We start from the raw sequence: 57,671 nt of genomic DNA, 5'->3' as shown, positions 1-57,671 counted from the left end.
TCATCACGTCCCGCGGTTTGTAACGCTCTTAATGCCCCTAGAGCCATTTCATCGTTTTGTGCAAAAACCGCTTGTACGCTAGGGTGCGCTGTTAGCAAGTTTTGCATAACGTTTAAACCTTTAGTTCTATCAAAATCAGCAGGTTGGCTCGCTAATACATTAAATTTATGCTCTTTAGCTCCCGTATTGAAACCTTCACCGCGCTCACGTGCCGCTGAAGTTCCGGTGATCCCTTCTAATTGGATAACTTTGGCATCATTACCTGTTTTTTGAGCAATAAAGTCGGCCGCCATTTTTCCTCCCATACGGTTATCTGAAGCAACGTGGCTGACCACCTCGCCTTTATTTGCCGCACGGTCAAGAGTAATAACTGGAATATTCGCTTTATTTGCCATAACGATAGCATTACCAACAGCATCTGAATCTGTTGGGTTAATTAACATTAGCTTAGTACCGCGAACGGTTAGGTCCTGAACATTGGCTAACTCTTTAGCTGGATTATCTTGAGAGTCCAGAACAATGAGTTCATAACCTAATTTATCAGCTTCTTTTTGGGCGCTATCCTTCATCGTCACAAAGAATGGATTGTTGAGGGTAGAGATCACCAGAGCAATACTCTCTTTAGCCATTGCATTCACACTAACGGTGGCACTCAAAGCGACCGCTGAAAGTAAAGTTGCGAGTTTTTTCATTTTCATCATCGTATTCCTGTAGGGTATAGGTTACTTTTTATTATCAACCAGCACTGCTAATAAGATAACGACTGCTTTCACAATCATTTGATAGTTTGACGAGATACCTAATAAGTTTAATCCATTGTTAAGAAAACCTAAGATCAGCGCACCAATCAACGTGCCAACAATACGCCCTTTACCACCAGCAAGGCTTGTTCCTCCGAGAACAACGGCAGCAATCGCATCAAGTTCATAGCCATTACCCGCCATCGGCTGTGCGGAAGATAGGCGGGCAACCTCAATCACACTTGCTAATGCAGCAAGTAACCCGCATAAGGCGTAAACAATAATTTTTATTCGGTCAACATTAATACCCGATAGTCGAGTTGCCGCTTCATTCCCACCTAGTGCATAGATATAACGGCCTAAACGTGTGTGATGTAATAAATACCATGCCGCAGCAAAGACAATGATCATCAGCCAAATTGGTGTTGGAACCCCAAATGGTCGACCGATACCAAACCAACCGAACAGATCCGCATTATCACTAAAACCAGTATTGATTGGGCTGCCATCGGTATAAACACGGGTTACTCCACGCAGTAATAGCATCATAACCAAGGTCGCAATGAAGGCTTGCACTTTGCCTTTAGCCACAATCACACCTGTACATGCACCGATAGCAGCACCAAGGGCTAATGCTCCCGCAACGGCGACGAAGGCATTCACATCAGCCCCCACCATCGATGCCGCAACAGCCCCAGTTAAGGCCAGTAATGAACCAACAGATAGGTCAATACCGGACGTTAAGATCACCAACGTCATCCCCACCGCCATGATGGCGTTAACCGATGTCTGTTGCAGGATATTAAACAGGTTATTAAGGGTGAAAAAATTCGGGCTAAGCGATGAAACGATAGCTATTAATACTAATAACGCAATTAATGACTTTTGTTCCATTAGCCATGCTTTGCTGAACCAACGTTTTGAGGTTGTGGTATTCGATGTCATACGGATAACTCCTGAACTGAGCCGTAATTTTTGCCAACAGCGGCAGCCATTAACACTTCTTGGGTGGCTTGTTGAGCTGAAAACTCACCACTAATACGCCCTTCATGCATAACCAGAATGCGGTCACTCATTCCAATCACTTCTGGCATTTCAGAAGAGACCAAAATGATACTCAGCCCTTCTTTTTTGAATTGATTAATTAATTGATAGATCTCTTTTTTAGCCCCTACATCCACACCTCGAGTTGGTTCATCTAAAATCAGGACTTTAGGCCTTGTCATCAAGCCACGCGCAATCGCGACTTTTTGCTGGTTTCCTCCTGATAGGTTGCCAATAATCTGCTCCATGGAAGGGGTTTTGATATTAAATAAGCGAATAAAGTCACCGACCGTCTGTTGTTCTTCTTTATGTTTAAGATTGCCGCCAGCACGGCTAAAGTAACGAAGTGCTGTCAACGACATGTTCTCTTTGACGGACATGCCTAGTACTAAACCATCACGCTTACGATCTTCTGAAATATAGACAATGCCGTTATTTAAGCCGTCTTGTGGGGTTTTTAATGTGATACTTTTGCCATCAAGGCGTACTTCACCGGATTTTTTCTTTACGGCACCATAGATGATTTTCATTAGTTCTGTACGACCAGCCCCCATCAGTCCCGACACGCCTAAAATTTCACCACTTCTTAATGAGAAACTGGCATTATCGACCCCTGGGCCTGATAGATTTTCAACTTGTAAACGTACATCCCCAACGGGCACACTAATACGCGGGTATTGATCTTCTAATTTACGCCCCACCATCATCTCTATGAGCGTTTCTTCTTTTAACGTTTCTACACTTTTTTCGCCGATAAATTGCCCATCGCGAAACACAGTTACATCATCGCAAATTTCAAAAATTTCTTTTAAGCGGTGAGAGATATAAACAATCCCGCACCCTTGTGCTTTTAATTCTTCAATAACGCGAAAGAGTGATGCCGTTTCTGTATCAGTAAGCGCATCGGTCGGTTCATCCATGATGATGACTTTAGATTCAAAGCTTAAGACTTTTGCTATCTCAACCATTTGTTGTTCGCCAATTGATAGTTCAGCAATCAATTGATGGCTGTCATAATCAAGGTTAAGACGTTTTAGTAACTTATCAGACTCACTAAATAGGGTTTTCCAGTCAATTTTACCGAATCGACTCACAAACTCGCGGCCAAGAAAAATATTTTCGGCAATAGAAAGTTCAGGTATCAGATTAAGTTCTTGGTGAATGATACCAATCCCTGCTTCTTGAGAGTTTTTAGGGCCATGAAATGTAACCTCTTTCCCTAAATAACGAATAGCACCTGCGTCTTTACTATAAATTCCTGTGAGTACTTTCATCATGGTTGATTTGCCGGCACCATTTTCCCCAACCAGCGCCATGACTTTTCCTGGGTAGACATTAAGTGAAGCACCATTTAGCGCTTTTACACCCGGAAAAGATTTTTCAATACCGATAAGTTCTAATAAAGGTTGCATACACACCTCAGAAGGTCACACCGGAACAGAGGATCACATTCGCAAAAGGTGAACACTCTCCTGTTCTAATCACCGCTTTGCTATCGTGCGTCATTTTTTTAAAGTGTTCATGACGACAATATTCCACTTCGATTGGCTTTCCTTGCGTAAGCTCTAATGCTTTCAGGTGTGCTAATATGGCTTGCTCCATTTTTTGATTTACCGTCATAATTTCTTCAGCCAGAATCACTTTTTCAACCTGCATTTCCTGAGTAACAACACTCAGTACAGACATAAAATCGGGTAATCCTTGTGTGATGGCTAAATCAATACGCTCAACTTGTTGTGGTATAGGTAACCCTGCATCAGCGATGGCAATATGATCAGTATGGCCCAACTTGGCGATGACTGACGTAATATTGGAATTAAGCAAAATACCTTTTTTCATTGTTTCCACTGTTCCTGTCTGAGCGAAACGTTTCGCTCAATCTAATATAGATAAGAAAGTCAACAACTCAACGTTATTGACTAAGATTTGTGATCGCTATCGAAACGTTTCGTTAACAGGGAAAAAGATAGAAAGGTGAACTTATTGAATTAGTTAAAGCTGAATCGTTTTTGTGATTCACTATTAGGAATCAAAGAAAAAATAACAAAAGACATTGCACAAATTATCTCAGGATAGATAACCTAACAATATATACTCTCAATAATTCGAGAAGCAGTTAATTCGTCAATGAGTGGCTCACTCTCTATGCATAATACGAACAGCTAACAAAGCGATAACTTGAAGTATGACGAGATGTTGCCTAAGTAATCATAAAGGAACCAATATGCAGCTAGCGGAACGAATTGCCCAACTGAGTAACTATCTTGAAAGTGGACTGTATGAACGCCAGCAAACGATACGTTTATGCTTATTGGCCACATTAAGTGGCGAGAGCGTTTTTCTTTTAGGTCCTCCAGGTATCGCTAAAAGCTTGATAGCTCGCCGTATGAAGTATGCTTTTCGTCATGCTAATACATTCGAATATTTGATGACGCGTTTTTCGACTCCTGAAGAAATTTTTGGTCCATTATCCATACAAGCTCTTAAGGATGAAGGGCGCTATCAACGACTGACAAAAGGCTATTTACCCGATTCTGAAGTTGTTTTTCTTGATGAGATTTGGAAAGCCGGCCCCGCTATTTTGAATACGCTCTTAACGGCAATCAACGAGCGAAAATTTCGAAATGGTGATGATGAAAGCGCTATTCCAATGCGTTTATTAGTGACCGCATCTAACGAACTTCCCGATGCAGATAATAGCTTAGAAGCCTTATTTGATAGAATGCTTATTCGTATCTGGCTCGATAAAGTACAAGAAAAACAAAATTTTAGAGCGCTATTAACCGGTAAACCGCCAAAAGAGGAATCACTCGTACCTGATCATTTAAAAATCAGTGATGATGAATATGCTGAGTGGCAGCAACACATACCAAAAATAACGCTGCCCGATCATTGTTTTGAACTCATTTATCAGCTTCGCCAACAATTAGATGTCACGGATAAACAGCTTTATGTATCTGATAGGCGTTGGAAAAAAGCCGTTTATTTATTACAAGCAAGCGCATTTTTTAATGGTAGAAGTGAAGTTTCGCCTCTTGATATTGTGCTACTGAAAGATTGTTTATGGCATGACATGCAATCAATGAATACATTGCCTCAGCTAATCAAATCAATATTAGAGGAAGATGGTTGGCAGCAAAGAAAATACACTCGTGAAATGGAAATGCTCTATCAAGAATGGACATCATCAACACAAGAACAAAATAACCAAAATGCCTTTAAAGTCACTAAAAGCACGGCGATGTTTGCTCGCCGCCCTACCTATACGTTGCCTGAAGAGATCAAAGAGGGTCGTTTAACACTGTTTCTGCATAAGCCCCTGCAATTGCATGATATAAAAGTGACATTTATTACTACAGATAAAAAATCGCTCACTCATTTTCTCACTAAAGGCACAACCCTATCAGCTCATCTTAATGGTATTGGGTTCGCACAAGAAATTGCAGCTGAAATAAACAATATGAATCAAATTCAGTTATTAGATGTTAGCCATCAAGCTTCAACCCTCTATCTACAGGCGTTAACAACCCGCAGTGATAAAACAGATAATCAAGTATGGCTAGAAAAACTAGATAAAATCCAACAAGATATTCAATCGGCACGTTACCAATTTGAAAAACAACAACCCAATTTATTTATTGAATCAAAGTGGCTGGCTGGCATAGAAGAGAGCTTTATTAAGTTAACGGAGAAATTAACTCATTTGCGTAACCAAATCATAGGTAAAGTGGTGGATTAACCATGCTGAGTTTAGCCACGCTAGACCTATTGCTTTCAGTTAATGAAAGCCAATTAATCGAAGAGATCATTATATCGCTTCTCGCCACACCGCAATTAGCCGTTTTCTTTGAAAAACATCCTCGGCTCAAGAAAGCACTATTAAAAGATTTATCGGAATGGAAAAAAGATCTTAAACAAAAGCTGCAAGATGCCTTAGTGCCAGCTCAACTCGCTGAGGAGTTTCAACTGTATCAACGCGCTCTAGGTCAGGCAACTGAGCTGTTTTTTAACCAATTACCGGATTTAATCACAAAACTAGAGCAGTTAGATTCACCTTTTTATCCAGAAGCCCGCAAACTAGCGACGGGTAAAATTGATAATTATAGTGCGAGACAAAGCCTATTCATTCAGCGTTGGCGTATTAATTTAATCTTACAAGTCACAACATTACATAAAGAGTTGTTAGAACAAGAAAAAGAACAATTATTAGCTGAATTACAAAGGCGACTTGCACTAAGTGGTAATCTAGAAGAAATTCTCGGTGAGAATGAACGAGCAGCAGGCCGGCTATGGGATTTAAGCAAAGGGCTCAATACCGCATCAGTCTATAATGATAAGTTATTGAACCACTACAGTGATTTTTTACGCCAACAGCCTGAATTGGAAAAAATAGCTCAACTATTAGGTCGTAGCCAATCTGCGCGTTCATTACCTGAAAATAGCGTACTTCTCGAACCGATGACCCTCTTAGAAAAAGTACCAGAAACGGTACCTGAGCAAGTCAACGGACTTAATCAAAGTGATGATATTTTACGCTTACTCCCCACAGAATTAGCTATGTTGGGGTTAGAAGACGTTGAGTTTGAATTCTATCGTAAGTTGCTTGAAAAACAGTTAATGACCTATCGATTACAGGGGGAAAGTTGGCAAGAAAGGCGAGTACTTCGCCCTATCACTCATCATCATCATGAAGAACAGCCTAGAGGGCCTTTCATTGTCTGTATTGATACGTCAGGTTCGATGGGGGGAATCAATGAACGTTGTGCCAAAGCCTTTTGCCTCGCATTATTAAAAATTGCGCTGGCGGATAACCGTTCATGTCATATCATGTTATTTTCTACTGAAATCGTTCACTATGACTTAGTCTCCGCAGACGGGTTAGAACAATGTATGCGCTTTTTGCATCAGACATTTCGTGGCGGAACTGATTTGGCTAGTTGCTTACAAGAAACCGTCAAACAACTTGAATCACCATCGTGGATGGATGCTGACACTGTGATTATTTCAGACTTTGTCGCGCAACGTTTACCTGACGAATTAATACAAAAAATAAGAACACTACAAAAGGCAGGGAAATACCGCTTCCATGCGGTATCTGTTTCAAATTATGGGAAACCCGGCATCATGAAGATATTTGATCATATCTGGCGCTTTGATACCGGATTAAAAAGCAGGTTATTGCGCCGCTTTAGTCGCTAACTACAGCATACCCGCAACAGATTCACGAGTTTCTGGAGACCAAACACCACATTGAACTTGGCCAATGTGCTGACGTTGGAGCAGTAACATCACTAAACGTGACTGACCAATACCGCCGCCGATAGTCTGTGGCATTTTGCCTTCGACTAATGCTTGGTGCCATTCTAGCTCCATGCGCTTTTCATCGCCTGTTAAGCTTAGCTGACGAGTCAGGCACTCAGGGCTAACACGGATCCCCATTGACGAGATTTCAAATGCGTCTTGCAACACTGGGTTCCACACAATGATGTCACCGTTTAAGCCTTTATAACCCTCTTCGTTTTCGGTTGTCCAATCATCATAGTCTGGTGCACGAACATCATGCGCTTCACCGTTAGAAAGTTTGCCACCGATACCGATAAGGAAAACGGCACCTAATTCTTTTGCAATTGCACGTTCACGGCCTTTTGCATCTAAATCAGGATAACGTTGTAGCAGTTCTTCACTGTGGATAAAGTGAATTTGTTCTGGCAGGAACGGTGCCAGTCCAAATTCGCTACTAATGGCGGCTTCTGTTTGTTTTATTGCCTGATAGATTTTACCCACTGTCTGCTTCAGATAAGGAAGAGTACGTTCCTCATCACCCATCACTTTTTCCCAATCCCACTGATCAACATAGACTGAGTGAATTGGGGTTAAGCGATCTTCATCTGGACGTAACGCTTTCATATGAGTGTAGAGACCTTGGCCTGGCTTAAAATCGAATCGACCTAATGTCTTACGCTTCCATTTTGCCAAGGAGTGAACCACTTCAAAGGTTGCATCCGGAATTGATTTTACCTTTACTTGAACCGCTTTTTCATGGCCAGACAAGTTGTCCTGAGTACCATCACCTAAACGACTTAAGATAGGACCTTGAACTTCAATCAAGCCAAGTTCTTTTTCAAGTAAACGTGAAAAATAAGATTTTACAAAGCTGATTTGTTGCTGTTGTTCGATAAATGATTTGTCCATTGTATTCACCCATAATTTGTTAGCTGCGTTAGCCGATGTGTAGATTAAGCAACAAAACAGGGGTGGAATTCAATATACTTCATTAAAAAAACACTTTCACATTTATTTTATCTAAAAAAATGGGTATAAAAATAAGAATTCATTAAATTAAGGAGGTAATAATGCCTGAAAATTATCATATCGATAATCTCGACCGTGACATACTTCACGAATTAATGAGAAATGCACGTACCGCTTACGCAGAACTGGCTAAAAAGTTCTCTGTCAGCCCAGGCACAATTCATGTGCGTGTAGAAAAAATGAAACAGGCAGGAATCATTACAGGAACACGTATTGATATCAGCCCGAAACAACTCGGTTTTGATGTGTGCTGCTTTATTGGCATTATTTTGAAAAGTGCTAAAGATTATCACACCGCCCTCAAAAAATTAGACGCCCTAGAAGAAGTGGTTGAGGTCTACTATACGACTGGGCAGTACAGCATTTTTATTAAAGTGATGTGCCGATCGATTGATGCCCTCCAAGACGTACTTATCAACAAAATTCAAACGATAGATGAAATTCAGTCCACAGAAACACTGATCTCGCTACAGAACCCGATCATGAGAACAATTAGCCCATAAAAAAAAATTTCTATAACCACATTATCCACAGGTAGATCCCAGCTCATTCACAGCGTACAATAGCGCCCTAATGTAGCGATCGGGAATCACCATGACAAAAGTAACCCTAATAAGCGGCAGCACAATGGGGAGTGCTGAGTATGTTGCAGAACATATGGCAGAGATCTTAGAAGAACTTGGCCATGAAACCGAAGTGCAACATGGACCAGACCTAGATTCACTACCACGTGAAGGTTTATGGCTGGTGGTGAGTTCAACGCACGGTGCGGGTGATCTTCCTGAAAATATTCAACCTCTCGCTGAACAAATAGAAAGTCAATCGCCTGATCTCAGTCAGGTTCAATTTGGCAGTGTAGGAATTGGCAGTTCTGAATATGACACTTTTTGTGGCGCAATTCATAAATTAAACACCTTATTAATCGATCATGGTGCTAAAAGGATCGGCGAACCACTCGAAATTGATGTTCAGCAACATGAAATTCCTGAAGATCCAGCAGGTGAATGGGTTAAAACTTGGGCGATCGAACTCTGATTTGTTCAAAATAACAACGATCAGATGTGGATAACTCTGGTAAGATCTCGGTATTAACCGGTAGTTATCCAGAGTATAAGTTTTAATGTCGCCATGAGCTGTGTATAACTACCCTTTTAGATCCCAGCTTATACGCAAAAGGATCACGGATCATTCACAGTATATGATCCTTTACAGTTTTATGATCTTTATAGTGAATATTCAGTTATCCACAGATACTGATGATCCTAATAAAAGATCTAATAAAGAGATCTTTAAATAAAAAGATCTTTATATTATAAGGCTCGGATCAACATAGCTTGGTCTATCCTTAAAACTTGAGTAGAATTCTCTCCTCGAATGCAACAGTCAGCATTTTTCTAACGTTAAGGTTCACACATGTTTTATCCAGAGCAATTTGACGTCATCGTAATTGGTGGTGGTCATGCCGGTACTGAAGCAGCAATGGCAGCTGCACGTATGGGGCGTCAAACCCTATTACTGACTCACAATATTGATACTTTGGGCCAGATGTCCTGCAACCCAGCCATCGGTGGGATCGGTAAGGGACATCTGGTTAAAGAGATCGATGCCCTTGGTGGCTTAATGGCCACTGCAACTGACAAAGCGGGTATTCAATTTAGAACGTTGAATGCCAGTAAAGGACCTGCTGTTCGTGCAACACGTGCACAAGCAGACCGAGTACTTTATCGTCAAGCCGTCAGAACCGCTTTAGAAAACCAGCCTAACTTAATGATCTTCCAACAACCTGTTGAAGATTTAATTGTTGAAAACAATACGGTAACGGGTGCTATTACCCGTATGGGGCTAAAATTTAAAGCTAAAGCCGTTGTACTAACCGTTGGAACTTTCCTTGATGGAAAAATCCATATTGGTTTAGAAAACTACAGCGGTGGCCGAGCAGGTGATCCACCTTCTATTTCTCTTTCACAGCGTTTAAGAGAACTGCCTTTACGGGTCAATCGCTTAAAAACAGGTACCCCACCGAGAATAGATGCTAGAACAATTGACTTTAGCCAATTAGCTCAGCAACTTGGTGATGATCCCATGCCTGTTTTCTCCTTTTTAGGATCACAAGATCAACATCCACAGCAGGTACCCTGTTATATCACTCATACCAATGAAAAAACGCATAATGTGATCAGAAATAACCTTGATCGTAGTCCTATGTATGCAGGGATCATTGAAGGGATCGGTCCTCGTTATTGTCCTTCTATCGAAGATAAAGTGATGCGCTTTGCTGATCGCAATGCACACCAAATCTTTTTAGAGCCTGAAGGATTAACAAGTAATGAGATATACCCAAATGGTATCTCCACCAGCCTTCCATTTGATGTGCAAATGCAAATAGTTCACTCAATGAAAGGAATGGAAAACGCGAGGATCATACGTCCAGGTTATGCTATCGAATATGATTTCTTTGACCCTCGAGATCTCAAACAAACCCTTGAAAGCAAGTTTATTAATGGCTTATTTTTCGCTGGCCAGATCAATGGTACAACTGGGTATGAAGAAGCGGGAGCACAAGGCTTACTCGCTGGACTGAATGCTGCTCAATATGCCTTTGATCGAGAAGGCTGGTTCCCTCGTCGCGATCAGGCTTATATGGGCGTGTTGGTTGATGATCTTTGTACGTTAGGTACCAAAGAACCATACCGTATGTTTACTTCCCGTGCAGAATATCGATTAATGCTACGTGAAGATAACGCGGATCTTCGCTTAACCGAAAAAGGTCGTGAATTAGGCCTCGTTGATGATGTACGTTGGGCTCACTTTAATAACAAAGTGGAATTGATTGAAAAAGAGCGTCAGCGCTTGAGAGACATTTGGGTTCATCCTAAAGCAGAAGGCCATGATGAAATAGACCAAATATTGTCAGTACCACTTTCTAAAGAAGCCAATGGTGAAGATTTACTGCGTCGTCCAGAAATGGATTACCAATTATTGACGTCACTGAGCCGTTTTGCGCCGGGGATCACAGATCCTCAAGCTGCTGATCAAGTTGAAATACAAGTTAAATATGAAGGTTATATCGCTCGTCAGCAAGAAGAGATAGAACGACAATTACGTAATGAAAATACATTACTCCCTGTCGACCTTGATTATAAGCAAGTGAAAGGGCTGTCAAATGAAGTGATGGCAAAATTGAATGATCATAAACCAACTTCAATTGGCCAAGCTTCACGTATCTCAGGAATTACCCCAGCGGCTATTTCCATTTTGCTTGTTTGGTTGAAAAAGCAAGGCATGCTACGTAGGAGTGCTTAAAAATGAGTTTATTAGCGCACCTAACGCGTTTATCGACACTTGCGAATATCGAATTAACGGAGAAACAAAAACAACAGTTAGTTGGGTATGTGGAATTACTTAATAAATGGAATAAGGCATATAACCTGACTTCTGTTCGTGATCCTCAACAAATGCTTATTCGCCACATTATGGATAGCATAGTGGTGAACGGTCAGCTAAAGGGGACATCATTTATTGATGTTGGAACTGGACCCGGTTTACCGGGAGTTCCTCTTGCGATTGTTCGTCCTGACTCACATTTTGTGTTACTTGACAGCCTAGGGAAGCGAGTTCGCTTCCTGAAACAGGTTCAACATGAGTTAGGGCTAAGTAATATTGAGCCAGTGCAATTTCGTGTCGAAGAGTATCAACCCGAAATCGGTTTTGATGGTGTGATTAGCCGCGCATTTGCTTCTTTAAGCGATATGTTGAACTGGTGTCACCATCTTCCTAAGTCGTCTGGGAAGTTTTATGCATTGAAAGGTGTCGTGCGTGAGGATGAACTTTCTGACCTACCTAACCCATTTTCCATTGACTCTATCACTGAGTTGAAAGTCCCTGATCTTGATGAGCAACGTCATTTAGTGATTTTATCTTTAAAATAAAGTTGCTTTTTATCAATTAAATTTTATCTTTTAGAGCTTTAGCAGTCACATTTACAATGTTACTGCTATTTTTATTTTTAGGGGGATTTTACCAATTCGGATTTTACGTTACTTTTACACGGTAATAACGAATAACTATCAAAAATACACATTAGACATTAAAAAATATCGCTAAACAGAGATTTTAGATAAATCACTTGGATGTTTAAGATCATTAATAATGAAATATTTGATTTATTACATCTTTTTTTCGATTGAAAAATAACGTTTTTAATTATTTGATTTAAAGCTTAAATCTTTTTTTTCTTAATTAGAAACCTTGACCTCGTTAATAATGTAACTAACATGAAATGTGATTTGTATCACAGAAAAATGTTTTTGATTGTCGAGTCATTAACTATTTATTAATTATTATTGCCACATTTCTGCGCTATCTCGAAAAAATTAAATATTTATTCACCTTTTCGCTACTTACTGATTGAATTCATTTCGCCTGCCCGTATAATTTGCTCGTTTTTGTCTCTTGACACATTTAAGCAAAGACAGTTTTATACAACACTTAGCGTTTCTGAGGCTGAGAACAGCTGGGAGTACAAAAAGTTATGTCTGTATCCCTTTACGACAACAAGCATGCAGTAAAGCAGTTGTCATTTCAGCTAATAACTTTTGTGATCCTCAGTGGGGCTTTCTGTGCAAATAGTATAGAATGGGGGGCCTCTGCTCTTGCGGGTGGTTTAGCATGCTGGTTACCTAATATCGTATTTATGCTGCTAGCCCATTTTCAGAAAGCAAAAGAAGAGGATGAACCTGTCCGCATTGCCTGGTTCTTTGCATTAGGAGCAGGGCTAAAGGTTGTAACAACCATTACTGTGTTAGTCATTGCTTTCGGTGTGTTTAAAGCGTCATTGACACCACTGGGTTTGACCTATTTAGCGGTGCTAATTGTTCAGATTGTTGCACCAGCCGTTTTAAGGCGGTAAGTATTTTTAAACTACAAAAGGGTAAGAGGCATCATGTCTGCATCAGGAGAAGTGATGACTACAGAGGATTACATAGGCCACCACCTGAAAAACCTTCAGTTGGACCTGAGTACCTTTAAGTTGGTCGATCCCCACGCTAGTCCAACATTTTGGACGTTGAACATTGACTCGCTTTTTTTCTCAGTAGTTCTCGGGGCTTTGTTCCTGTGGCTATTTAGAAGAGTTGCAGTTAATGCGACTAGTGGCGTACCCGGTAAGTTACAGACTGCAATAGAACTGATCATTGGTTTCGTTGATAACTCAGTCCGTGATATGTATCACGGTAAGAGCAAGGTTATTGCTCCTTTGGCATTAACTGTGTTCGTCTGGGTATTTTTAATGAACCTGATGGATTTACTCCCAATCGATTTCCTACCGTATATTGCTGAGCATTATCTCGGGTTACCTGCATTACGTGCAGTACCAACCGCAGATGTTAGTGTCACTCTATCTATGGCGATTGGCGTGTTTATCCTGATCCTCTTCTACAGCATTAAGATGAAAGGAATCGGTGGATTTACGAAAGAGTTGACTCTTCAACCTTTCAATCATCCAGTCTTTATTCCTATTAACTTAATTCTTGAAGGGGTAAGCCTGCTGTCAAAACCTGTATCACTCGGTCTGCGACTGTTTGGTAACATGTATGCAGGTGAATTGATCTTTATTCTTATCGCGGCTCTGCTTCCGTGGTGGTCACAGTGGTTGCTAAGCCTGCCTTGGGCTATCTTCCACATACTGATTATTACGCTACAAGCCTTTATTTTTATGGTTCTGACTGTTGTCTATCTGTCGATGGCATCTGAAGAGCATTAATTTAACTATCAATATTGTCTTAACTGAAACAAACTGGAGACTGTCATGGAAAACCTGAATATGGATCTGCTGTACATGGCTGCTGCTATTATGATGGGTTTAGCGGCGATCGGTGCTGCGATCGGTATCGGCATCCTAGGTGGTAAATTTTTAGAAGGTGCTGCTCGTCAGCCAGATTTAATCCCTCTGCTGCGTACTCAGTTCTTTATCGTAATGGGTCTTGTCGATGCTATTCCGATGATTGCTGTTGGTCTGGGCCTGTATGTAATGTTCGCTGTTGCCTAACTTTAGTTACAGAACACTTAGAACGTTAACTTATTAATTAACAAGAGGTATTGTCTGTGAATCTAAATGCAACAATCCTCGGCCAGGCTATCGCGTTTGTCCTGTTTGTTTGGTTCTGTATGAAGTATGTATGGCCACCGATTATGGCGGCCATAGAAAAACGTCAAAAAGAAATTGCTGACGGTTTATCTTCCGCAGAACGTGCTAAAAAGAACCTGGAACTGGCGCAAACCGACGCAACCGACCGACTGAAAAAAGCAAAAGCAGAAGCTCAGGTCATCATCGAACAAGCGAATAAACAACGCAGCCAGATGATTGAAGAAGCCAAAGCAGAAGCTGAAACAGAACGTGCAAAAATCGTCGCACAAGCTCAAGCAGAAATTGATGCTGAGCGCAAACGTGCACGTGAAGAGCTACGTAAACAGGTTGCGATGCTTGCTGTCGCAGGTGCCGAGAAGATCATTGAACGTTCCGTGGATGAAGCTGCTAACAGCGACATCGTTGATAAACTAGTCGCTGAACTGTAAGGAGGGAGGGGCATGTCTGAAATCGCTACTGTAGCTCGCCCCTACGCCAAAGCAGCTTTTGACTTTGCTGTGGAAAACCAGTCTGTTGAAAAATGGCAAAATATGCTGGCCTTCACCTCTGAGGTGACGCGCAATGAACAGGTTGGTGAGCTACTTTCTGGTTCTATTGCGCCAGAAAGATTAGCAAAAACGTTTATCTCTGTTTGTGGAGATGAAATTGACGAGCATGTTCAAAATCTGATTCGTATTATGGCTGAAAACGGGCGTCTAAGTACGCTACCAGAAGTATTAACTCAATTTATCCAATTGCGTGATACCATGGAATCAACGATTGAAGTTGATGTAATTTCTGCCAACGAACTGAATGAACAGCAGTTAGCCAAAATTTCTGCAGCGATGGAAAAACGTCTGTCACGCAAAGTTAAGCTGAATTGCAAAATTGATAAGTCTGTTATTGCTGGAGTGATTATTCGTGCTGGAGACCTCGTTATTGACGGGAGTGTCCGCGGTCGCTTAGAGCGTTTAACTGACGTCTTGCAGTCTTAAGGGGACTGGAGCATATGCAACTGAATTCCACCGAAATCAGCGAACTGATCAAACAGCGTATTGCTCAGTTCGATGTTGTGAGTGAAGCTCACAACGAAGGTACGATTGTATCCGTTAGTGACGGTATCATTCGTATTCACGGTTTAGCCGAAGTCATGCAGGGTGAAATGATCGCACTGCCTGGCAACCGTTATGCAATTGCATTGAACTTGGAGCGCGACTCCGTTGGTGCTGTTGTAATGGGTCCTTATGCTGATTTAGCAGAAGGCATGAAAGTAAAATGTACTGGTCGTATTCTTGAAGTTCCAGTTGGCCGTGGCCTGCTAGGACGTGTAGTGAATACACTGGGTGAGCCTATTGATGGTAAAGGCCCTGTTGAGCACGATGGTTTCTCTCCTGTAGAAGTCATTGCTCCAGGTGTTATCGACCGTCAATCGGTTGATCAGCCTGTACAAACTGGTTATAAATCAGTCGATGCGATGATTCCTATCGGTCGTGGTCAGCGTGAGCTTGTTATCGGTGACCGTCAAACAGGTAAAACTGCTTTGGCAATCGATGCAATCATCAACCAACGCGACTCAGGCATCAAATGTGTTTACGTCGCTATCGGTCAGAAAGCGTCAACGATTTCTAACGTTGTTCGTAAACTAGAAGAACATGGCGCACTGGCAAATACCATCGTTGTTGTTGCAACGGCATCTGAATCAGCTGCTCTGCAATATTTAGCACCATACTCTGGTTGTGCGATGGGTGAATACTTCCGTGACCGTGGTGAAGATGCACTGATTGTTTATGATGACCTGTCTAAACAAGCCGTTGCGTATCGTCAGATTTCTCTGTTGCTACGTCGTCCACCTGGACGTGAAGCTTACCCTGGTGATGTTTTCTATCTGCATTCACGTTTGCTGGAGCGTGCTGCTCGTGTTAACGCTGAGTATGTTGAAAACTTCACAAAAGGCGAAGTTAAAGGTAAAACGGGTTCATTGACAGCGTTGCCTATCATTGAAACTCAGGCTGGTGACGTTTCTGCATTCGTTCCGACTAACGTAATTTCAATTACAGATGGTCAGATCTTCCTGGAATCTAACCTGTTTAACTCTGGTATTCGTCCAGCGGTTAACCCAGGTATTTCAGTCTCGCGTGTTGGTGGTGCTGCTCAGACAAAAATTATCAAGAAACTGTCTGGTGGTATCCGTACAGCACTCGCTCAGTATCGTGAACTGGCAGCATTCTCCCAGTTTGCTTCAGACCTTGATGACGCTACGCGTAAGCAGTTGAGCCATGGTCAGAAAGTAACTGAATTGCTGAAACAGAAACAATATGCACCAATGTCAGTTGCAGAGCAGGCACTGTCTCTGTTTGCGGCAGAACGTGGATATTTGGAAGATGTTGAGTTAGCGAAAATTGGTGCATTTGAAGCTGCATTAGTTTCTTATGCATTGCGCGAGCATGCTGACCTTATGAATCAAATCGGCCCGGCGGGTAACTATAACGATGATATCGAAAGTAAGTTGAAACAACTGCTCGAATCATTTAAAGCAACTCAGTCCTGGTAATACTATTCGGCCCGTGAATTTTAATGGGCCGTCTGGTTAATAAGGAGAAGCAGAAATGGCCGGCGCAAAAGAGATACGTTCCAAGATCGCCAGCGTGCAAAACACGCAGAAGATCACTAAAGCGATGGAAATGGTCGCGGCGTCCAAAATGCGTAAAACGCAGGAACGCATGGCGGCCAGCCGTCCTTATGCAGAAACTATGCGCAGTGTGATTGGTCACCTTGCGTTAGGTAATCTGGAATATAAACACCCATACCTTGAAGAGCGTGAAGTTAAGCGTGTTGGGTATTTGGTTGTTTCTACAGACCGTGGTTTGTGTGGTGGTTTGAACATTAACCTGTTCAAAAAACTACTATCAGACATGAAAACATGGTCTGAAAAAGGCGTTCAAGTTGATTTGGCTTTGATCGGTTCTAAAGCAGTTTCATTCTTTGGATCTGTCGGCGGCAATGTCGTCACTCAGGTTACAGGAATGGGGGATAACCCAACGCTTTCTGATTTGATCGGTCCAGTTAACTCTATGCTACAAGCCTATGATGAAGGGCGTTTGGATAAACTGTATGTGGTGACCAATAAGTTCATCAATACAATGTCTCAGGAGCCAACTATTCTTCAACTTCTTCCATTACCTGAAAGTAATGATGAAACCTTGAAGAAAAAATCTTGGGATTATTTATATGAACCCGATCCTAAGGCGTTGCTGGATACCCTGCTGCGTCGTTATATCGAGTCGCAGGTTTATCAGGGCGTCGTTGAAAACCTGGCTAGTGAGCAGGCCGCACGAATGGTAGCAATGAAAGCAGCTACCGATAATGGTGGAAACCTGATCAAAGAGTTGCAGTTGGTTTACAACAAAGCTCGTCAGGCCAGCATTACTCAGGAGCTTACCGAAATTGTTTCGGGTGCTGCCGCGGTTTAACAGCTAGGTTTACGAATTACGTAGAGGATTCAAGATGGCTACTGGAAAGATTATCCAGGTAATCGGCGCCGTTGTGGACGTCGAGTTCCCTCAAGATGAAGTACCAAAAGTGTACGATGCTCTTGAGGTTATTAACGGTAAAGAAAAACTGGTGCTGGAAGTTCAGCAACAGTTAGGCGGTGGTGTTGTCCGTTGTATCGCAATGGGGACATCAGATGGCCTAAGCCGTGGTTTAGAAGTTAAAAACTTAGAGCACCCAATTGAAGTACCAGTAGGTAAAGCAACTTTAGGACGTATCATGAACGTTCTAGGTGACCCTATTGATATGAAAGGTGACATCGGCGAAGAAGAGCGTTGGTCTATCCACCGTGCAGCGCCAAGCTACGAAGAACTATCAAGTTCAACAGAACTGCTAGAAACCGGTATTAAAGTCATGGACTTGATTTGTCCATTCGCTAAAGGTGGTAAAGTAGGTCTGTTCGGTGGTGCGGGTGTTGGTAAAACAGTAAACATGATGGAACTTATCCGTAACATCGCGATTGAGCACTCAGGTTACTCAGTATTCGCTGGTGTTGGTGAGCGTACCCGTGAAGGTAACGACTTCTATCATGAAATGACGGATTCTAACGTTCTTGACAAAGTATCACTGGTTTATGGTCAGATGAATGAGCCACCAGGAAACCGTCTGCGTGTTGCACTGACCGGTTTGACTATGGCTGAAAAATTCCGTGACGAAGGCCGTGATGTTCTGTTGTTCGTGGATAACATCTACCGTTATACACTGGCAGGTACTGAAGTATCCGCTCTGTTAGGTCGTATGCCTTCAGCTGTAGGTTATCAGCCAACACTGGCAGAAGAGATGGGTGTTCTTCAAGAACGTATCACTTCTACTAAGACGGGCTCTATCACCTCAGTACAGGCTGTTTACGTACCTGCGGATGACTTGACTGACCCATCACCAGCAACAACCTTTGCTCACTTGGACGCAACCGTGGTTCTGAGCCGTCAAATCGCTTCTCTGGGTATTTACCCTGCGGTTGACCCTCTGGATTCCACCAGCCGTCAGCTTGATCCACTCATTGTTGGTCAAGAGCACTATGATGTTGCACGTGGCGTTCAGTCTATCCTTCAGCGCTACCAAGAACTGAAAGATATCATTGCAATTCTAGGTATGGATGAGTTGTCTGAAGAAGACAAACTGGTTGTTGCTCGTGCTCGTAAGATCCAGCGCTTCCTGTCTCAACCATTCTTCGTTGCGGAAGTCTTTACTGGTTCACCAGGTAAGTTCGTATCCCTGAAAGACACTATCCGTGGCTTCAAAGGCATTCTGAACGGCGATTACGACCACCTGCCAGAACAAGCGTTCTACATGGTTGGTACCATTGAAGAAGCTGTGGAAAAAGCTAAAAAGCTTTAATCTGGCTGACGGGAGGTTGATATGGTAGCTGCAATGACATACCACCTGACAGTTGTCAGTGCTGAAAAACAGATGTTTGACGGACTGGTACAAAAAATTCAGGTGACAGGTAGTGAAGGTGAACTGGGTATTTACCCACAGCACACCCCACTGCTGACTGCCATAAAACCGGGCATGGTACGTATTACTAAGCAGTTTGGTGAAGAAGAGTTAATTTACCTCTCCGGAGGTATTTTAGAAGTTCAACCAAATGGCGTTATCGTGCTGGCTGATACAGCTATCCGTGGTAAAGATTTAGATGAGGCGCGTGCGCTGGAATCTAAACGCAGAGCGGAAGAACATGTCCGTAAAGCTCACGGTGATGTTGATTATGCTCAGGCATCGGCAGAACTTGCGAAAGCAATAGCGAAACTTCGAGTTATCGAGTTAACTAAAAAGCTGATGTAATGAAGGCAGTATAAAGAAAAGCCAGTCGGTTAATCCCTGACTGGCTTTTTTATTTGTGCGAAATATGTAGTATTTTACGTAGGAAATAGGTTTACTTTCACCCTAAAGTTGGAGTTTCAGGAAATTATGACTGTGCAAAGAAAAAGTGTCGTCATTCTTGCTGCTGGTAAGGGCACTCGAATGTATTCAGAATTGCCTAAAGTCTTGCATTTATTGGCAGGCAAACCAATGGTTCAGCATGTTATTGATACTGCAAAATCAATTGGGGCATCAGACATCCATCTCGTTTATGGGCATGGTGGCGATTTACTGAAAAAGAAATTGGGTGAACAAAACCTTAATTGGGTCTTGCAGGCAGAGCAATTGGGAACAGGGCATGCCATGCAACAAGCAGCGCCTCATTTTCAAGACGATGAAGACATCATTATGCTTTATGGCGATGTGCCATTGATCGCTCAAGATACCCTACAGCGCTTGGTTGATGCTAAGCCTAAAGGGGGGATTGGTTTATTAACGGTGATTTTAGATAACCCAACGGGTTATGGCCGTATTATTCGTGAACAGGGTGAAGTTGTTGGTATTGTTGAGCAAAAAGATGCTACAGAAGAACAACTTAAGGTTCAAGAAATCAATACTGGGATCATGGTTGCGAGTGGTAAAGACTTCAAACGTTGGTTAGCTCAACTGAATAACAATAATGCCCAAGGTGAATACTATATTACTGATGTTATTGCATTGGCACATAAAGAAGGTAATAAGATAGAAACTGTTCATCCTAGCCGTTTGAGCGAAATGGAAGGGGTCAATAACCGTTTACAATTAGCGGCTCTTGAGCGTGTTTATCAAAAAGAGCAGGCAGAGAAATTACTCCTAGCCGGCGTGATGCTAATTGATCCTGAACGTTTCGATATTCGCGGAACCTTAACCCATGGTCGAGATGTGATCATTGATACTAACGTGATCATTGAAGGAAATGTCACTTTAGGTCATAACGTACATATTCAATCTGGCTGTATTTTGAAAAACTGTGTTATTGGTGATAACTCAGTGATCAGCCCTTATTCAGTGATAGAAAACTCTGAATTATCTACCGAATGTACGGTAGGTCCTTTTGCTCGTTTGCGTCCTGGTGCTAAATTGGCATCTAAAGCCCATGTTGGCAACTTTGTTGAAATGAAAAATGCATCATTAGGCCTCGGCTCCAAGGCTGGCCACTTGACCTATTTAGGTGATGCAGAAGTGGGTGATAATGTAAATATTGGCGCAGGAACGATTACGTGTAACTACGATGGCGCGAATAAATATAAAACGGTCATCGGCGATGATGTGTTTGTTGGATCGGATACCCAGCTAATCGCGCCAGTTTCTGTTGCAAATGGCGCAACCATTGGTGCAGGCACGACAGTCACTCGTGATATTAATGAAGGTGAGTTAGTGGTTAGCCGTGTTAAACAAGTGCACATTAAAAACTGGCAACGTCCAGTCAAGAAAAAATAAGATAAATTTTAAAGGAGGAGACGAAGTTTCTCCTCCATTTATTAGTATTAAATAGATAAAAATATAATAACCCCATTCTCTACAAGGCTCGGGGAAACAGCAAAAGCTGTAATAACAATCAGGTAGCGACATCGTAAGGGCTACGGCTCTTTGTTTAGGAATAAATTAAATATGTGTGGAATTGTAGGTGCTGTCGCACAACGTGATATCGCAGAAATTCTCATTGAAGGTCTTCGTCGTCTTGAATACCGTGGTTATGACTCGGCAGGTATGGCTGTTGTTGATCATGAAGGTCATCTTCAGCGTTTACGTGAAGTCGGTAAAGTTCAAATGCTGGCGGAAGAAGCAGAGAAAAACCCAGTATCTGGCGGTACAGGTATAGCGCATACGCGTTGGGCTACTCATGGTGTTCCAAGCGAACGTAATGCTCATCCGCATACTTCTGGTTTCATTGCTGTTGTACATAATGGCATTATTGAAAATTATCTGGAATTAAAAGAAGAGCTGAAACAGCTCGGTTATGTCTTTAGTTCTGAAACTGATACTGAAGTGATTGCTCACCTTGTTCATCATGAGCAACAAAAAGGCGGTTCTTTAGTTGAAGTTGTTCAACGTGTTATCCCTCAGTTACGTGGTGCCTATGGTACCGTGATCATGGATAGCCGTACTCCTGAATTATTAGTCGCTGCTCGCTCGGGAAGCCCATTAGTTATTGGGCTCGGTGTTGGCGAAAACTTCTTAGCATCGGATCAATTGGCATTATTACCTGTGACACGTCGTTTTATTTATCTCGAAGAAGGGGATATTGCGGAAGTGACTCGCCGTACAGTACGTGTCTTTAATCATCAAGGTGAACCAGTTGAACGTGAACAAATAGAGTCAAATGTTCAATACGATGCAGGTGATAAAGGTATTTATCGCCACTATATGCAAAAAGAAATCTATGAGCAGCCAATGGCGATCAAAAACACCCTTGAAGGGCGTTTTAGTAAAGACAATGGTATCGACCTTAGTGAATTAGGCCCTAAAGCAGAAGAGATTTTATCGCAAGTTGAGCATATTCAAATTGTTGCTTGTGGAACCTCTTATAATGCGGGAATGGTGGCTCGTTACTGGTTTGAATCTTTAGCAGGAATTCCTTGTGATGTAGAGATTGCCTCTGAATACCGCTATCGTAAGCCTGCTCACCGTAAAGGCAGCTTAATGATTACGCTTTCTCAGTCAGGTGAAACCGCGGATACATTAGCAGCGTTACGTTTATCGAAAGAATTAGGTTACTTAACATCTTTAGCAGTTTGTAACGTAGCGGGTTCGTCGCTAGTGCGTGAATCTGATTTTGCTTTAATGACTAAGGCTGGTGCTGAAATTGGGGTTGCTTCAACGAAAGCGTTTACCACTCAATTAACGGTACTGTTGATGTTGGTTGCGTATATGGGGCGCATTAAAGGCGCGAATCCAGAGTTAGAAGAGAACATCGCGAATGCGTTACACGCGTTACCAGCACGCATTGAAAGTATGTTATCTCACGATAAAGTGATTGAGGCGCTGGCGGAAGATTTCTCGGATAAAAACCATGCCTTATTCCTTGGCCGTGGCGAGCAGTTCCCAATAGCCGTTGAAGGGGCGTTGAAGCTCAAAGAAATCTCTTATATTCATGCTGAAGCCTATGCAGCTGGTGAGTTAAAACATGGCCCATTGGCACTGATTGATGCAGATATGCCAGTGATTATCATTGCACCGAACAATGAACTGTTAGAAAAATTAAAATCTAACATTGAAGAAGTTCGTGCACGTGGTGGCTTGTTATATGTATTTGCTGATCAAGATGCGGGCTTTGAGGCGAGTGAAAATATGAAAATTATTTCTCTGCCACATGTTGAAGAGCTTATCGCACCGATTTTCTATACTGTGCCACTACAGCTATTGTCTTATCATGTGGCGTTGATCAAAGGAACCGATGTTGATCAGCCTCGTAACTTAGCTAAATCAGTGACAGTTGAATAATACTGTGAAATAAAGACGTGAATAGCTTAAACCCGATTATATCGTTAATTATATAGTCGGGTTTTTTATTATTTAATGTTATCAAACCGAGGGTTTTCTGGGGTAGTCAGAGAGGATGATATTATTGATGACGATAATTCAGCGGTTAGCAGCCTGTCATTGAGTTGTAAGATGATTAGCTTAATAATCGTGACATATCGTTAAACATGGATTGCCACTCATCTTCATCAATTTCCATCAATCCAAAATAGCGCAACATAAAAGCACCTTCAGTGGCAAGAAACATCAATCGAGCGCGTTTTCCTTGTTCGGTCGAGGTGTCTAAATGACGCAATCTGTCGCGATACCAATGACGTGTACTTTCTAGGTATTCTGGCGTTTGTAATAAAGCTGCCATCAATGCTGCCCCTTTCGCCATAGCGACTTTATCGTGTTCATACGTCGCGAGCCGATGGGCATTAATTCGATTCTCAGGTGAATTATCTTTTTCTATTTCACGATTGAATATTTGTTCATAGGTATATCCCCAACGTTCAAACATCGCATCGATGAGAGCATCTTTGTTACCAAAGCAATATTGCACACCACCTTTAGAAATTCCCATGGATTTGGCCACGGCATCAATGGTTAGAGCGGCGGCTCCTTGTGTGAGCACAATCTCTTCAGCAGCATCGAGCACTTTATCTCGATCGATTGTTCGTTGACGTCCCATTTAACAAAAACCTCTTTTCAATACATACGTATGGATTTATATTGTAGCACAATCATTAATAAATGATGATTAAATAAACTTGTTGAGATGATTTTATGCTAGCTGATTATAAACGCTGGATTATTTTACTTTTAGTATCAAGTGTACTGTTTCTCATTGTGATCGATGTAACGGTGTTATACACGGCTCTACCTCGATTAACACATGATTTAGGCGCCACATCCTCCGAAAAATTATGGATTATGAATGCATATCCGTTAATTGTCGCGGGATTATTACCGGCAGCGGGGATGCTTAGTGACCGTATAGGTCATAAGGTGATGTTTCTTTTAGGGTTACCTTTATTTGCCATCGCCTCTTTGTGCGCTGCATTTTCCCCAACTGCATTGAGCTTGATTTTATCAAGAGGCTTTTTGGCCGTAGGGGCTGCAATGAGCATGCCCGCAACGTTATCAATTGTTAGGCATGTTTTTTTAGATCCAAAAGAGCGTGCTCTTGCGATAGGGATTTGGTCGGCTGTTGCGTCAGGTGGCGCCGCTATCGGTCCACTCGTTGGCGGTATATTGCTTAACCATTTTTGGTGGGGCTCAGTATTTTTAATCAATGTACCGGTAGTATTATTCGTATTGCCTTTCGCTTACTTTTTAATTCCTAAATGTGGCGGAGAAGGTTCACAAAAAATCGATTATATCGGCTCTGTGTTAGTGCTTATTGGGTTAGTTGGTACTATTTATGCCCTAAAAGAGTTTGGTAAGCCTTATACGAATTGGTGGGCGTTTATTGTTGCAGGCATCATAGGTGTTTGGTTCTTGTGTATCTTTAGCCGTAGACAAATGTCATCTGATTCGCCAATGATTGATTTTAAGCTATTTGCTAACCCACGCTTTAGTGCGGGTATCTTAATGGCAATATTATCGATGGTCATCATTGTTGGCGTCGAGCTTCTGTTAAGCCAAAGATTACAGCTTGTGATGGGATATACACCGTTTCAAGCGGCTCTGTATATTATTCCTATCCCTATCGCCTCGGTATTGGCTGGCCCATTAGCTGGAATGTTATTACATAAAATTGGCGAGAGACGGTTAACAATATTTGGTTTCGTCTGTACCTTGATCGGTGTCATCGGCCTTAATTATGTTTACCAAACTGCTACCGGTTTCATATTATTGGCATACTTATTTTTGATTGGCTTTGGTCTTGGTGTGATTTTTACTACCGCCTCAACCACAGTGATGTTGAATGCACCTGATCAAAAAGCGGGTATGGCAGCGTCAATTGAAGAAGTCGCTTATGAAATCGGTAGTGTGTTGGGGGTGACTTTTATGGGGGGATTGATGAGCGCCATTTATACAATGAAGCTATCGTTACCAGACAACTTAGCGGTGGATGAGAAAGCTTATGATAGCATTGATGAAGCTTTTATTATCGCGGAGCATTTGCCACAAGAGAGTGCAAATATCTTGATTAACCAAGCGCATACTGCTTTCGATCAAGCATTTGGTGGCGTAATGATATCAACAATTATTATTTTGATTCTTTGCTCATTAGTTATTCCTCATTTTTTTCGCAAAACATAAAGGCTAATAATTAAAGGGAAGTGCCATCAAAAACACTTCCCTATTGTGATAATAATCTCTTATTTATCTCTGCAATGAATGCATATTTGCTTCTTGGCCTACAGGGTTATTGAATCTTTCTGATGAGTAATGCACCAAAGAAGGGGCAAATAGCAAATAGCGCAAATAACCAGATTGAAGCTTGTTGGGCTCCAGCTAACCCTCCAGGGCTAATAAGTCCACTATTATTGACGACTACACCAACTAATGCTGCTGATAGTGCTGTTGCGTACAGTTGAACGGTAATAATTGATGAGGATGCAAGATTCTCTTCGCCGTTAGGGGCGACGTTAAAAACCTTTAAAACAAGATGTGGCCAGCAAATACCAATTCCTAGACCAACTCCCATCATGGCAATTAAATAGATGGCAAACAGAAGTATTGAATCCACTAATTTTGTATTAGGCGTTAAAATAGCCAGTAAGATTAATGAGATAAATATAATAATTGGGCCTAAACGAAGTATTTTTAATACGAGTGGCCCCGTTTTATTCGCACTGAGTAATGCGCCAATTGTCCAACCTGCGGCCATAATTGCGGTGAGATAACCTGCTGATAATGGAGAAAATTGATGGATAGTTTGTAAGAAATAAGGGACATAAATTTCCGTTGTCATACCACCAACCAGTAAACTCATCGTTAAGTAAATGATAGCAAGCGGATTTTTGAATGAATAAGTGCCTGTAGGGAGTAAGCGTTTACCTTGCTTACCATCAATGAGAGCAATGGTAATTAGCATGGTGATGCCAACTAGCAGACCCACGACATTAAATATGAGTTCTTGAGATAAACTTCCGATCGAAATCGCTAACACAGAAGCAACTAATAATGTAATAGCAAGAAAAGGCAATTTACTGGTTTGTGGTTGTTGGTTTGTTTTTTTAGGTAATTGATTAATAACAATTAAAGTAAGAAAAACAGCAACTGGCAATAATGACCAAAAAGCCCAGCGCCAATGTCCACCTTGGGCAAATATCCCACCAATTGCAGGCCCACAGAGCGTGGCAATTCCCCACATACCGGAAACGACCCCCATAGCACGTGACCAGAGATTTTCGGTAAAAACAATGCGAATTAATGCATAGCTTAAGGCAAATAAAATACCGCCCCCTAGCCCTTGAAGCGCACGTCCGACAAGTAACGTTAGCATTGAAGGGGAAGCGGCACACCAAATCGACCCTAATGAAAATAAAAATAAGGCGGTTAAATAAGCAAATTTAGGTCCTAATTGGTTGAGGATTTTGCTTGATAATGTTGAGCCGACAATAGAGGTGGCAACAAATATGGTGGTATTCCATGCATAATATTCTAGGCCACCGATATCATTGACAATGCTCGGAAGAATCGTTGTAACGATATAAATGTTGATCGCATGGAGTGCGACACCACCAGTAAGGGCGATAGTCAGTAATGCATTAGTGCCACTGAGTAAATCAGCCCATTTGGCTTGATTTGTCGTTGATGGATCATTGCTCATAGCGAGACCTGCTAGACGAGAGAGTTAAAAAAAAGTTAATATCCAAGTATTAGCTTGGATATTAGAGTGGCATCATGATTAATGCAAGTAATTACTTTGATAATTTAAATCTCAGCCAAGCGGTTGATAAAGTGTTGTTTTGTATCAAAACTAAAGCGCCTATCTCAACCGCTGTGATTGCAAAAGACTTAGCCATGACGGGGGAAGCTGTCCGCCAACATCTTCAAAAATTGCTATCACTAGGTTTAGTTGAGGGGGTGCAGTGCACTTCTCAAACAGGTGCTGGTCGACCGAGGCAGAATTGGGTGCTGACTGAATTAGGACATCAGCGTTTTCCAGATACGCATGCACAGCTTACGTTGCAGCTCATTGATTCAGTAAAAAGTATTTTTGGGAATGAAGGGCTAGAAAAACTGATTAGCCAAAGAGAAAGTGCAATTAAAACCAAATATCTATCTCGTTGTGCACAGCGACCTTTTATTGAACGACTACAGGCATTAGCCGATATTCGTAGTGAAGAGGGTTATATGGCACGTATTGAACAAGAGGGGGACAGTTGGTTATTAATTGAAAACCATTGCCCAATCTGTGCTGCGGCGACTGTTTGCCAAAATTTTTGTCGCTCCGAATTACAATTATTTCGTGAAATTATGGGCGATGAAGTTACGATTGAGCGAGAGCAGTATTTACTCAATGGTGGTGGGCGCTGTGTTTACCGTATTCAGAAAATAAAATAAAGGCCGAGAGTTTGCTCTCGGCCATGTTGAGAGACTATTTTGTAACTTCAATCAATTCACTGGTTTCGATATGGGGAGCTAATTCTTCAGCAGTGAGCCACAATGGTTTTTTTTCAAACTGTTCATAAAGGGATAATTGGTCTTGATAATGAGGAGATGGTTTTCCTTGCGGTGAAATAAAACCGCTTTGTCCTGGAGCAACAACATCCCAAGCTTTCACCTTATCGTCGGTAAACACAATCAAGTCATTTTCGGTTCCTCGATTATGATATTCATTTTGGTGTAGACTTTCTGCGCTACTAGCTTGAGGAACACCGAAGAAATTATTGGCTCTAAAAGTTAGTGCTGTCGCTGGAGTTTGCCAACTCGCAGGATGATGACCATATTGCTGGGTCATTTGCTGATAAGTTGTACGTAATGCTTGGCGAATAACATCATCTTGTGATTTCCCTGAAAATAGGTCAATAGCTTGTGGAATAGCAGATTGTTGCCCTAATAATGATTCATATAAGATTTTTGCGCCTGTACTAATATTTAACGAGCCTGTAGGACCTTCTTGTGTTGTTTCATAGCCACTGGCTAAATACCATTTATCAAAAGGAGCGGGGACTGTTTGGCCCAGCGTGGCTTTTAGCATCTCTTTTAGCCAAATATCCAATATTGCTGAGCCTGGTTGAATATAATGTTTGCCCTCTTTTGAAAGATAATTAATTCCATTCCATTGGTTAAGAATAGATGCAAGTTTTACGGCATCGTCATCGGCAGGTAAATCGCGTGTCGCACGCAGAATATAAGGGGTAAATAGGCGATGATTCAGGTCAACACGACTCGTCTGTTTTAGAATATCCCACATGTCCTCTTGATTTAACAGATGCTTTGATTCTATTAGCTTATTGATTTCTGTGACGCGATCAGCAGATCCCCATAAAAACGCAAACAAGTCACTCGCGGGGTAATTTTTTGCTGGGGAATTATTCCAGTTAGCAATATAACCCGATTTAGGGTTGTACACTTTCGGGTTATTAGCAAAGGGCTGCATGCCTTTCCAGTCCCATTCACCAGTGCCGGGAACGGGGAGTCGAGGGTCATGATTTTCTTGGCGTTCAGGATAATGCCCAGTATGGATATAACCAATATTGCCGTCTTTATCTGCATAATACCAATTAATGGTTAAGGCTTGGTTCTGTGCCTGATTTTGCCATTGTTGCCAATTTTTGGCTTGTGCTTGTTTTACCCATGCCATTAAAGAGGAGACCTCTTTTCCATCCCATGCACGTGCCTTGCTGTACGCGATATTGGCATTATCATCTGTTTTCATGACATTACCGTGCACCGTTCGATAAATATCTAATGTAACGGACGGGGCATCTTTCACATTAATTATCTCTTGGCGGCTGAGCATTTTTTTCCATTGGCCTTGGTGTTGATAATAATCAGGGCGTTGTGGGTCCAATTTTTCTGCAAATATATCAACGCCATCCCCAAAGCCAGCCGTTGATCCCCACGCGATATTGCCATTATGACCAAATAATATGGCGGGATAGGCGAAGGGGGTGTTACCCACTAAGTCGAAACCAGCGCCATGTAAACCAATCCCGTAGGTATAAGCAGGATTAAACCAACCAAATTGTGGGCCGTTTAGCAAAATTGCATTGGCGCCATCAGCTTTTGCTTTCCCGACAACCCAGATATTACTTGTTGTTGGATAACCCGCTAAGCCATTTGCACCACTTTGCGCATATTGTTTGGCTATCAATTGACTATTTTGCTGTGTTGTTAATGCGATTAATTTGCCAGAGGCGTCTTTAGCAGGACGTTCAAACATCGGCGGCATTAGGCGATAATCACCTATTTGATTCACCTGTGATTGATTGTTTTTATTTTTTGTATCTAGATAAGTGAATTCTTGAGCGTCAATAGTGGTGGGGGCATTAGGATTATTCAGCCAATTTATTTGGTTGAATACCGCTAACCCTTTTTGTTCACCATATTTATCTTTTAAGGCGGTTAATAAGGCTAAATTATCGATTTCACTATTCATATCAGAGAAACGGTTAGCCATGGTACCGACCATAATCATAGCAACATCAAAACTGTTCCATTGAGAGGGGGTAAAACCATAATCCATGAACTGTTTAGGCATGAGTTTATCAGGTGTGGTATTGACTTGTTTTATCCACGCGTTCATGCCATCGGCGTAGCCTCGTAGAATATCTTGTTCTTTTTTGGGAAGATTGTCGATCTGTTGATGGATAGAATCTGGCCAGTAATTACTGCGGATATCTTTGTCAAAAGCAATGAAATCTTTACCTAGTACTTCCGAAACCGTGCCTTGTGTACTGCGTTTGGCCATTTCCATTTGGAAAAGTCTATCTTGGGCGACGGCATAGCCATAACCATAAAAAAGACTATAAACATCATCTGCATAGATATGTGGAACACCGTAGCTATCACGATCTATCTTTATTTTATTCGGTTCAGCGTAGCTGGTGGATGCAAGTGTTGCGAATCCAAAAATAACCATTGCAGATAATATATTATTTTTCTTCATCAGATGAGCCTCCATTTTTTATTGTATTACGAGACTAACAATCACTAATTTGTAAATAAAGGGTTAAATAATGGTTAAATTATTAATATGTGAACTAAGTAGATAAAAAAGGATACATAAAAAATAAAAAAATATTAAAAGTGAATCTAATCACATTAGCTGTAAATTAGCGTTCTGTAGATGAAAGGGGCTTTTTTTTACGGCGATTAATCCACCAAGCATAGAAAATGCCGGATATTGCACCAGCTATATGTGACTCAGTCGAAATATATTGATGAATAGGGAGTAAGCCTGCTGCCATGGCACCAAAATAAAAGAGTACCAATAATGCAATGAGGATATCGACAAGTTGGCGTCTAAAGAAGCCTTGAGCAATCAGTAGTCCCCAAAGCCCAAAAATCCAACCACTTGCACCCACATGGATGGCATAGCGACCAACCAGCCAAACCGCTAATCCGCTGGTAATAATAATAAATGATGAGGCATATACATATTCACGAATAGTTCTATGCATAAGGATTGCACTGAGGATCAGTAAAGGTGGTAGGTTACTCAGTAAATGCCCCCAACTACCATGAATAAAGGGGGCAAGTGGAATACGGATTAAACTATTTACCTCTCGCGGGATAATACCGAAGCGCGTGAGAGCATAATCGGTTAGGCTATTGATTACTTGGATGATAACCAATAGCCCAGCTAAAATAGCGAGTAATTTTAAACGCTGACTTAGCCATTGCTTCATCATCAGTGCTGGCCTAGTGCTTGTACGCTTTCAACCAGATCGGCGAGTTGGGCAACAACTCGATCACCAATATCGGCATTATCTCCACCAAGTGCTTTATTGCGCATGAAGTCTTTCTTGATTTGTTGCCAACGCGCAGCTTCTTGTTCAGTAAGCCTACCTCTGATCTCGGCTAGTTTGAGTAAATTCTCTTCAGCCCCTGTCGTGAGTAATTGCGCTTCACCTAGGTAGTGATCATCTAATAAACGCTCAAGTTCTTCCTCATTCATAACGGATGAAACTTTTTCAGCTAATTTATTCATGTTGCGATAGCTACCTTGTAGGCGGAAGGCGGGTTCAGTTCGATATTTATCGGATTGCGCAGCACTCGCGATATATTGCTGATTTACTTTAAGCACGATATCCCGCAAGGTGATTAGATGCTTAATCACTGCAACGATCTCACTGATTTCTGCATCTGAATAAGGGTAGTTTAACGCATTGGTGGAGATTGATTTCCCCATAGCCTTATCTACGAGCAGGTAGAGGTCATTCAGGTCACGTAAGGCAAGTGGAGCCAATACTGAATTTGAAGTTAAACTGTTTTCAATGTAGCTTAATGCAAAGGCATCATCCATGCCACCAAGGACTTCCCCTAAATTATAGATATCAGCTCGGTTTGCAAGCATGTCAGGTATGCGGAACACTTCACCGGATTCTGTATAGGGGTTACCCGCCATAACAACACAGAATTTTTTCCCGCGCATATCATATGTTTTGGTTTTTCCTTTCCAAACCCCTTCAATGCGTCTTGTGCCATCACACAAAGAAATAAATTTCTGTAAGAACTCTGGATGGGTATGCTGAATATCATCAACATACAGCATGACATTATTGCCCATTTCTAAGGCTAAATTGAGTTTTTCTAGCTCTTGTCTTGCGGTTGCATTGGGAGCTTGTTCAGGGTCGAGCGATAACACTTCATGACCTAATGCAGGGCCGTTAATTTTCATGAAAATTAGGCCTAGACGGTCAGCAACATACTCCATGAGCGTCGTTTTTCCGTAGCCCGGCGGGGAGATCATTAAAAGTAGGCCCATCAAGTCGGTACGTTTGCCCTCACCGAGAGCACCGATTTGTTTTGCCATATTGTCGCCGATAATGGGTAAATAGACATCATTAATGAGCTTATTGCGTACAAAAGAGCTTAACGGGCGTGCTTTGAATTCATGCAACTTCAAACGACGACGTTCATCAATAACAATGCGTTGGCGTAGGGCTTGGTACTCACGGAATGCCGGTATAAATTGCTTTCTCTGCTGACGCATGCGACTGAAATAGTTATCTAAGCTCAATGACAGCGTTTGGTTCTCAATCATTGGATGCTCGCCAAGCAAACCACTCACTTTGAAATAGAGATCCGCCTCACTATAACGTGCAGAAGCGACCTTATCTAAGATAATAATGGCGATTGCGCCAGGAATATAAGGCGTGAGATGGGCAAATTCTGAATTTGAGCATAACCCTTTTAACCAATTTTGAATCAAGGCCCAGCGCTGAGCATAGCGATCTGAAAGGTTCTGTTGTGAACGATTAAAATCGATCCACATATGTGCTTCTTCTAATCGACTCTGTAAGGCGACGACTAAGTCACGTGCATATTTACTGTAAACTAACTCGATAGGGGTGCGCGCTAAAGCAAAACTGAGATACTCTGCTGCCTGAGTTTGTTGATAGCTTTCACATGCGATAGGGTGTTCTTGTAGAAAGAGGCTAATATCAGCCTCAATTTCAGCTTGTAAATCCAGTAACGCATCATCATTGTGAAATAATTGCTGAATATTCATCGCTGTTCTGGCACGTTCTGGCCACAGTGCTGGGTAATCATGAGATTGCATTTTTTCCCAGAAAATCGCCGCAATTGCTCGCGATGTTGGGTTATAACGCAGTAAATCGGCACTTTCACCAACCGGAATTAACTTTTTCAAAATCGCTATAGCGTCATGATCATGAATTCCCTTTTCGTAACCTTCTTTATAGCGGGGAGCTGCGAAGTCACGGACAATTTTTTCTAGTTTCTCTGGTACAGATAACGCTGACTTGAGACTATTATAGTCGAGTCCATCTTGGCGTTTGCTTGCTGCATAGATAATTGAATAGGCAAGATATTCAGCTCTGTACACATTATCCGATTCAGATTCAAGCATTGCAGTCCAATAAGGCTGCAATTTGGATAACTGTGGATTATCTATCGGTTCTTGGAAATCTGTTCCTGTGAGATACAACCAAAGCTGGTTATCTTTAGGTAAAATGGTTAAATCAAGCTCTTGGGTATTAACGCTAAAGCGATGGCGAGGCCCTAATTTAATGACATTACCGCCATCTTCAAATATATCTGTTTTATCTCTCAGTGTACGAATTGCTTGGTCACGTGCGGCCTTCAATTTAGCATCAATATCGTCAGCCTTGACGTTATCGTTGATTTCCCTCAGCTTTTCAATGATTTCGCGGGTTTTTGCTGCTAATGGATCAGAAGCAAAAAAGGCATTGAGTTCATCTTGTGACTGCAAGCGTGAAGTACGACGCTGTAGACTTTCTAATAAACGCTCTGCTGCGGTTTGTAAATTTTGTGAACGGCGCTGGCGTTCATCCAGTAGCGTTTGCTTGTGTGATTCAAAGGTTTCTAACAACTCTTCGCGCTTAGAGAGAATATCATCGAGAAATTGATCATGATGACTGAATTGGCTTTCTAATTCCTCTAACTGCACTAATAATCGTGACAATTGGTCATCACAACGTTCAGGATCTGTAGAAAGAGAGAGCGCGTTGGTAATACCTTGGCTGAATAAGCGGAATTGTGCGCCGAATTGGGCGACCGTTTCAACACTGCTTTGGGATTTACGTTTTTGTTGTAAGCGAGCGCGAGACTGATTTAATTGAGCATAAATTTGTGAAATAGCATCAATAATATGGGTTTGCTGGGTCACATCGTCAAATTTTAGAGAGGCCATTAAGTTCGATAGCATATCCAAGTCGGCAGACATTTTTTCCATGCCATTCATTGGGATATCTAACTGAGCGCTATTTTGGGCGTTCTCCACCTGTTCTTCAAACGTAGCGAGTTGCGTTTTAAACGGTTGTAGCGCTTTGTCACTGGCTAGGAACGTCGCTGTCGATTGGGAAACATATTGCTGCGCTTCGGTGATTTCCTCTTCCATTTGTGCGAGCTTTGCTAAATCCATATAACGGAATTCGCGTAGAGAAATCAGATGACCACGCTGTGCACTCAGTGCATTTAACCCATCAACAAACTGTTGAATATCATCCCAGCTTTCAGGAAGGGTTAAAGAAATCAACGATTTTTGTCGACTAACCGCTTCGCTCATCGATTTTGCTGATTGCTGGCGGATACTCTCGACTTTCTCATACTCATCTAAAACCAATTCGCTAGTTTGCGTGATCTCTTTGAGTAATTTACCAATACCTAAACACGGTTCGTCATTGAACCAATAATAGATATCCAGCAAGTTTTTGGGCTGCTGGCTCAGTTGTTCGTAACGGGTAACGGAAACTTGATTACCTTCAATTTCTTTGGCGATATGTAAGATTTCTGAAATACCGCGCACAAGGTCAGCATTACCAATGCGGCCAAAAAAGCCACTACGTGGAGGTTGTTGATCTGCAAATTCTTCGGAATAAAACGGTGTTTGCCAGACTTGCATAGGATGAACACGAGTGGCTTCATCTCCTTCACCTTCAAATAACACCATTTTTCCATCTTCAAGCATGGCATAACCATGCCCGATCAGCGGAATAGCCAGTTTTCGCTCAATCAAGTTGTAGTTAAATAAGGCAATGCGGCCTTGATTTGGTGAATAAAACACATAGAGAACATCTTCACCATTGGGGGAGCGACGTAAACGGCGAAAGCGCATGCCATCCATGGGTTGGTCAAAGGTTTTGTATTCACCATTTTGTAGATAATAGCCACCAGGGAAAATAATGCCGTGATCTTCAGGTAACTGCACACATGCTTGGCCAATAGCATCAATCCGTTGAACGGTTTGAGTGAGCGTGTTGTAAACGAGATAGCGCCAACTTTCTTCCCGATAAGGTAATATCTTTAATAAGATAAGGCTGCCAGTTTGAGCATATTCAATCTGCGCATCATCGAGGGATTGGTTTTTATCTAAAACCGCTTCTCGATAAATTCCGAGACCATCTTCCGTGTTATTTTCACACTTAATCGTGAGATCACCCCCGATAGTTTCGACGAAGACGGTATCTAAAATATTAATATGTGGAAATCGGCCATTTACCGTATTTTCACGCGTGGTTTTAACCCATTCGAAATCATAGGCTGGAGGTAGTGCGATATCACGTTCACCCCGGTTATCGATATAGTCGATTTTGCTTTTATCACTGGAGATAGACCAGCGGAAGACCCTGACATCGGTGATACGATCGCCAATTTGGAAACTAGCTAACAGTTTTCCATCACGCTCGACGAGCTGTAGCAGTTGGGTATTTTTGTAGTAGGTATATAATTCAGTAAAGTCTTGGGTAAAGCGAGGATCACTCAGGAATGTCCCTTCATAAGGGGCTTCTTCAACATCAAATTCACCGTGGTTATCGATTAGCCGATACAGTGAAAACACATCTTCAATGTGGGTTTCTTTTTTGAGACCTAAGAAGACGTTATAACCAAACAGAAGCCATTCACCGACACGAACAATATCCCTTGCTTGGCAATTGTTTTCTGTGCGAATACGGATACGACCAATAATATCCATTTGGCTTTGGCCGAACTCTTGCAAACGACTGTCATTGAGCTGCACTGCTTTTTGATGAAGCTGTTGCCCTTGCTCGGTGAGGCGTTTGCGTAATATTTCATATGCGCCACCTTGTGCAACCGCGCTATCCAGTATTTCCTGCTCGTGATCTGTTTCCTGAATTGACATGTATCGCTGATTTCCTTGGCTATAACAAAAACACAAGACATATACAGGTGATACTTCAAGCCAATATAAGGTTGATGTATTTGTATTTAGTGGCCCAAGTCACTTAAATGTCTAAGTTCTTGGGCTACCTTTTACATCGACATCAACAACATGACTTGTTACCTAAAGGATATAGTATATGCCTTTGAATTATCATCTTAATTAGAGTTGATTATCGCTTTGGTTTTCAGGTTTTGCTGTGACAGTTTTTACCTGTTGACCTGCACCTTTTACAGCCATAAACCCATTAATTAGATCTTGAACCTCTGGGTTTTTTAGCAAAGCGGCGATGTCGATTTTTTTATCGTCTTTACGGTTGATCAGCTTTTCGACACTCTCCTTCGCAAAACTGCTTTTATCCATAAAGCCATCAACGGCTTTGCCTAAGCTAAGTGCTTTAGAGAAGGTATTAAAGAAGCTACCATCTCCGCCAACAATTTCGATATTTGTCTTGGTTAAGGCTGCTGCCAGTACATCGGCTTGTTCGCGAGCAATTTCTTTATTTGCGGCAATTGAAGCCATAGATTGTTCAAACTCTTTCTCAAGACGCATACGGAATTCTTCGTGGGCGCGAGCTGTATCACTGAGGTGATCCATAGATTGGAACTTATCCGTCAAGCCATCAGCTTCTGCTTTTAGACGCTGACGAATGACTTCGGCTTGTGCAGCACCTAATTGGCCTTCACCGCGAGCTTGTGCGGCCAGTTTTTCTTCAAGTACTTTTGCATCCGCCAGACCTAATTTCTCTTTCGCATTCGCTTGTTGCTCTTCACCACGCGCTTGCGCTGTTAATTTCTCTTCAAGGATTTTCGCTTCAGCAAAGCCCTGTTGTTGCTCTGCTAGCGCCATCGCCTCCCTCACTTGCGCTTCTGTTAAGCCTTTTTCTTTTAAGCCTCTCGCTTCGGCAAGGAGTTTTTCTGCTGTGATGTTAGCTTGTACTAACCCTTCTTTTTCTTCCGCTTCTGCCGCCGCTTGACGTACTCGTGCTTCGGCTAAGCCTAATGCTGCATGTTCTGCTTCAATCCCTTCTGCTAAGCGTTTTTTGGCTTCTGCTTGTTTTGCTGAGGCTTCAAGCTCGGCTTGAGCCATGGTACTGATCTCTTCAGCTTTGTGTTTAGCACTTGCCTCGTCGGCTTCCGCTTTCTTCACTTGACGTACTAAGGATTCTTCCGCTTCTGCTTGAGCGTTAATGACAGTGACTTGTCTTAAACGATCGGCTTCTGAAATTTCACGAACTTCTTTAATACGCTCTTCTTCTTGAGCAACACTTTTTTCTACCACCACACGTTCGCGAATGACATTAGAAATATTTTTGCGTTCTTCTTCTAATGCTTTTTCTTTTTCAATGCGTTGTAGTTCAACTTCACGTTCGCGAGCAACAATTTCAAGGTCACGAGCGCGTTTGACTCGCTCTTCTTCGATAGTGACAGCACGGGTACGGTTTTGTTGAGCAACTTCAACTTCACGCATACGGTTTTCTTCACGGATTTCAATTTCTTGTTGAGTTTGAATCCGTGCTTGTTCTGCTTTTAAGCGTTCTTCTTCTTGTACACGTAATGTTTCAGCTTGTTCACGCGCTCGAATATTTTCAATTTCACGTTTTTGACGGGCTTCTGCATCGGCTTGTTGACGCTCAAGTGCTAAGCTAGCTTCGCGGGTTTCCACATTTTTCTTTTGAATTGCCAGTTCTTGGTCACGTTCTTTCTGGTTCGTTTCAATATTATGGATTGCGGTAATTTCAGTGATTTTGCGAATACCTTCGGAGTCGAAAATATTATTTGGATCGAGCGCTGCTTTTGGTGTTTGCTCTAAATAGTCGATGGCAACGTCTTCAAGCGCATAGCCATTGAGATCTTTACCGATAACATCAACAATACGATCACGGAAGTTTTGTCTATCTTCAAAAAGTTTAGACAACTCAAACTGCTTACCAACCGTTTTGAGTGCTTCTGAGAATTTAGCACTAAATAAGGTGCTTACGGCTTGATGGTCAGAAGCACGGTCAACACCAATCGCCTTAGCGACTTTAAGTACATCTTCCGTTGTTTCATTTACGCGTAAATAAAAGGCAACGGTAATATCAGCACGTAAATTATCTTGGCAAATCAAGCCATCTTTCCCACGGCGATCCACTTCTAAAGTTAAGAGAGATATTCTCATAAACTCTTTTTTGTAGATAACGGGGTAAACTAAAGCACCAGTAAAGTGAACTTTTGGCTGTGACGACATGTCGTTAACAATCAGCGCTGTTCCTTGTGGAACTTTGATATAGAAGGCTTTAAATAGCCCAAAAAATCCAAGTATGACTACGATGATGCCCCCGACAATGGTCAAAAAGGGCATTAGTTCAGCCAATTCCATATTTTCTCTCCATGGGTTTCGATAATGTCGTCGTTAACTAATTACAGTATTGTTGATTATTAGCGGCGGAATTCTTCTTCAGTCACCACATCATAAGTGTGTGACTCAGCGTCATAGCGAATAATGACAACGCGGTCACCGCGCTTTATGTTTTCAGTTGAAGCGGCGCGAATTTGTAAGATCAAACCGGCACCACCATCTTCTAAAATAGCCTCTCCTCGATGCTCAGTTACATCACCGGAACGTACTGTTGCAAGTTTGCCTATCAATTGGCTTACGCTTTTTGGGGAAGAGGATTTAGCTAATTTTTCACGTAATGGTTTTAGACATAAGGCAGTAAGATGAATTGAAATAAAGGCCGTGACCAATAACACGACGAAACCCACGAGGTAGCGTAGCAGGGTAATATCAATAAATCGGATAAACCAATGAACACTAAAATAGCTCAGTAGCCAACCAAATAGTGTAAATAGAGTGAGAATAATGGTGACTGGAATGCCTGCTAGCCCTAATTTTGTCAGCCATCCTGCAAAGCCTGTGGCATCAAAACCTCCGCTATCTACCGATGTATCGACATTAAATAAATCAATATCTAACAACCCAAAAGCAGCACAAACCCAATAAAACATGACAATAATCAGTAACCCGCTAAAAAGAACAGCGGGGAAGGCCAGACAGTTTTGTAGAAACAAACTCATAGTTGTTCTCGCTATAATATTTAGAGTTGTAACTTGGTGATGACTATAACCTTTAATTTGATCATATTAGATTTAATGATTATCAATATAGGACTAGTCTTTATTATCTGGCTGATTTTTATGAGTTATTCATGAAGTATTTTCAATTTCATTAATGACTGATAAAAACAGGCTAGATAAAGGTTATTTTGCCATTAATTGTTAATAAAAGATAATGAATCATAACAGCAATGTGTAAGATTATATTATAATTTATTGAAGCGGTAAGATTAAAAGAGTCTGAAAAATTAATTAATACAATAATGTTATTTTTTTGATTATATTTTTTCTAGCGATAAACAATGAAATGATTATTAAAAGGAAAAAAGTGAGATTAGCGGTGTGCTATGGACTCAAAAAACCAGTAAACCGATCCATTTTCATGGTTAACTAGACATTCGCCAATTCACATCAAGCATTGCTATTTTTACCTACAATTTGCCAATAGACCGATGGTGATCTTTCACTTAATTCGTATTATGAAAATAGTTCACCTATACGCCGCTATCAGTAGGTCATCACTGGGTCAGATTTACTTGATATCTCTGACATCTTCTATCGGAGTATCGTTGATAAAATAGCGATAAATGGCTGAACGATGAAAAAACGCCTCGTTCAGCCAAAATATCACTAACATCGGTATAGCTCTGAGATATTGAATCATCGTTACGTATACACCAAAAGGTGATAGAGGGCGCAAAATACTTCCATTTGAAATCATTCAGTGACATGGTTATTCTCCTCAGTAATGAGCAATAACGTCACATTAATGCACTTTTGCAATAAACTCCGTTGATCCCTAAATCTTAAAGTGACAATCTTAATTCCTTCACTTTTACAAATGATGCTTCGGTTTGCACTTTAACAACTGACATCGAATTATATTGTTCATAGTTGTATGGTTGTATACTTATGCTAAATATATTATTTAGCGTTTTATAATCCGACAATAATCCAAATAGATAGACTTGAAAGTTGACTTCAATATTAAAAAAACCAATCACATCATTTTTAAATTCATTTAGTTCGCTAATTTTAGGATCTCCAAAGAAAACTTCAGGTGTTGACATGATGTCTTCTATAGTATGAACACAGTCTTTCAGGACACTTATTTGTAACAATAGACCATTAATGACATTAGATGAATCAAGTTGCATTTTAGATAATGATTCACGAGAACTCGATATGTCATTCATATTTATAAAATTGGATATTGATTTAAGTTCGTTAATCCAATTTTGGATTTGAGCTGATGAAAGCTCAATAATTTTTTCACATATAAGCATTGAGTTATTAATTGAGACAATTATTTTTTGGGCATAGAAGGGCAAGTTCCATTGTGCATTATTGTACTTGCCTATTATACCTAGATAATTAAACATTAGGCTTTTATAACTTAAAATGTTCATATTTTTCACCATATGATTGAGTTAATTTTACTTCATGTTATTAACTTCCACTGCTATTTTTAGTACTTACTTTTAATTAACATTAATTAAATCATAAGTATACTTTGTAGGGTTAATGACATATTCAATACCACTCATTTGTGATTTAATTATATCAGTATCTTTTAAGACGATCTTAACTTGGTTATTCGCACTTGATAAGAATAACTCTCTAACCTTATCACCACTGATAATCCCCATATTTAGATCATTAATAAGGCTCTCTATATCATTAGAGAGAAAACCCCATGCATTTGACATATCAAGTGAAGATTGAGCTGCTTGTGATATACACACTGCCAGTTGTGCATTTCCAGCTGAACATGCTTGAGCGACTCTAACCTCATTTTTCAAATTAGCATCCTCAACTAATAAGATCTCTTTTAATTTAAGGTCACCCTTAAGTTTTAATGTGGCACCTGTAATACCAGCAACACCCGTTGCTATTGCCACTCCCCCACCTATCACCATGGTAATTGTTGCGCCTCCGGTAAAAAAGGAACTTGCAATCCCGACAACAATCGATATAAGCCCTCCCACAATACTTATCGCACCAAGTGTTATACCTACCTCATCAACAGCTATTTGTGTTTGTATATCGATTAATTTATTTCTATTTTGAGCTAGCGCACCGTTATCACCCAGTATAGCGGCGTTTAATTTATCAACAACACTATAGAAGCTCGATACACTATTATCTAACTTATGACTAAATTGTGACAAAAGCGTGCTAGTGATATGCGCCTCACTTGCATATGTTTTTGATTGATCTCTAATCGCACTTAAAATATTTAGCCAATCAGAAATACTTGTTCCCGCTGGAACTTGGGTTGCTATTGAATTATGCATGGTATAGTAAGCACTAATGCTAGAAATATTACTAATTATCATTGGTTGTATAGTATCAAGATAATAATTTGAATTTTCTTTTGCTATGCCTAATGCAGAATTGACATCTTGCTGTAAGTTAATTAATGATGGATTATTAGTGAAATTAACAAATGGCTGTTGCAGAACGGATCGGCAACTACTTTGTACAATCAAGTCAGAGCTGGATTGTTTTTTATTTGCATTATTGATGACTAAAGGTGATTGACTAAAGTTCATGATATACCTCATTGATTAAATGTGATGCTTTATTTCATATGATTTAATTAATCAGATGAAACAGAAAGCTTATTTAAATAATATCGGAGTTATCTTTTACCATTATAATCACAGTCACTAATCAATTGATATTTTGAAAATATCTGATAAGTGATGTTCTGTATTTAAAGATTAAAAGGACTGGTTTATCTGATAACCGATAAGTTCTGCTAAGGCCACTAATAATTTTAATGAGCCCTAGCAATAATAAACATATAGTTCATATTTAATTTAATCATGAATTATAATTATTTTTTTGTGATGAAGTTGGCAAAAAACTTAACAATCATTTATTCATGGTTATTTTGCTTTATTTATAATTCAAAATGAGTAAGAGACGGTCGTGTGTTCTAATCAAACAATTAATAAAATAGTGATGTAGTTAGTCATGTTTTATTGTTTAATCGTTAGGGCATTTTAAATGGTTGTTCCCTCATATGTGGATGATAACGCCTCTTTTTTATTAATATAACGGACTATTATCAATTTATTAAATGGCGATGACTTATGGCGTTATTTGATTATTTAAGCTAAATTTCGCCTGATTAAAAATGAGGCGATATTATAATTAACTGTATGTTTAAGTTATTCATAGGGATTAACGTCAACGAACTCAATCATTAATTTAAATTTATTTATTGGGATTAACACGAAAAAAAATCAATAAAAACAGTATGTAACATTAATGTTTGAGGTTTAATTAAAAACCAATACATCATTTTTAACGGTGACAATAATCAATTGATAAAGAAGATGAGATTGCCATTAATGAATATTTAATCAATCTATCTATTGATAGATTTGGAATATTTGTTTAGGCGCTGTTAAAAATAACAAGGCCAAATGTGAATGAGTGAATCTCTTTTTGATCATTAAAATGGGGTGTTTTACGGTATTTTGGTTCCCGATCTCGCTATTTAAAAAACTGAAACAACGAAAAGAGACACGATGTATTTAGCGCTGCTTCAGTTTTTTTAGTATAAGAAAAATAGGCTATTTTTGAATGTCATTAATCGCGTAAGTTTAAACAAGCAGCGCCTCTTGCTCCCCCTGAATCGCCATATCGCGCCTTTTCAATCGCAGGCAGATTAGCGATGCCATATAAGTATTGTGGAAGTACATCGGGTAATAACTGATAAATACCATCAAATTGAGATAAGCCACCACCAATCACGACTAAATCAGGATCAAGAACCGTTAATACTTGGCCTAAAAACATACCTAATAGATCAATATAACGTTCAACATGCTGTTTAGCGGCAACATCACCTTGCTGATAAAGCTGAATGATTTCGATGGCTGATTTTTTTTCACCAGTAAAAGAAGCATAAATTCGCTCAAAACCTGGGCCGGACAAATAGGTTTCAAAGCAAGCCTTCTTTCCACAACCACAAGTTATTTCAGGAACACTATCACCGAGGCGTCGAGCGCCTTGCAGTGAAATATTCATATGACCAATTTCACCTGCAATACCATTTTTTCCTGAAAGTACTTTACCTTGCGTAACGAAACCACCACCAACACCGGTGCCTAATATTAGGCCGAGTACGGTAGGATAACGAGTGAAATCGGGGGCCCAAGCTTCTGAAAGTGCAAAGCAGTTAGCATCATTTTCGACTTTGACTGGGCGCTGTAAGGTATTCGCTAAGTCCTGTATCAAAGGTTGGTACTGCGCTGCGGGAACGTTAGTGGTAAACACCGTTCCTTTGGCATGATTCACAATACCTGGCACGCCGACGCCTATTTTTCCATGACAAGCAAATTTTGCATCGGCCTCTTCAGTAAGACTTTGGAAGACATGTAAAAGAGCTTGATAATCTTCTTTAGGTGTCGGCACACGTTTTTGCCAAATAGGGTTGAGTGACTCATCAAACACAGCAAGTTCAATTTTAGTACCGCCCATATCAAAGCCGTAATACATTTTGTTATCCCTTTGTGGTTAATTCATCATTAATACTACTGTATCTATTTGATAAATAATAAATGAATAGTGTGTGTTTGCCTAATTATACAAAAGTTCTTGATAGGGGGAATTAGCGTTTTGATCTTTATTTTTTACGGGGATTGAAATGCTAGGTGCGATGGATATGCTCATTTCTCTACGGTGAATGTGGAAGAGGCATGTTCGAATCCACCGTTTTCTCGCTTACCTATCAATGATGTTCTTCTTGTATGGACATACGTCATCACCAATAAGCCAAAAAGAACGATTTCTCTCGATTGAACTTTATTTGTTGTTAGCTGAATAACTTCATATTCTCCGTCGGTAACCCTATTAAGCAACTCACCGCTGCATTAACAGGATAAATACTCAATATGCAAAATAAAGAAGACGGTTTATCTGTGACTATTTTCTAATTAAAACAAGTAGTTGATTCGTTGATGCGTTTTCTTTTTCACAAAAAGGTTGCATCATCATTTTAAATTTAATATTGTTATATTATAACATAACAAATGGTGTATTAAGATGAAAGACGGTATCCATCCACAATATCGAACTGTTGTATTTCACGACACAAGTGCTGATGCCTATTTTAAAGTAGGTTCGACGATTAAAACGGAAAAAATCATTGAATTTGAAGGGGAAACCTATCCTTATGTCACGCTGGATGTCTCTTCACAATCACATCCGTTTTATACAGGTAAACAAAAAATGATTTCACAAGAAGGGAAAACGGCACAGTTCCAAAAACGTTTTGCTCGCTTCTTGTCAAAAGAGGAAAAATAATCATGAAGGTGTTGAGTTCATTAAAAACGGCGAAACAGCGCCATCCTGATTGTCAAATCGTACGTCGACGTGGCCGTGTCTATGTTATTTGTAAAACCAACCCACGTTTTAAAGCTGTCCAAGGTTGTAAGAAAAAACGCTGATTTGCCTTAAATGCCAGGGATGTTCACAACGGAATAAATCATCAATACGTTAATAAATTGGCGTAAAAGTCGATGGGAAATTTGAATAATGTGTTTATGGAAGAACAGTGAGTGGCTATTGAACTTGCTTCCGTTTTCCTGAACCATCGCGCAGTCCTGTGCCGCGATGGTTATTTTTTATCGATTAAAGGGGCTATATTGACTCTATCGTTGCAGTTTTCAAACTTGATTGGGCTGATATTCTTAGTAATATCATACTGATAAGACCCGCCGCTAATAAAATGATCAACAGCATATGCATGGACTGTACGCCAATCCAACCCATAATCCAGATATAAAGAGAAGCAAAGCTCAGTTGTGAAATACCGAGAATAGAACTGGCGATACCCGCTTTTCTTGAATAGGGTGAGAGCGCTTGGCTCATAATAATGCCAAATAACATTGAAAAGCCTACACCGCAAAAACCAAACACAACAAATAGCAGCGCAATATGTTCAATGCCTGATAAGTAGGACAGCAAAATCAGCGCATTGACTAAAAATAAACTGAGGGCAGTATAAATAAGAGATTGGCTCTTAAATAAAGAAATCAGCTTTGGCATGGAAAATGATGTTGCCATGCTCAGCATCGCCAGTAGTGTCATTGCCGTAGAAAATTGCCCCGTTGTAAAGCCTAAGTTACCCATCAAAATGATTGGGGAGACATTAACATAGGTTAAAATCACCGCAATACCGAAACAGGAAATGATCAAGCGAGTCAAAAAGAAGCTATTAAGAAAACGTTCCTCTGCGGCGGAGGTTGCTAGCGTGTCATTGTGCTGATTTTTATTGATGACCGGTTTGGTTTCTTTGATACCGATAAGGCAAAACAAAATACTGACGACCGCGTAGGCAGCCATAAAGTAAAACATCACTGACCAGTGGTAAAAGAGTAAAATGGCAAAACCGATAACAGGGGCAAGTACTGGCGCAATGCAAGTAATCCCATTCATCATCGCGAGTACCTTAGTACGTACTCTTGCCGATAATACATCACGTAATATGGCGAAGGTGACTACATAGCAGAATCCCGCCCCAATTCCCTGTAAAAAACGAGCAATCAAAAAGAAATTAGCGGTAGTGGATGTGCCAGCCATGATGGATGAGGCCGCAAATATCATGGCACCCACCAGAACAACAGGTTTACGCCCAATATGATCGGCGCACCAGCCAGCAATTAACATTGTTGATGCCATTCCCGCGAGATAAATAGAGAAGGCCATATGCAACTGGCTTTCAGTTGCTTGTAGGTCTGCGGCGATGAGCGGAATACCTGTTAGATGCAGGTCGACACCTAAAGGATAAATTAACACTATCCAGAAACTAAAAAGAACATATTTGATCATAGGGCAAAGAGTATCCTGAGAAAAGCAGGTGGGGATTTTAATCAAAAGTGATCATTCATGATATTAATTAATAACAAAAAAGCATTTTTTATTGTTGTTTTGGAAAGAAAAGGCGACTCAATAGCCGGTTTTTTCGGTAGCAGGCGGGCATATGGATAACGATTTAGAGCCAGTAAAGTAGAAGGTAAGTCAAATATTGAGTTTAGTGAGTCGTTCTAAGCCTGGCCGTATGGCAAGTATATTAGCGATATTACTAATCTTCTTATTATTAGTGAATAATTTCACTTGCACACTGGTTCATATTTTGTCAGCTTTAATGTACCTAGTGAATTTCTAATTTCTGTGAATAAAGAAAGAAGGGATACAGGGGATCTCGAAATTTATTTGGGTAAAAATGTTTAAATGGACAGGGTGAACACAATGAAAAATGTAGGATTTGTCGGCTGGCGGGGCATGGTCGGTTCAGTTTTAATGCAAAGAATGGTAGAAGAAGGTGATTTTAACGCAATTCATCCTGTATTTTTTACCACTTCTCAGCATGGTGCAGAAGCTCCAGCGTATGGCGGTCATCGCGGTACACTACAAGATGCCAATGATATTGATGCATTAAAAGCGTTAGATATCATTATTAGTTGTCAAGGCGGTGATTATACCAATGATATCTATCCTAAATTGCGCGCGGCAGGTTGGGATGGCTATTGGATTGATGCTGCTTCAGCATTACGTATGAAAGATGATGCGATCATCATTCTTGATCCGGTCAACCAACAACATATCCAAGACGGTTTGAATAAAGGGATCAAAACCTTTGTTGGCGGTAACTGTACCGTCAGTCTAATGCTCATGTCATTAGGCGGCTTATTTACTCATAATTTAGTTGAATGGGCTTCTGTAGCAACTTATCAAGCCGCGTCAGGTGCTGGTGCACGTAACATGCGCGAATTATTGATACAAATGGGCGCTTTGCATACTCAAGTTGCTAAAGAGCTACAAGACCCAGCATCCGCTATCTTAGATATCGAGAAAAAAGTGACAGACTTTACACGCAGCGGCGCGATGCCAGCCGATGCGTTTGGGGTACCTTTAGCCGGTAGTTTGATCCCATGGATTGATAAAGCACTCGAAAATGGCCAAAGCCGCGAAGAATGGAAAGGCCAAGCAGAAACCAATAAAATTTTGGCGACAGGTAACAATATTATTCCTGTTGATGGGCTTTGTGTTCGTGTTGGTGCACTGCGTTGCCATAGCCAAGCATTCACACTAAAACTCAAAAAAGATATTGCACTTAATGAGATTGAGCAGCTACTGGCATCGCATAATGAGTGGGTCAAAGTCGTCCCTAATGATCGTGAAATCACTATGCGTGAACTTACCCCAGCGGCGGTAACAGGTACATTAAGTACACCTGTTGGTCGTCTTCGTAAATTGAATATGGGGCCTGAATACCTGTCAGCCTTCACAGTTGGTGACCAACTATTGTGGGGAGCAGCAGAGCCACTGCGTCGTATGTTAAATATTTTGCTGTAAATGCATTCAATTATCGCTGCACCTGAAACCTCAGCGTTGAGGTGCAGCTAGCTTATCTTTTCCGCAGATAATTTATTTAAATAGCGGTGTAACAACACCACTCTATTTGAATTTTCGTTGCGTTGTAATCGCTGCATAATGCGTTCGATATTGTATGGGGTCATTTTGTCGTGTTGTAGACGAAATACTAATACATTTAATGCGCGTTTTTTCGATGGATTATGTGAAAACTGCTTATATAGCATTAATAAAACTAACCAAATGCCATGTCTTATTTCGAAAAACTCAAGGGTCGACTTAAAGGGAAACTCACTTTTTTTGGCGAGTGCTAATCCATTTAATAAACGGTGCATTATTCGAGTCGTTGACGGCTTATTACCCTGAGCAAGATGTAAAATACCCTGCTTAAATTGCCGATGTGCGAGCCTGAGTAGGTGCTGGTATCGTTTTTGCGGATTAGTAGGGTAGATCCACATAAACGCCGCCATAGCAACCAGAGGGCCGCAAACAATGGCTATTGCATTCCCGATACTTGTTGGTAACGAGAGGGAAAATGGGTAGCTTGGTTGCAGTAAAATCAATGACACCATGATGTAGTCAAAAGCGATAAAAATCAGTCGACTGTGAGCAAAAACTAAAATACCGCTAACGATAACAGGGATAATGAATAAGGCCATCTGCCACGATGAATTTGCAAAGGGCCATAGGAACCAAGTACAGAGTAATGCCGCAACAGCACCTAAAAATTGCCCCATAAAGACATTTTTCATAAACCTATCAGGGTAATCGAATGAGGCAAATATGGTTAACATCACGGAGAGCCCTAGAGTGAGATAAGCGAGTGTTTGCCATTGCGTGAGTGACCAAAGTACCCCGACCACTCCAATGGTGATAAATGAACGCGTGAAGGCATGCCATGCCGATATTTTGTCTTGATGTAGTTTTAACTTATCGATGCGGCTAACTCTTTTGATGGATGTGCCTTTAATGGCGTAATAAAGCGTGATTAAAAGACTTTTTAATGGACCGTTAGGGCAAAGGAACAGTAAATGTTTCCATTCTTTTTCTGAAGGCTCATGTTCAGGAAAAGGGAATGCTGCAATGGATCTAAATTGGGCGAGATGAAGTAATATTTGGCTTTGTGCTATTAATCGTTGTCGAGCCTGAACCACCTGTTTTCGATGGTAACGCCAACCAATACGATTTGCTTCAAGCAACTCATCATAACTGGCAATTTGTTGCCATAACGTGTCAATATCCTCTTGTTTAACCGACTCTTTTTTATTTAATGCATGATGCAAAACGGCATAAAATCGTTGGTCAATTTGATTTTTTAGCACGGTTGCTGGTGCTTGATCTCGCTTAGGGGTAAACAGGTAATTAAAAATAACGGCAGATAGCACACCGACCAGGATTGTCCAAAATCTATCCCATGCGACCATAAAAATATTATTGGTATCATGTACGCTAAGCATACTCACCATGACGGCTGAATAGCCTGCAAGTAGCGTACCATAGGCAACGAATCCTTTTTGTAATTGGCCAATGCCACTACATGCGCCTAACCAGACGGCAAGCCCAAGGATAAACAAGAGGGGATGAAGCATATGCAGATAAATAAGCAATACGCCCGCGAGTACACCACTGACGGTGCCAGCAAAACGCCACCAACTCTTTTCGAGTAGGTTTTCACGCCAAGGTTGCGCCGATGCCCATACTGTCATTGCCGCCCACTGCGGATGAACGAGCTGAAAATATTGTGCGATAAATAGCGCAATAATGGAGGCACAAGCCGTAATTGTGGCAAAACGTAAACGATCTGGGCTAAACCCTAAACGCTGCAATAAGGCATTATTATGTGACATAAAGTATTGAATATGAGTAATATCTGCGTGTGAATAATAAGATTAGTTGATAATATCAACTAAATGGATAGCGAATTATCGACTAAATAGTTGACAAAATCAACTAATGAGGTGTTTATGCGTACAGACCAAGCTCGTGTTTTTGGGATCATCAGTCGTGCGGCTCACCGTTATATGAAATGGATGGGGGAGCCTTATGGGCTTAATGCCATCGAGTGTTTGATGTTACTTCATATTCAACAATATGATGAATCTACGCTTGAGCAAATATCGCGAGCGATGGTGATTGATAAGTCAGTCACCACGCGAGGGATCAGCAAGTTTCTCGAACAAAAGTGGGTGGAAAAGAAAAATAGTGATGTTGATAAACGTGCGTATCATATTTCGTTGACCCTTTTGGGAAACAAAGTGGTCGATGAGTTAAATCACAAATTAAACAAATGGAATGATTACTTGGCGGCTGATTTAACCGAGCAAAATGCACAACAGTTATTTGGTTTTTTAGACAGCCTAGCGAAGAATGCCGTAGAAATGACAGTTAAAGATTTTCCCGAACGATTCGGTGAAGATTAAGCACAATCACTCCCCCATGGCATCACAGGGAGTGATTTATGCTTATTGTGGAGAGGATAACTCAGATGGTAATGTTTTCAAATTCAATAGATTACGATTTCCATCGATCATATTGATCTCTTTTTGTGGTTGGTAGCAATGGCGTAAGGGAGATAAACAGGCTTTCGCCGCTTTTTGTTGTATGCCTAACCAATCACTCATTAGCCAATAATTATTCGCTGTTGAGTATGGTTGATGTAGAACCTGCTCATTTAATTCAGGCCTAGTGGCATTGGGGCTGTACCATATAAATAGCGGAATTTCATAAGCTTCTCTACGCGGGCTATTGACGCCATGGTGATAGTGTATTTGATTATCGCTATCTAACCGTTGTAAAGCGTGGTCAGAAAAATACATCACCGAAGCCGATTTTCCTTCCAGCTGCTGTAGAATTTTATCGATAAATTTATCGGTATAGGCGATAGAGCTGTCATAACAATTATCATCCTCTTGCTCACTGAATGCCTGATATTCTTCTTCAGGGAAGCGGTTACAGGATGGCTCATGGCTACCATAGGTGTGTAGTACTATCAGTTTTTTCTTTTTAGAATCATCCAGCTCAGTGTTTATCGCGTGCTCAACATAATCCAAAATTTCTTCATCGTAACCGACGAATTCATTCCATTTTTTGTATTTTGCCATACTGGCAATGGAAGAAATGACACTGGTTTTTTTATTTGTCTTACCTTGATTACTAATCCAATAGGTTTCAAAACCAGCATGGTTAGCTAAGGCAATAATGTTATCTGCATAATGTTGCTTATCCTGCATTTGCGAAAAACTGATATTAGAAAGCGATACAGGAACCGATAAGATGGTGACTGGTGCAGGGGAGTAGGCTTGTTGAAACACTAACATTTGTTGTTTACGTCGATTGAGGTTCGGCGTGGTGTCGTATTCATAACCATAAAGGCTAAGGTGGTCACGACGTACTGATTCACCAATGATGAGCACATAAATATCGGCATCAGGTTGTTTTTTATCATATTGATATTTAACGACATGGCTAGATATTTTTCTAATACCTCGATTTTCATAGAGATTCCTAATCAGTGCCGAGGCGTTATAAAAAGGCGTATGGGAGAGGTATTGCTCCCCTAACAGTAGGTAGCTATCTTGTTTTGCGAATAATGCAGAATAATAGGCGGGAACTGCCGCAAGATAGACGCAGAATAGGCCAAAACTAGCTAAAGTGACCTTACGATTAAGGTATTTAGCACACTTATGAATACTGAGAAAATAAACAGTAAACACAACAAGATAAAACAGTACGTAGTATTTATTGTAGGAAAGCATACCGACTGTTTCACTGCTATTTGTATTGATAAAGGTTTCGGCTATTGATGAGGAAAAGCGGATGTCATGTTTTTGGTAAAAGAAAAAAGAAACCGAGAGATTGAGCGCCCATAAAAAGGCAACAAACACGGTGGCAATTTTACCCACTAGCGTTTTATAGCTCCCTGCGCACAGTAACATAATTAGGGTGCCAGTTACCGTAATAGCTAGCTTGGAAAGTAAACTAATATCACCACTCAATAATGCAGGGATAGCGGAGATCAGTAAAAAATAAACTAAAATGATAAATAAACGCATAATAATAATAGTGTTCTAGATACCTTGCTTAATAAAAATTCCAATAGGTATTACTTTTAGTTAATTAGGTATGTGTTAAGCGTTTATAACATAAAAAATGCGTGTGTAATTAATATTGAGGGGGTAAAAAACTGTAAACTAGCGTTATGTTAAGTCATAAAAAAAGAAAACCCCATGTTTTTACACGAGGTTTTCTGTTTTATAACATTTTTTATCGGCGGTAATTAAATATCAATATTCGCCGCTTTCAGAGCATTCTCTTCGATAAAGGCACGGCGTGGCTCAACAGCATCGCCCATTAATGTGGTAAACAGCAAGTCAGTGGCAATCGCATCTTTTACGGTCACACGCATCATACGGCGTGTATTTGGATCCATGGTTGTTTCCCACAGTTGCTCTGGGTTCATCTCACCAAGACCTTTATAGCGCTGTACAGAAAGTCCACGGCGTGATTCACGACTCAACCATGCTAATGCTTCTTCAAAGTTGTTGATATTCTGACGACGTTCGCCACGCTCGATGTAAGCGCCTTCTTCTACTAAATCGGCGATCATATCACCTAAATGCGTGATACGACGGTACTCACTGCCATGAACAAAGTCAAAGTCCAGATTATAGTCGGTATCGACACCGTGGGTGCGAATACGAATAGTCGGTTCAAACAACTGGCGTTCACGGTTTTCTTTAATGAAATAGCTATAAGTACTACCAAGCTGTTCATTTTCTTCTAAACGTTGAACTAATGTTTTCGCCCACTCTTCAACTTGTTCTTTGTTTTTCAGCGCATCTTCTGTCAATGTTGAGTGATATACCAAACTATTCAGCAGAGCTTGTGGATAGAGGCGTTCAAGGCGGCGGATAATTTTATGCGCGGCATTGTATTCAACCACCAGTTTTTCTAGCTCTTCACCCTTCATTGCCGGTGCATCAGCACTTAAATGTAGAGCAGCACCATCAAGCGCGATCGAAATCAGGTACTCATCCATCGCTTCATCGTCTTTGATATACTGCTCTTGTTTGCCTTTCTTCACTTTATACAGTGGTGGCTGAGCGATATAAACATGACCGCGTTCAACAATCTCAGGCATTTGACGATAGAAGAAGGTTAATAACAGGGTACGTATGTGTGAACCATCAACGTCAGCATCCGTCATAATGATGATGCTGTGATAGCGTAGTTTATCTGGGTTGTATTCGTCACGACCAATACCACAACCTAATGCAGTGATTAGCGTAGCCACTTCTTGTGAAGACAACATCTTATCAAAACGCGCTTTTTCGACGTTCAGAATTTTACCTTTCAGAGGTAAAATCGCTTGGTTCTTACGGTTACGGCCTTGTTTTGCAGAGCCGCCCGCTGAGTCCCCTTCCACAAGGTAAAGTTCAGAAAGTGCAGGGTCACGTTCTTGGCAGTCTGCCAATTTACCCGGTAAACCCGCTAAATCTAATGCGCCTTTACGGCGAGTCATTTCACGTGCTTTACGAGCAGCTTCGCGAGCACGGGCCGCATCAATGATTTTACCCACAACGATTTTGGCATCATTTGGATTTTCCAAAAGATATTCGACAAAACGTTCGTTCATCATCGTTTCAACAGCGGTTTTAACTTCTGAAGAGACGAGTTTTTCTTTTGTTTGTGATGAGAACTTAGGATCAGGCACTTTTACAGAGATAACCGCGATCAAACCTTCACGAGCATCATCACCCGTTGCACTGACTTTGGCTTTTTTCTGATAGCCTTCTTTATCCATATAGTTGTTCAGCGTACGTGTCATTGAAGCACGGAAGCCTGCAAGGTGAGTACCACCATCACGCTGAGGAATGTTGTTGGTGTAGCAATAAACATTCTCTTGGAAACCATCATTCCACTGCATAGCAATTTCAACACCAATGCCGTCTTTTTCAGTCGAGAAATAAAATACGGATGGGTGAATAGGGGTTTTGTTGCGGCTTAAATATTCAACAAAAGCTTTGATACCGCCTTCATAGTGGAAATGATCTTCTTTGCCATCACGTTTATCAATGAGTTTGATTGATACACCTGAGTTTAAGAATGATAGCTCACGCAGACGTTTCGCTAAAACATCGTATTCAAATTCAGTGACACCTTTAAAGGTATCCATACTTGGCCAGAAACGGACACGTGTTCCGGTTTGCTCCGTTTCACCAACCACGGTTAATGGGCCTTGTGGCTCACCATGGCTATAGGTTTGTTCGTGAACTTTACCATCACGGCGGATAGTCAGCTCTAATTTTTCGGATAAGGCGTTAACAACAGAAACCCCAACCCCGTGCAGACCGCCGGAGACTTTATAGGAGTTATCGTCAAATTTCCCGCCTGCATGCAGAACTGTCATGATAACTTCTGCTGCTGATACTCCCTCTTCCTCATGGATACCTGTTGGAATACCACGACCATCATCTTGAACAGAGACAGAGTTATCAGCATGGATTGTGATCACGATGTCGTCACAAAAGCCGGCGAGGGCTTCGTCGATAGCGTTGTCGACAACCTCGAAGACCATGTGATGAAGACCTGTACCATCGTCGGTATCACCGATATACATGCCTGGGCGCTTACGCACGGCATCCAGCCCTTTTAATACCTTGATACTTGAGGAGTCATATGTATTCGACATCAACGTTTCCCGCTATATTTATTCCTGTGGTTTAACTTCTATTTTGCCACGTTCTACGCTAAACATCTTGCTATTTACATCAATCATGTCTTTAACTTGCTCAGGTGTTATTGCGCTAACAAATACCTGAGCTTGCGTAGCCTTGAGTCGAGCCGCTAATAATTGACGACGGCCCGAATCAAGTTCCGAGGCAAAATCATCCAGTAGATACAGGCATCTTTGCCCGTTCTGTCGGGTGAAAAACTCACCCTGCGCTAACCTTAATGCGCACATTAAAAGTTTTAACTGACCGCGTGAAAGCATATCTTCCACAGGGGTTCCATTTGCCCTGATCCGTAAATCTGCTTTATGTGGCCCTGACGCGGTATAGGTTAACGCTTTATCGCGCTCAAATTGGCGCTCTAATAGCTCTGAATAATCGGTTTCTTTATCCCAACCGCGTTGAAAAGAGACCGATAAAACAAATTCAGGCAAAAACTGTTGGCAAGTTTGCTCAATATTCTCCGCAATACCTGCAATATATTCATCCCGCCATCGGCTAATTTGCTCTGCAAGGGGAGCTAACTGCTTATCCCAATGGCGTATTTGTTCATAATGGCTAACTTGCCGTAAAGCGGCATTACGTTGTTTTAATAACCGTTTTAAGTCTGACCAAACGGAAAAAAACAAGGGTTCATTATGAAAACACCCCCAATCGATAAAGGCTCGCCGATACTTAGGTCCACCATTTAGCAACGTAAACCCTTCAGGGGTAATTAATTGCATTGGCAGCAGTTTTGCTAGCTCTGCAATTTTATGACCATCTGTCCCGTCAATTCTGACTTTGCTGTCACCTTCACGATTTTTACTTAAACCGAGTGACAGTTCTTTGCGTGATTCATCAAGATGGCCTAATTTCCCATGTAGGATAAATTGCGCTTGTTCATGACGAATGACGCGGTTCGCTTGAATACTGCGAAATGCACGACCATGGCCTAACGTGTATATCGCTTCCAGTACACTGGTTTTACCGCTGCCATTAGGACCGATTAAAAAATTGAATCCATTAGCTAAAGTGAGATCGGCATCTTCAATATTACGAAAATCGCGGATCAATAAACGCGAAAGTATCATAAAAATAATTACAAGCGCATTGGCATGACGACATAAACCGCTGCGTTGCTGGCGGAGTCTTCAATTTGAACACTCGACACGGCATCGGTTAAAAACAGAGTGACATTTTCACTTTTCAGCGCATTGAGGACATCTAAGATGTAGCTCACGTTAAAACCGATTTCCATTTCTGTGCCTTGATAGCTCACATCAACAATCTCTTCCGCTTCTTCCTGCTCAGGGTTGTTCGCGGTAATGCGAAGTTGATTTTCACTGAAATACAAACGAACACCACGGAACTTTTCATTGGATAGAATCGCTGCACGTGAGAACGCTTGTTTGAGTAAATCACAGCGAGCTTCTAATGTTTTGTCTGGGTTTTTCGGCAGTACACGGCGATAATCAGGGAACCGGCCATCAACGAGTTTTGACGTGAAAATAAAGTCACCGACATGCGCGCGAATATTATTGCTACCAATCTGTAATTGTACCGGAGAATCGCCGCCATCTAACAGGCGCATTAATTCAATCACCCCTTTACGCGGCACAATGACTGAATGAGAAGGTAAGTCTTGTCCGATATCCATGGCACAGACGGCAAGGCGGTGACCGTCGGTAGAAACGGTTCTTAAAAGTTGACCTTCTGTTTCAAATAGCATGCCGTTGAGGTAATAACGAACATCTTGGTGTGCCATTGAAAACTGGGTTGCTTCAATTAAGCGCTTAAGGATTGACTGTGGAAGTGAAAACTCAACTTCACTTTGCCAATCATCTAAATTTGGGAAATCGGTCGCCGGTAAGGTTGACAGTGAAAAACGGCTACGTCCAGAGCGAACGAGCAATCTGTCGTCATCAAGTTCGACTCGAATTTCAGAACCTTCAGGTAGCCCACGCCAGATATCAAAAAACTTGCGTGCTGGAACGGTTGTTGCTCCAACGTCATGTTCCTGTGTTAAAGGAACATTGGCCATCATCTCCATTTCTAAGTCGGTTCCCGTCAATAGCAAAGCACCTTCTTTAACTTGTAAGAGAAGGTTGCCCAAAATAGGTAGCGTTGGACGCCCGCCTAATGGACCACTAACCTGTTGTAACGGTTTTAATAACTGCTCGCGTTCAATAGTAAATTTCATAGCAATTAAGATGATAAAGTTCTGATTAAATTAGAAAAATCCTCTTTGATGTCATGGCTTTCTTCCCGTAATTGTTCAATTTTACGGCAAGCATGCAATACCGTTGTATGATCACGGCCACCAAAGGCATCCCCGATTTCAGGCAAACTATGATTCGTCAGTTCTTTCGCCAGTGCCATTGCCATCTGACGCGGGCGAGCGACAGAACGGGAACGGCGTTTAGAAAGTAAATCTGCAACCTTTATTTTGTAATATTCAGCGACAGTTTTCTGAATGTTATCAATAGTTACCAGTTTTTCTTGTAGTGCTAGTAAATCTCGCAGCGCTTCACGTACAAAATCGATGGTGATGGCGCGGCCTGTAAAGTTTGCATTTGCAATAACACGGTTTAGCGCCCCTTCCAACTCACGAACGTTGGAACGTAAGCGTTTTGCGATAAAAAAGGCCACTTCTCCTGGAAGTTGGATCTCATTCTCATCGGCTTTTTTCATCAAAATCGCGACTCGAGTTTCTAGCTCTGGTGGCTCAATGGCGACAGTTAGCCCCCAGCCAAAACGCGATTTTAAACGATCTTCGACCCCGTTGATTTCTTTAGGGTAGCGATCGGAAGTTAAAATAATTTGTTGATTACCTTCTAGTAATGCGTTGAAGGTATGGAAAAATTCTTCCTGAGAACGCTCTTTGTTCGCAAAAAATTGGATGTCATCGATAAGCAATGCATCGACAGAACGGTAATAGCGTTTGAACTCTTCAATCGCATTGTTTTGTAAAGCTTTGACCATATCTTGAACAAAACGTTCAGAATGCATATACACCACGCGCGCATTTGCTTTGTGTTGCATGATGCTATTACCAACGGCGTGTAATAAGTGCGTTTTACCTAAACCCGTTCCCCCATAAAGAAATAAAGGGTTATAGGCTCCGCCGGGATTTTCAGCTACTTGCCTCGCAGCAGCGCGAGCGAGTTGGTTTGATTTACCCTCAACAAAGTTATCAAATGTGTGTTTTGGATTCACATTTGAGCGATAGGCGACATCAGGCTGTGCTTTGGTTGAGTTGTCCCAACTTGGTTTCACAGGTGCCGATGGAATGGCAATCGCAGGCACTTCATGAGCATGGCGAGATTGCGTACTCGCTGGAGGAGTCGTTATTGGTTTGCTCCCCACTTCAAAACGTAGTACTGGTGCATCAGTACCACAAAAGTCATTCAATAATTCATTGATATTATTGATGTACTTATCTCTTACCCAATCAAGGACAAAACGATTCGGGGCATAAAGTGCCAGTGTATTATCGTTTAATTCAGCTTGAAGAGGGCGTATCCACATACTGAATTCTGTGGCAGGTAGTTCATCCTGCAATCGGGCAAGACATTGCTGCCAAAGCGAAAGTGACAC

General features: G+C 41.2%; 45 protein-coding genes (1 of these 45 running past the window's edge). 23 read left to right on the top strand and 22 right to left on the bottom strand.

Going from position 1 to position 57,671, the window contains the following annotated elements; all coding sequences use genetic code 11:
• The 4 genes in view from rbsB to rbsD are tightly spaced (at most 24 nt apart) and all read right to left on the bottom strand, a layout consistent with a single transcriptional unit that may run on beyond the window.
• Window positions 1–698, bottom strand: the 5' portion of a protein-coding gene (rbsB, locus tag G3341_RS00225; RefSeq protein WP_154625043.1) for a ribose ABC transporter substrate-binding protein RbsB. It extends 193 nt beyond the left edge of the window; only the first 698 of its 891 coding nucleotides appear in the window; it begins with the start codon at window positions 696–698; the stop codon falls past the left edge of the window.
• 24 nt (window positions 699–722) lie between these two features.
• Complete coding sequence (rbsC, locus tag G3341_RS00220) at window positions 723–1,685, bottom strand: ribose ABC transporter permease (RefSeq protein ID WP_154625039.1); 963 nt, start codon at window positions 1,683–1,685, stop codon at window positions 723–725.
• Window positions 1,682–3,196: a ribose ABC transporter ATP-binding protein RbsA gene (rbsA, locus tag G3341_RS00215; RefSeq protein ID WP_154625038.1), complete on the bottom strand. Its 1,515-nt coding sequence runs from the start codon at window positions 3,194–3,196 to the stop codon at window positions 1,682–1,684. Before rbsA ends, rbsC begins: the two co-directional genes overlap by 4 nt.
• A gap of 7 nt (window positions 3,197–3,203) precedes the next feature.
• The gene (gene rbsD, locus G3341_RS00210) at window positions 3,204–3,623 is read right to left on the bottom strand and encodes a D-ribose pyranase (protein WP_154625037.1); all 420 of its coding nucleotides are present in this window, start codon (window positions 3,621–3,623) and stop codon (window positions 3,204–3,206) included.
• 385 nt (window positions 3,624–4,008) lie between these two features.
• Here rbsD and ravA point away from each other — a divergent pair, with 385 nt between their 5' ends.
• Together ravA and viaA are read left to right on the top strand one after the other, a co-directional pair.
• Window positions 4,009–5,523, top strand: coding sequence for an ATPase RavA (ravA, locus tag G3341_RS00205; RefSeq protein WP_163860459.1), 1,515 nt, complete (start codon window positions 4,009–4,011; stop codon window positions 5,521–5,523).
• A 2-nt stretch (window positions 5,524–5,525) separates the two neighbouring features.
• Window positions 5,526–6,983 (top strand): ATPase RavA stimulator ViaA, encoded by a 1,458-nt coding sequence (viaA, locus tag G3341_RS00200; protein ID WP_163860458.1) that lies wholly within the window; start codon window positions 5,526–5,528, stop codon window positions 6,981–6,983.
• On the opposite strand, the gene asnA is transcribed toward viaA, so the two are convergent.
• Window positions 6,984–7,976, bottom strand: coding sequence for an aspartate--ammonia ligase (gene asnA, locus G3341_RS00195; RefSeq protein ID WP_154625034.1), 993 nt, complete (start codon window positions 7,974–7,976; stop codon window positions 6,984–6,986). It abuts the gene before it with no gap.
• 161 nt (window positions 7,977–8,137) lie between these two features.
• Here asnA and asnC point away from each other — a divergent pair, with 161 nt between their 5' ends.
• From asnC to glmS, 15 genes are all read left to right on the top strand, one after another.
• Window positions 8,138–8,599 (top strand): transcriptional regulator AsnC, encoded by a 462-nt coding sequence (gene asnC, locus G3341_RS00190; RefSeq protein WP_163860457.1) that lies wholly within the window; start codon window positions 8,138–8,140, stop codon window positions 8,597–8,599.
• Window positions 8,600–8,690: 91 nt separating this feature from the next.
• On the top strand, window positions 8,691–9,131 hold the full coding sequence (gene mioC, locus G3341_RS00185) for an FMN-binding protein MioC (RefSeq protein WP_154625032.1): 441 nt from the start codon (window positions 8,691–8,693) through the stop codon (window positions 9,129–9,131).
• Window positions 9,132–9,509: 378 nt separating this feature from the next.
• Window positions 9,510–11,399 (top strand): tRNA uridine-5-carboxymethylaminomethyl(34) synthesis enzyme MnmG, encoded by a 1,890-nt coding sequence (gene mnmG, locus G3341_RS00180; RefSeq protein WP_163860456.1) that lies wholly within the window; start codon window positions 9,510–9,512, stop codon window positions 11,397–11,399.
• A 2-nt stretch (window positions 11,400–11,401) separates the two neighbouring features.
• The gene (gene rsmG / locus G3341_RS00175) at window positions 11,402–12,025 is read left to right on the top strand and encodes a 16S rRNA (guanine(527)-N(7))-methyltransferase RsmG (RefSeq protein ID WP_154625030.1); all 624 of its coding nucleotides are present in this window, start codon (window positions 11,402–11,404) and stop codon (window positions 12,023–12,025) included.
• Window positions 12,026–12,627: 602 nt separating this feature from the next.
• Window positions 12,628–13,005, top strand: a complete 378-nt coding sequence (gene atpI / locus G3341_RS00170; protein ID WP_154623599.1) for a F0F1 ATP synthase subunit I — start codon at window positions 12,628–12,630, stop codon at window positions 13,003–13,005.
• A gap of 33 nt (window positions 13,006–13,038) precedes the next feature.
• On the top strand, window positions 13,039–13,857 hold the full coding sequence (gene atpB / locus G3341_RS00165) for a F0F1 ATP synthase subunit A (RefSeq protein ID WP_163860455.1): 819 nt from the start codon (window positions 13,039–13,041) through the stop codon (window positions 13,855–13,857).
• 45 nt (window positions 13,858–13,902) lie between these two features.
• The gene (gene atpE / locus G3341_RS00160) at window positions 13,903–14,142 is read left to right on the top strand and encodes a F0F1 ATP synthase subunit C (protein WP_004393045.1); all 240 of its coding nucleotides are present in this window, start codon (window positions 13,903–13,905) and stop codon (window positions 14,140–14,142) included.
• Between the two features lie 56 nt (window positions 14,143–14,198).
• Window positions 14,199–14,669 carry a F0F1 ATP synthase subunit B gene (atpF, locus tag G3341_RS00155; protein WP_163860454.1) on the top strand — a complete coding sequence of 157 codons (471 nt, stop codon included), beginning with the start codon at window positions 14,199–14,201 and terminating at the stop codon, window positions 14,667–14,669.
• 12 nt (window positions 14,670–14,681) lie between these two features.
• A complete protein-coding gene (gene atpH, locus G3341_RS00150; protein WP_154623596.1) occupies window positions 14,682–15,215 on the top strand; it encodes a F0F1 ATP synthase subunit delta in 534 nt (177 codons plus the stop codon).
• Window positions 15,216–15,229: 14 nt separating this feature from the next.
• Window positions 15,230–16,771 carry a F0F1 ATP synthase subunit alpha gene (gene atpA / locus G3341_RS00145; protein ID WP_154623595.1) on the top strand — a complete coding sequence of 514 codons (1,542 nt, stop codon included), beginning with the start codon at window positions 15,230–15,232 and terminating at the stop codon, window positions 16,769–16,771.
• Between the two features lie 55 nt (window positions 16,772–16,826).
• A complete protein-coding gene (gene atpG / locus G3341_RS00140; protein WP_154623594.1) occupies window positions 16,827–17,690 on the top strand; it encodes a F0F1 ATP synthase subunit gamma in 864 nt (287 codons plus the stop codon).
• A 34-nt stretch (window positions 17,691–17,724) separates the two neighbouring features.
• Window positions 17,725–19,107, top strand: a complete 1,383-nt coding sequence (gene atpD / locus G3341_RS00135) for a F0F1 ATP synthase subunit beta (protein ID WP_154623593.1) — start codon at window positions 17,725–17,727, stop codon at window positions 19,105–19,107.
• Window positions 19,108–19,128: 21 nt separating this feature from the next.
• Window positions 19,129–19,554: a F0F1 ATP synthase subunit epsilon gene (locus G3341_RS00130; protein WP_154623592.1), complete on the top strand. Its 426-nt coding sequence runs from the start codon at window positions 19,129–19,131 to the stop codon at window positions 19,552–19,554.
• Window positions 19,555–19,680: 126 nt separating this feature from the next.
• On the top strand, window positions 19,681–21,051 hold the full coding sequence (glmU, locus tag G3341_RS00125) for a bifunctional UDP-N-acetylglucosamine diphosphorylase/glucosamine-1-phosphate N-acetyltransferase GlmU (protein ID WP_154623591.1): 1,371 nt from the start codon (window positions 19,681–19,683) through the stop codon (window positions 21,049–21,051).
• A 171-nt stretch (window positions 21,052–21,222) separates the two neighbouring features.
• Entirely contained in the window at window positions 21,223–23,055 is a 1,833-nt protein-coding gene (gene glmS / locus G3341_RS00120) for a glutamine--fructose-6-phosphate transaminase (isomerizing) (RefSeq protein ID WP_154623590.1), read from the top strand.
• A 175-nt stretch (window positions 23,056–23,230) separates the two neighbouring features.
• Here the strand turns inward: glmS and G3341_RS00115 are convergent, their stop codons facing one another.
• Entirely contained in the window at window positions 23,231–23,767 is a 537-nt protein-coding gene (locus G3341_RS00115) for a TetR/AcrR family transcriptional regulator (protein WP_154623589.1), read from the bottom strand.
• A gap of 95 nt (window positions 23,768–23,862) precedes the next feature.
• Here G3341_RS00115 and G3341_RS00110 point away from each other — a divergent pair, with 95 nt between their 5' ends.
• Window positions 23,863–25,344 (top strand): MFS transporter, encoded by a 1,482-nt coding sequence (locus G3341_RS00110; RefSeq protein WP_163860453.1) that lies wholly within the window; start codon window positions 23,863–23,865, stop codon window positions 25,342–25,344.
• A gap of 106 nt (window positions 25,345–25,450) precedes the next feature.
• Here the strand turns inward: G3341_RS00110 and G3341_RS00105 are convergent, their stop codons facing one another.
• Window positions 25,451–26,860 (bottom strand): MFS transporter, encoded by a 1,410-nt coding sequence (locus tag G3341_RS00105; protein WP_163860452.1) that lies wholly within the window; start codon window positions 26,858–26,860, stop codon window positions 25,451–25,453.
• A 74-nt stretch (window positions 26,861–26,934) separates the two neighbouring features.
• Between G3341_RS00105 and G3341_RS00100 the strand changes: the two genes are divergently transcribed.
• The gene (locus G3341_RS00100; protein ID WP_154623586.1) at window positions 26,935–27,597 is read left to right on the top strand and encodes a helix-turn-helix transcriptional regulator; all 663 of its coding nucleotides are present in this window, start codon (window positions 26,935–26,937) and stop codon (window positions 27,595–27,597) included.
• 34 nt (window positions 27,598–27,631) lie between these two features.
• On the opposite strand, the gene G3341_RS00095 is transcribed toward G3341_RS00100, so the two are convergent.
• From G3341_RS00095 to nagK, 8 genes are all read right to left on the bottom strand, one after another.
• The gene (locus G3341_RS00095) at window positions 27,632–30,148 is read right to left on the bottom strand and encodes a penicillin acylase family protein (RefSeq protein WP_167520905.1); all 2,517 of its coding nucleotides are present in this window, start codon (window positions 30,146–30,148) and stop codon (window positions 27,632–27,634) included.
• Window positions 30,149–30,314: 166 nt separating this feature from the next.
• Window positions 30,315–30,890, bottom strand: coding sequence for a rhomboid family intramembrane serine protease (locus G3341_RS00090; protein ID WP_163863443.1), 576 nt, complete (start codon window positions 30,888–30,890; stop codon window positions 30,315–30,317).
• 2 nt (window positions 30,891–30,892) lie between these two features.
• Window positions 30,893–35,830, bottom strand: coding sequence for a DNA repair ATPase (locus G3341_RS00085; protein ID WP_163860450.1), 4,938 nt, complete (start codon window positions 35,828–35,830; stop codon window positions 30,893–30,895).
• A 201-nt stretch (window positions 35,831–36,031) separates the two neighbouring features.
• The gene (locus G3341_RS00080) at window positions 36,032–38,230 is read right to left on the bottom strand and encodes a hypothetical protein (RefSeq protein ID WP_163860449.1); all 2,199 of its coding nucleotides are present in this window, start codon (window positions 38,228–38,230) and stop codon (window positions 36,032–36,034) included.
• A 59-nt stretch (window positions 38,231–38,289) separates the two neighbouring features.
• Window positions 38,290–38,928 carry an OB-fold-containig protein gene (locus G3341_RS00075; protein ID WP_154622059.1) on the bottom strand — a complete coding sequence of 213 codons (639 nt, stop codon included), beginning with the start codon at window positions 38,926–38,928 and terminating at the stop codon, window positions 38,290–38,292.
• 845 nt (window positions 38,929–39,773) lie between these two features.
• Window positions 39,774–40,376, bottom strand: a complete 603-nt coding sequence (locus tag G3341_RS00070) for a hypothetical protein (RefSeq protein ID WP_163860448.1) — start codon at window positions 40,374–40,376, stop codon at window positions 39,774–39,776.
• Between the two features lie 72 nt (window positions 40,377–40,448).
• Window positions 40,449–41,522, bottom strand: a complete 1,074-nt coding sequence (locus G3341_RS00065; protein ID WP_230085790.1) for an HBL/NHE enterotoxin family protein — start codon at window positions 41,520–41,522, stop codon at window positions 40,449–40,451.
• A 1,048-nt stretch (window positions 41,523–42,570) separates the two neighbouring features.
• Complete coding sequence (nagK, locus tag G3341_RS00060) at window positions 42,571–43,482, bottom strand: N-acetylglucosamine kinase (protein WP_154623491.1); 912 nt, start codon at window positions 43,480–43,482, stop codon at window positions 42,571–42,573.
• Between the two features lie 546 nt (window positions 43,483–44,028).
• Here nagK and G3341_RS00055 point away from each other — a divergent pair.
• Window positions 44,029–44,289 carry a type B 50S ribosomal protein L31 gene (locus G3341_RS00055; RefSeq protein WP_163860447.1) on the top strand — a complete coding sequence of 87 codons (261 nt, stop codon included), beginning with the start codon at window positions 44,029–44,031 and terminating at the stop codon, window positions 44,287–44,289.
• 2 nt (window positions 44,290–44,291) lie between these two features.
• Window positions 44,292–44,432, top strand: coding sequence for a type B 50S ribosomal protein L36 (ykgO, locus tag G3341_RS00050; protein WP_154623493.1), 141 nt, complete (start codon window positions 44,292–44,294; stop codon window positions 44,430–44,432).
• 193 nt (window positions 44,433–44,625) lie between these two features.
• Here the strand turns inward: ykgO and G3341_RS00045 are convergent, their stop codons facing one another.
• Window positions 44,626–45,816, bottom strand: a complete 1,191-nt coding sequence (locus G3341_RS00045) for an MdtL family multidrug efflux MFS transporter (protein WP_154623494.1) — start codon at window positions 45,814–45,816, stop codon at window positions 44,626–44,628.
• A gap of 420 nt (window positions 45,817–46,236) precedes the next feature.
• On the opposite strand from G3341_RS00045, the gene asd reads away from it, so the two are divergent.
• Window positions 46,237–47,343, top strand: a complete 1,107-nt coding sequence (asd, locus tag G3341_RS00040; protein WP_154623495.1) for an aspartate-semialdehyde dehydrogenase — start codon at window positions 46,237–46,239, stop codon at window positions 47,341–47,343.
• A gap of 47 nt (window positions 47,344–47,390) precedes the next feature.
• Here the strand turns inward: asd and G3341_RS00035 are convergent, their stop codons facing one another.
• Window positions 47,391–49,208, bottom strand: coding sequence for an FUSC family protein (locus G3341_RS00035; RefSeq protein WP_163860446.1), 1,818 nt, complete (start codon window positions 49,206–49,208; stop codon window positions 47,391–47,393).
• Window positions 49,209–49,325: 117 nt separating this feature from the next.
• Between G3341_RS00035 and G3341_RS00030 the strand changes: the two genes are divergently transcribed.
• Window positions 49,326–49,781, top strand: coding sequence for a MarR family winged helix-turn-helix transcriptional regulator (locus tag G3341_RS00030; protein WP_154623497.1), 456 nt, complete (start codon window positions 49,326–49,328; stop codon window positions 49,779–49,781).
• Window positions 49,782–49,823: 42 nt separating this feature from the next.
• On the opposite strand, the gene G3341_RS00025 is transcribed toward G3341_RS00030, so the two are convergent.
• The 5 genes from G3341_RS00025 to dnaA form a co-directional block, all read right to left on the bottom strand.
• Window positions 49,824–51,413, bottom strand: a complete 1,590-nt coding sequence (locus G3341_RS00025) for a phosphoethanolamine transferase (protein ID WP_163860445.1) — start codon at window positions 51,411–51,413, stop codon at window positions 49,824–49,826.
• A 224-nt stretch (window positions 51,414–51,637) separates the two neighbouring features.
• On the bottom strand, window positions 51,638–54,052 hold the full coding sequence (gene gyrB, locus G3341_RS00020; protein ID WP_154623499.1) for a DNA topoisomerase (ATP-hydrolyzing) subunit B: 2,415 nt from the start codon (window positions 54,050–54,052) through the stop codon (window positions 51,638–51,640).
• 18 nt (window positions 54,053–54,070) lie between these two features.
• On the bottom strand, window positions 54,071–55,165 hold the full coding sequence (gene recF, locus G3341_RS00015; RefSeq protein WP_163860444.1) for a DNA replication/repair protein RecF: 1,095 nt from the start codon (window positions 55,163–55,165) through the stop codon (window positions 54,071–54,073).
• An 8-nt stretch (window positions 55,166–55,173) separates the two neighbouring features.
• Window positions 55,174–56,274 carry a DNA polymerase III subunit beta gene (gene dnaN / locus G3341_RS00010; protein WP_154623501.1) on the bottom strand — a complete coding sequence of 367 codons (1,101 nt, stop codon included), beginning with the start codon at window positions 56,272–56,274 and terminating at the stop codon, window positions 55,174–55,176.
• Window positions 56,275–56,279: 5 nt separating this feature from the next.
• Entirely contained in the window at window positions 56,280–57,671 is a 1,392-nt protein-coding gene (gene dnaA, locus G3341_RS00005) for a chromosomal replication initiator protein DnaA (RefSeq protein ID WP_163860443.1), read from the bottom strand.

This window comes from Providencia vermicola, assembly GCF_010748935.1.
Lineage (GTDB): Bacteria > Pseudomonadota > Gammaproteobacteria > Enterobacterales > Enterobacteriaceae > Providencia > Providencia zhejiangensis.
The sequence above is the reverse complement of the archived record's forward strand: the minus strand, read 5'-3'. Positions and strand labels throughout refer to the sequence as shown.

What these genes read in the sequence shown, in the direction of transcription:
- asnA (WP_154625034.1), bottom strand. Translation starts at nt 7,976, where the DNA reads ATGGACAAATCATTTATCGAACAACAGCAACAAATCAGCTTTGTAAAA.
- atpI (WP_154623599.1), top strand. Translation starts at nt 12,628, where the DNA reads ATGTCTGTATCCCTTTACGACAACAAGCATGCAGTAAAGCAGTTGTCA.
- G3341_RS00055 (WP_163860447.1), top strand. Translation starts at nt 44,029, where the DNA reads ATGAAAGACGGTATCCATCCACAATATCGAACTGTTGTATTTCACGAC.
- G3341_RS00085 (WP_163860450.1), bottom strand. Translation starts at nt 35,830, where the DNA reads ATGTCAATTCAGGAAACAGATCACGAGCAGGAAATACTGGATAGCGCG.
- glmU (WP_154623591.1), top strand. Translation starts at nt 19,681, where the DNA reads ATGACTGTGCAAAGAAAAAGTGTCGTCATTCTTGCTGCTGGTAAGGGC.
- G3341_RS00110 (WP_163860453.1), top strand. Translation starts at nt 23,863, where the DNA reads ATGCTAGCTGATTATAAACGCTGGATTATTTTACTTTTAGTATCAAGT.
- G3341_RS00075 (WP_154622059.1), bottom strand. Translation starts at nt 38,928, where the DNA reads ATGAGTTTGTTTCTACAAAACTGTCTGGCCTTCCCCGCTGTTCTTTTT.
- G3341_RS00035 (WP_163860446.1), bottom strand. Translation starts at nt 49,208, where the DNA reads ATGTCACATAATAATGCCTTATTGCAGCGTTTAGGGTTTAGCCCAGAT.
- atpA (WP_154623595.1), top strand. Translation starts at nt 15,230, where the DNA reads ATGCAACTGAATTCCACCGAAATCAGCGAACTGATCAAACAGCGTATT.
- rbsC (WP_154625039.1), bottom strand. Translation starts at nt 1,685, where the DNA reads ATGACATCGAATACCACAACCTCAAAACGTTGGTTCAGCAAAGCATGG.
- atpD (WP_154623593.1), top strand. Translation starts at nt 17,725, where the DNA reads ATGGCTACTGGAAAGATTATCCAGGTAATCGGCGCCGTTGTGGACGTC.
- atpG (WP_154623594.1), top strand. Translation starts at nt 16,827, where the DNA reads ATGGCCGGCGCAAAAGAGATACGTTCCAAGATCGCCAGCGTGCAAAAC.
- G3341_RS00090 (WP_163863443.1), bottom strand. Translation starts at nt 30,890, where the DNA reads ATGAAGCAATGGCTAAGTCAGCGTTTAAAATTACTCGCTATTTTAGCT.
- atpB (WP_163860455.1), top strand. Translation starts at nt 13,039, where the DNA reads ATGTCTGCATCAGGAGAAGTGATGACTACAGAGGATTACATAGGCCAC.
- mnmG (WP_163860456.1), top strand. Translation starts at nt 9,510, where the DNA reads ATGTTTTATCCAGAGCAATTTGACGTCATCGTAATTGGTGGTGGTCAT.
- rbsD (WP_154625037.1), bottom strand. Translation starts at nt 3,623, where the DNA reads ATGAAAAAAGGTATTTTGCTTAATTCCAATATTACGTCAGTCATCGCC.
- nagK (WP_154623491.1), bottom strand. Translation starts at nt 43,482, where the DNA reads ATGTATTACGGCTTTGATATGGGCGGTACTAAAATTGAACTTGCTGTG.
- gyrB (WP_154623499.1), bottom strand. Translation starts at nt 54,052, where the DNA reads ATGTCGAATACATATGACTCCTCAAGTATCAAGGTATTAAAAGGGCTG.
- G3341_RS00045 (WP_154623494.1), bottom strand. Translation starts at nt 45,816, where the DNA reads ATGATCAAATATGTTCTTTTTAGTTTCTGGATAGTGTTAATTTATCCT.
- G3341_RS00080 (WP_163860449.1), bottom strand. Translation starts at nt 38,230, where the DNA reads ATGGAATTGGCTGAACTAATGCCCTTTTTGACCATTGTCGGGGGCATC.
- G3341_RS00095 (WP_167520905.1), bottom strand. Translation starts at nt 30,148, where the DNA reads ATGAAGAAAAATAATATATTATCTGCAATGGTTATTTTTGGATTCGCA.
- dnaN (WP_154623501.1), bottom strand. Translation starts at nt 56,274, where the DNA reads ATGAAATTTACTATTGAACGCGAGCAGTTATTAAAACCGTTACAACAG.
- G3341_RS00130 (WP_154623592.1), top strand. Translation starts at nt 19,129, where the DNA reads ATGGTAGCTGCAATGACATACCACCTGACAGTTGTCAGTGCTGAAAAA.
- rbsA (WP_154625038.1), bottom strand. Translation starts at nt 3,196, where the DNA reads ATGCAACCTTTATTAGAACTTATCGGTATTGAAAAATCTTTTCCGGGT.
- asnC (WP_163860457.1), top strand. Translation starts at nt 8,138, where the DNA reads ATGCCTGAAAATTATCATATCGATAATCTCGACCGTGACATACTTCAC.
- G3341_RS00115 (WP_154623589.1), bottom strand. Translation starts at nt 23,767, where the DNA reads ATGGGACGTCAACGAACAATCGATCGAGATAAAGTGCTCGATGCTGCT.
- G3341_RS00025 (WP_163860445.1), bottom strand. Translation starts at nt 51,413, where the DNA reads ATGCGTTTATTTATCATTTTAGTTTATTTTTTACTGATCTCCGCTATC.
- G3341_RS00030 (WP_154623497.1), top strand. Translation starts at nt 49,326, where the DNA reads ATGCGTACAGACCAAGCTCGTGTTTTTGGGATCATCAGTCGTGCGGCT.
- glmS (WP_154623590.1), top strand. Translation starts at nt 21,223, where the DNA reads ATGTGTGGAATTGTAGGTGCTGTCGCACAACGTGATATCGCAGAAATT.
- G3341_RS00100 (WP_154623586.1), top strand. Translation starts at nt 26,935, where the DNA reads ATGATTAATGCAAGTAATTACTTTGATAATTTAAATCTCAGCCAAGCG.
- asd (WP_154623495.1), top strand. Translation starts at nt 46,237, where the DNA reads ATGAAAAATGTAGGATTTGTCGGCTGGCGGGGCATGGTCGGTTCAGTT.
- G3341_RS00065 (WP_230085790.1), bottom strand. Translation starts at nt 41,522, where the DNA reads ATGAACTTTAGTCAATCACCTTTAGTCATCAATAATGCAAATAAAAAA.
- mioC (WP_154625032.1), top strand. Translation starts at nt 8,691, where the DNA reads ATGACAAAAGTAACCCTAATAAGCGGCAGCACAATGGGGAGTGCTGAG.
- ykgO (WP_154623493.1), top strand. Translation starts at nt 44,292, where the DNA reads ATGAAGGTGTTGAGTTCATTAAAAACGGCGAAACAGCGCCATCCTGAT.
- G3341_RS00105 (WP_163860452.1), bottom strand. Translation starts at nt 26,860, where the DNA reads ATGAGCAATGATCCATCAACGACAAATCAAGCCAAATGGGCTGATTTA.
- ravA (WP_163860459.1), top strand. Translation starts at nt 4,009, where the DNA reads ATGCAGCTAGCGGAACGAATTGCCCAACTGAGTAACTATCTTGAAAGT.
- G3341_RS00070 (WP_163860448.1), bottom strand. Translation starts at nt 40,376, where the DNA reads ATGAACATTTTAAGTTATAAAAGCCTAATGTTTAATTATCTAGGTATA.
- atpE (WP_004393045.1), top strand. Translation starts at nt 13,903, where the DNA reads ATGGAAAACCTGAATATGGATCTGCTGTACATGGCTGCTGCTATTATG.
- rsmG (WP_154625030.1), top strand. Translation starts at nt 11,402, where the DNA reads ATGAGTTTATTAGCGCACCTAACGCGTTTATCGACACTTGCGAATATC.
- viaA (WP_163860458.1), top strand. Translation starts at nt 5,526, where the DNA reads ATGCTGAGTTTAGCCACGCTAGACCTATTGCTTTCAGTTAATGAAAGC.
- recF (WP_163860444.1), bottom strand. Translation starts at nt 55,165, where the DNA reads ATGATACTTTCGCGTTTATTGATCCGCGATTTTCGTAATATTGAAGAT.
- atpH (WP_154623596.1), top strand. Translation starts at nt 14,682, where the DNA reads ATGTCTGAAATCGCTACTGTAGCTCGCCCCTACGCCAAAGCAGCTTTT.